The following is a 55,149-nucleotide window of genomic DNA, read 5'->3' as shown; positions in this document are numbered from 1 at the left end:
CGACGCGCAGGTCGGCGTCCGTGAGGATCTCCATCGCCTCCGTCATCCGGGCGCGGAGGGCGTCCACCTGATCCGCATCCACGAGCGCGTACACCGCGATGGAGTCCGGCGCATAGAGTTCCATCAACCGCGAATAGGCGGCGTGGATCTCCTCCATCTGCGCGGTGACAGGGACCTCCAGGAGCTCGTAATAGGTCTGCTGCGCGAAGGGCTTCATGGCGTGGCGGGAATGGGCGTTCCGTCGATTGCGAGCAAGCGCGAGGCGATGCGTTGAATGGCCAGAGCCGCCGGGGAGTCCGGCCGCTCAATCAATACGGGGCGCCGCTTTCGCACCGCGCGCCACGCCTCATCGTCATACCGGATGGCACCCAGGTCATCCATGTCGATCCCAAAGAACTTCTTCCACGCGGAGGCCACGGCTGTTCCCACGTTCAGGTCCGCGTCCGTCCGGGCCTGGTTCACCACCAGCCGGATGCGGAAGGCCGCCAGCTCTCGCTCCAGTCGCTCCGCACCCACGGGGTCCTTGCGCCTCACCTGCTCGAGCACGTCATGCAGCGTGCGCAGCGAGCCCTCCCGGGTCGTCAGGGCGCTGTCCACCAGGTCCCCGATGCCGTACTCGGCCTCCATCTGCTGCAACCGCCGGAAGAAGGCCGCCTTCGCGAAGCGGTATGCGTTCTCCACCGACGTTGGCTCGGGCAACACCACCAGCAGCCCATGGTCCGCCATGATGAAGAAGTCGATGGTGTTGAAGCTCGTGCCCGCGCCCAGGTCCAGGATGAGGTAGTCCGCCTGCGCCCCCAGCAGCGTCTTCAAGAGCTTCTGCTTCTGCGCGTACTTGAGGTTGGCCGCGTCCAGCGCGTCCTGCGCGCCCGCGATGAGCGACAGCCGAGGCACCCCGGTCGGGACGATGACGTCCTCCAGCCGCGCCTTGTTGCGCCGCAAGAAGTCGGACAGCGTCGCCTCCGGCTGCCCCACACCCAGACACGTGTGAAGGTTGGCCCCGCCCAGGTCCGCGTCCACCAGCAACACGTTCAGCCCGGACTGCGCCAGCGCCACGCCCAGGTTGGCGGACACCATCGACTTGCCAATGCCACCCTTGCCGCCGCCTACGGCGATGATGCGACGGGGCCGCGCACGTCGTCCCAATCCCGGCGGCCCCGACTGCACCGGCTCGGAGGTCGGGGTCCCCAGGGCACGGGCATCGGCCAGGGGCGCTCGCGAAGGTTTGGACATGGGCGGTCGCATCAAAGCCCGTCCTACCGCCCGAGTCGACTCCCCGCCAATCCCCGGCCATTTCGTCGATCAATCCCCCCACCACCGAGAGGGATGACACCCAGATTTACAGGGCTCGCATGGCTGACCAGTGAACAGGCGGCCGAGCGCTCCGCCCTACTCGTCCAGCAGCTCCACGTTCCAGTACGACGCGTCCGCGAGGTGCAGGAAAGGCAACCACTCCTGATACGTCACCTTGCGCGAAGCGCCTCGGAACAGCGGAGTCCAGCGCGGGCGCACCGGCTTCTTGAGCAGTCTCATGTCGGCCTGCTCCGGCGTGCGGCCCCCCTTCTTCAGGTTGCACGGCACGCACGAGCACACGACATTCTCCCACGTCGTCTTGCCGCCCTGGGTCCGAGGCATGACGTGGTCCAGGTTCAAATCGCTGCGGGGGAGGTTCTTGCCACAGTACTGACAGGTGTCCGCGTCGCGCGCGTAGATGTTGAGCCGGGAGAAACGCACCCTCCCACGCGGGAGATGGTCATACGCGCTGAGCACCAGCACCCGGGGAACGCGGATGGTCCGGTTGATGGTGGTGATGCAGTCGTTGGTGGCGCTCAGTGCCGCCCAATCGGCGAACTCGTAGAGTCGGTACTGCTGGTCAATCGCCTTGGCGACGCCCTGATACAGCAGCGAGAACGCCCGCTTCACCGACGTGACGTGCACCGGTTGGTAGTACCGGTTGAGTACGAGGACGGCGCTGTTGATCATGGTGGTTTCCCGGGACTTGCGGTCGCCACGCTTTCAGCGACCGACGCGAGTTCCTCCTTCGCGAGACAGCGGACGTCGAGGACCACCTCGCCATCCGCGATCCTGCCAATAACCGGCACTTCGCCGCCGCGCAGGCGTTCGAGGAATGATTCCGGTGCACCTACGGTGAGGCTGCACGCGAAGGAAGGCAACCGGGCCAGCGGCATGGCACCCCCGCCCACCTGTCCCACCACCCCGTCCACCCGGGCACTCACACCCTGTTCGGCCAGCAACGCCTGGAGCCGCAGCGCCCGTGCGCGCAGCTCCTCGGACGACTGGGCAAGCAGTCTGTAGGTGGGCACGGCCTCCGGCCTGCCGTCCCGGTACAGCTCCAACGTGGCCTCCAGCGCGGCCACCGTCAGCTTGTCCACACGCAACGCCCGCGTCAGCGGGTGCGCCTTGATGCGCGACACCAGCGCGGAACGTCCCACCACCACGCCCGCCTGCGGCCCGCCCAGCAGCTTGTCCCCGGAGAACGCCACCACGTCCGCCCCCGCGGCCACGACTCCGGGCACCGTGGGCTCCTGACTCAAGCCCTCTCCCGCCATGGGCACCAGCGCCCCCGAGCCCAGGTCCTGGAACACGGGCACGCCGCGCTGCCGCCCGAGCGCGGACAGCTCCGCCACGCTCGCCTCCTCCGTGAAGCCCACCACCGCGAAGTTGGAGCGGTGCACCTTCAGCAACAGCCCCGTCTCCGCGCCCACCACGCTCGCGTAGTCCGCCACGCGCGTGCGGTTCGTGGTCCCCACCTCCACCAGCTTCGCGCCCGACTGACGCATGACGTCCGGCACGCGGAAGCCACCGCCAATCTCCACCAGCTCCCCGCGCGACACGATGCACTCGCGCCCCCCCGCCAGCGCCGCCAACACCAGCAATACGGCCCCCGCGCAGTTGTTGACGACGAGCGCATCCTCCGCGCCGGTCAACTGACGCAACAGCCCCACCACCGGCGCATACCTGCTGCCGCGCTCGCCTTCGTCCAGGTCGTATTCGAGGTTCGAGTACCCTCGCGCCACCTCCGCCACCCGCGCCACCGCCTCGGGCGCGAGCGGCGCGCGCCCCAGGTTGGTGTGCAGCACCACGCCCGTCGCGTTCAGCACGGGACGCAGGCCCGGCGTGGCCAGCGTGCTCAGCGCCTCGCCCACGTCCGCGTCCTCGAAGGAGCGCGGCTCACCCTGGAGCAGCCGGGCCCGCGCGCGCTCCACGGCCAACCTCAGCGCGGACACGGCCCTGGCCCTGGGGACACCCGCAAGCAGCGGCTCCAGCGAAGGCCGCCGCAGGAGCTGCTCGATGGAGGGGAGGGCGCGCAAGAGCGCGTTCTTCCCACCGTCTACATTGTTCGACGGGGGTCCCACGCCTCCGAGTCTAGGAGACGTGGCACCCAATCTCCAAACGACGGGGAGGTGTCAGGCAGGTGACGGCCCGCTCGCGCCCGGGTGCCGCGCGGTGCTCCGCGCTCGACTCAGGGGGGCGTCAGGTACAGGCTGATTTCCTCGGTCGCCCCAGGCAGCCGGATGTGCTTCTCGAACCGCAGCCCCAGCCGCGACAGCACCTTGATGGAGCTGGCGTTGTCGTTCGAAACGATGGCCGCGATGCGCTTCAAGCCGAAGTCACGCAACCCGTGAGCGAGCGTGGCGGAGACAGCCTCCTGGGCGTAGCCCTGCCCCCAATACGCGGGCAGCAGCGCATAGCCGATGTCCACGTGCTCCAGCGAGTCGCGCTTGAGCAGGCCACACATCCCCAGCGGCGCGCCGTCCGACTTGCGCTCCACCAGGTACAGGCCGAAGCCATGGCGCTCGTAAGACACCTGGGGACCGTTGCGGATGTAGCCCCACGCGTCCTCGAGCGTCTTCACACCCCGGTCGCCAATGAAGCGCAGCCACGCTGGCTCATTCACCAACACCAGGATGAAGGGCGCATCCGCCTGCGTCACCCTGCGCAGGACGAGCCGCTCCGTCTCCAGGACTTTCATGCGAAGATCTCCTCGGAAAGCCCGAGGCAGCCCTGGACGGAAGTGTCCAGACACGTCAGCCTGCGAGCCACCTTGGAGGATGTACCACGGATGTCCACCCCCTCGAGCCCCGACTCCCGGTTCCAGATTGAAGTCCTCAAGCTGCTGCTCCAGGTCGCCAGTGGCGACGAGGGCGTGAGCCGCCAGGAAATCGACCACATCATGGATACCGCGCGAGGCATGAGCGTGCCGTTGCCGGAGCTGGCCGAGTTGGCGAAGTGCCTCCAGAACGGAATCCCACTGCCCGCCCCCAACCTGGGAGTCCTCCGCTCCAACCCCCAGGCGGTCGTCGAGGCGACGCACGCCCTCATCTCCAGCGATGGCCACATCCATCCGAGTGAAATCGAGATGCTGCGGCAGATTCGCGAGATGCTCGGTGTCGCGGGCTGACTGAGCGTGGACGCGGGCCGGGAAGAGCGCTCCCGGCACCGTGTCCGTCCAGCGACTACGCGTCGACTTCGTCGACTTCCAGCTCGCTGCCCGCGCCGCTCAACAGCTCCAGCAGCTCCGCCGCGCCGCCCTCGCTGTCCTTCAGCGAGGTGAGCTTGCCGCCGCCGAGGAACTGCATGATGAACTGCTTGCGCATCTCGCAGCGTCCGCCCTGAATCTCGCCCAGGACGGTCAGCGTGTTCGGCTCGCCCTCGCCGACAATCTGGTCGGCGACGTGGCAGTTGCCCAGCACGAGCACGATGGAGTGCAGCTCCGCCGTGCCGACCTTCAGGTCGCCGAGGACGAGCAGGCCGCCGGGGCCCTTCACCACCAGGGTCTCCACGTCCATGTCACCCGTCACGACGACACAATCGCGTGTCTCCAGCGTGCGCGACTGGGCCGTCAACTCTTCGTGGAGTTCGATGCCGGTTCGCAGCATCGCGGAGATGTCGACGGGGGCCGCGAGCAGCGCGTCCTCGTCCAGCGCGGTCAGTCTCTCGTCCGCGGCTGCAAGTGCATCGGCGTGGTCCTGGAGCTTCTTGGGGAGCTGAGTCATGTCTACCGTCGTGAATACCCCAGATCAGGCCGGGAGGAAGCCACCATCGACGGCGAGTGTGGCCCTCGTCACGAATCCGGCCCCCCGGGCACGCGGTTGGAGCGTCGCGAAGGTGACTTCCTCCTCGGTGGCCATGCGACCCATCGGGTGCTCCGCCACCAGCGAGGGGACCAGCGCCTCGTCCTGACGGGGTCCAGGGGGACAGGCACGACCCACTCCGTCGCGCGGAAGCCCGGGGGCGCCCGGCCCCCGAGCATCGCGGTGGGATTTTCCGCTGGGGCCGCTCAGGGCCGGAGCTTGACGTGCAGCAGGTCCAGCCGGCGCAGGCGGGGCGAGTACCAGGTCCCATCCAACTCGAAGGGCGCGGCCAGGGTTCCCGTCGCGATGACCCCATCACCCACGGGCGCCAGCTGGAGGCCCGACTGGAGAGGATCCAACACGCGCACCCAGCGCGTCGCCAGACTGGGAGCGAAGCCCGCCAGCGCGGGGCGGTCGGGTGCCACGTCCTCGGGGAGCCCCACGGAGCCGAGCCCCAACAGGCGACCCCACCCGGACTGAGCCGTCGTGATGTTGCCCGACGCGTCCACGACGAGCGAGCCGAAGCTCAGGCTGCGCCCCCTGTCGTCCTGGAACTGCCTTAGCGCCACCTCCGCGCCCGTCGCGCTCAGCCGCCCCAACAGGGCATCACGCTGCCCGTCGTAGAAGTCGTCCGGATCCAGGCTCGCGTAGGACGTGCCCGCGAAGGTGAAGCGACCGTCGAAGTTCCCCGTGAAGGCCACGCTCCCGTCCGGAAGGACGCCCACCGCGAGCACGTCCGCGTAGTGGCCGTAGGTCGTGGGCAGCAGCCAGACCCACAGCGGCGCACCACTCACGCTCCACCGCGCCACGAACGGGCCCTGGCCGGTGATGGCGCCCGCTCCGAAGTCGGTGCCCTGGGCCGCCCAGCCACCCACGGTGACATTCTCCTGCGCGTCCACGGCCACGCTCACCGCCTGGGTGCCACGCAGCGACTGCCCGGCCAGCACCCGCGCCCACTGGTAGGCACCGTCCCACTGGACCTTCAGGACGAAGGAGTTGGGACCCTCGTCGTCATAGGGGCGCGGCTTGCCTGAGTAGACAGGCCCGGCCCCGAAGTCGGCATGCCCCCAGAAGCCGCCCGTCACCACGGCGCTGCCGTGCGCGTCCGTCGCCAGGTCGTACACGGGGATGATGTTGTCCTCGGGGCCGTCCTCTCCCTGGCTCCAGGACCGGTAGCCCCGCGTCCAGTCCACCGCGCCCGTGGGCGTGAGCTTCATCAGGAACATGCCCTGCCCCTGTGGCAGCGGGCCCTTGCCCAGGTCAGGTGCGCCGGAGTACTCGCCCGTGGCGAGCACGTTGCCCAGGGTGGTCACCGCCACCTTCCTGAAGGTGACCCCCGGGTGCGCGAACTCGCGCGTCCACGCAACGCCGCCGTCCGCGCGGTGGAGCGTGACGACGTCCGTCTCCGCTCCCGAATACGGCCCATCCTGCGTCTGCTCCACCGCGCTGAGCACGGCGAAGCCACCATCCGGCGCGGGGGCTGTGTGAATCGCGCGCTCCGCCTCGGGACGGTTCGACTGCTTCACCCACGTGGTGGTCCCCGCTGGCTGCGTGCCCCGGTACGAGCAGAACGGCGCGCTCTCCGTGACGACGACCAGGCGGGGCGCGGCGTCCAGAATCTGCTCCCGCGCCGCATCCACCGACGCGAAGCTCAGACCGTCGTTCGAGGAGGGATAGAGCTGGAAGGCATGACGGCCCGAGGTGGTGACGGTGGCCGTCACGTCGTACTCCACCCACTCGTCCTTCTTCACCGCCCACGCGTCGGCGAGGACTTCATTGACGAAGGGCGGAGGGTGAGACCAGGTGGTCTCCTTGGGGTCGAACGGAACGGACTTGAGGAGCCGGGGCGCGCGGTCCGAGGCCTCCAGCGCATACAACTGGAGCAACACGCGGCGCACCTGTCCCGGCGGCAACTGCACGTCGAAGTCGAGGTAGCTGTAGAACCCCGGCTGCGTGTCCACCTTCAGCGACGCCTCGCGGTGGAACGTCGTGTCCGGACGGTACTGGTCGATATAGGTGTCGTGCAGCGGGTAGAGGGTCGTCGAGACAATCTCCCGACGCGTCAGGCACGCATCCCCCGGCGCCGTGCGGGACGCACCCGTCCAGACGAGGAGCTGAGGCCCGGGCACGGAGGAGGACTCCCGGGAGACGAACGTCACCGGGGTGGTCGAGTTCCCATACAACCCGAACGCGACGGCGCCATTGCCTCGCACCAGGTCCGTCACGTCGTATTCCACGGTGCCGAGGGGCGAGAGGAACGGAACATAGGACAGCACGCCGCCCACCCGCTGCGGGCGCGTGTTCCAGGTGACGCTCGACTCATTCCAGCCCCCCTGAATCGCATACACGGAGGGACCTCCCACCGTGCCCTCGTCGGAGACGTTCAAACGCAGAATCGCGCGTTGGACGGTCTCCGTCAGGCCTTGCACCGAGAAGCGCAGATACGCCTCGCGCTTCTGGCCATTGTCCACCCACAGCTTCCGCGACGTGCCTCCGGCCGAGGAGCCCGGCGCGGCCTCGGAGACATACGTGTCGGCGCTCGCGTTGAAGAGCGTGGGCGGACCCGACACCGGGAGCGGCGTGGGACGGTGCGGAGGATGGTCCTCCGCCGACTCGACGGTGAGGACGAGCTGGGGACGCAGCGCGGCGTTTGGATGTTCGCTCGACGCAATCGTCACTCCATCGGTGCTGTCGGGCCGCAGGTGGACGTCGGTATAGGCGTTCTGGGAGATGTGCAGGTCGGAGATATCCAGCTCAATCCAGGTGCCGCTCGTCACTGCGCCCGCGCTGGCGAGGATGTTGTTGGCCGGGGGTGGACGTGTGTTCCACGTCGTCAGCTCGTTCCAGTTGCGTCCATCCAACCGGGGGTCATGCGCGGTGGGTCCATCCGACGAGCCATCCAACGCGTAGACCCGCAGCCGCGCCGTCGTCAGCGTCCCCTCGAACGGGGTGATGAGGAAGCGAAGGTACGCCTCCGACTCTGGAGACCGGTCCACCTCCATGGTCGGTGACGACCCGAAGCTCGTCGTCGGTGACGTCGACACCACGTGCGTGTCCGCCGCCGCGATGAAGGTCACCGTCTGTGTATTGAGTTCGTCACGCCGCTGGCCGTCCGGGGCCGCATCCAGCGTGGAAGCAGACACTTCACCCTGGGAACTCCCACACCCACCCAGGAGTGCGAGCGCCATTCCCAGACTCCAACCCACCACTCCGCCTGTCACGTATCTCACGTCATCTCTCCTTCGGGTCCAGCCAGGACGATGCGTGAGCAACAGGTGCGCCAATCCAGCTGTCCGTTGGAAGTCTCGCGGCGTGCCCGCACCGCTCAAGGTCGGAGCTTGAAGTGCAGCAGGTCCGAGCGACGCTCGCGGGGCGCGTACCAGGTGCCCTCCAGTTCGAAGGGCGTCTTGAGGTCCGCGGTCACCACGAGGCCATCACTCACCGGAGACAGGAGAAGCTGCGACTGGAGCGGATCGAACACCCGAACCCAGCGCGTCCGCAGGTCGACGCCGAAGCCCGCCACCGTCGGGCGCAACGACGCGCCCTCTTCCGTCGGACCGACGTCCCCGAGCCCCAGCCTGCTTCCACCTCCAAGCTGCGACGTCACGACGTTCCCCGATGCATCCACCACCAGGTCATGGAAGTCGACGTCCTGGAGCTGCCTCAGCGTCACCTCGTCGCCCGTCGCGCTCAGGCGGCCCAGCATCGTGTCGCGCGGCCCGCCATCGTATTCGTCCGGCTCCCGGCTCGCGTACTCCTGCCCGGCGAACGTGAAGCGGCCTCCGAAGTTCCCCGTGAAGACGACGCCGCCGTCGGGCAACAACGCCAGCGTGGACAGCCCACTGAAATAGACCGGGATGACCCGGGACCAGACAGGTGCACCGCTCGCATCCCAGCGCGCCACGAAGGCGCCGTTCTGGGTGATGGCACCCGCTCCGAAGTCCGTGCCCTGCCCCGCCCAGCCCCCGACGGTGACGCTCTCCTCCGCGTCCACTGCCACGCTCGTCGCCTGGGCGCCCCGGAGCGAGTCCGACGTCAGCGTGCGCGCCCACTGATAGGCGCCGTCCCACTGGAGCTTCAGGACGAAGGAGTTCGGATACGTGTCGTCATACGGGAACGGCTTGCCGGAATAGACGGGCCCCGCGCCGAAGTCCGTGTAGCCCCAGAAGGTCCCCACCACGAGCGCGCTGCCATGCGCGTCCGTCGCCAGGTCGAGCACCTGCATCGGGTTGTCGACGGACTCGTCCATCCGCTGGAACCACGCCTTGTAGCCACGCGTCCAGACCACCCCGCCCGTGGGCGAAAGCTTCATCACGAACATGCCCTGCCCTCGCGGCAGCGCGCCCGTGCCCAGGTCCGGTGCACCGAGGTAGCTCCCCGCCACCAGGACGTTGCCCTGCTTCGTCACCACCACGCGCTCGAAGGACACCTGCGACTGGGAGAACGCGCGGCTCCACGCGACGCTCCCATCCGCGCGGTGAAGGGTGACGACATCCGTCCGCTCGGAAGACAGGGGACCAGTCACCGGTTGCTCCACCCTGCTGATGACGACGAAGCCGCCGTCGAGCGCGGGGGCCGAGTGAGTCGAAAGCTCCGCCGAGGGGTCGCTCGACTGAGTCACCCACGCCGTCGAGCCTGATGGAGGCGTGCCCTGGTAGGAACAGAAGGGCTCGCTGTCGGTGATGACCACCAGTCGCGGCGCGACGGAGAGCAGCCCTCGCTCCTCCATCTCGGACGAGGCGAAGCGCATCCCATCCGCGGAACCATCGAGCAACGCGAAGGCGTGACGCCCCGACGTCGTCACCACGTCCGTCACGTCCAGTTCCACCCACTGGTCCTTCTTCAGCGCCCCGAGGTCCCCCACCACGCCCCCCATGATGGCGGGCTTGCGATACCAGTCCGTCGTCGCCTCATCGAACGGCGCGGCCTTGAACAACCGGGGCCCATTCCCGGAGGCATCCAGTGCATAGAGGCGCAGCAACACGCGGCGGACCGGCGCCGCCCCCAGTTGTACGTCGAACTCCAGGTAGCTCTCCGCGCGCGGTGACGCATCCACACGCAACGAGGCCTCGCGGTAATGCTGCGTGGTGGGGCTGTCCGGCGTGACGAAGGTGTCCTGCGACGCGAGGATGGAGGTCGCGAGAACCTCCTGGCGTGTCAGGCAGTCATCCGTCGGAGCAGTCCGAGGCGCCCCCGTCCAGACGAGCAATTGGGGCTCGAGCGCGAGGACCTCTCGCGAGTGGAACGACACCTCGTCGCCGGAGTTCGCATACAGGCCGAAGGTGACGTCGCCATCGCCTCGCACCTGTTCCGTCACGTCGTAGTCCGCGAAGCCGAACGGCGTGAGGAACGGTGCGCGGTCCAGCGAGCCGCCCACCTTCGTCGGGCGCGTGTTCCAGGTGACAGCCTCGCTCCAGGCCCCCTGCGTGGCGAAGACCGAGGGCCCTCCCTCCGTGCCATCCTCGCGAACGCGCAGGCGCAACACCGCGCGCTGCACTGTCTCGGTCAGCCCCTGCACGGAGAAGCGAAGATGCGCCTCTCGCTCCGGTGTGCTCCCGACGCGAAGCGCCTCCGACACACCACCAGCCGAGGAGTCCGGCACATCCGCGGAGACAAACGTGTCAGCGCGCGGAGCGAACGAAACGGGCGTCCCCGACACAGGGAGCGGCTCGGGGCGCGGAGGCGGATGGTCCTTCGCGGACTCGATGGTGAGGACGAGCTGAGGGCGCAGCGCGGGGTCCGGATGTTCGCTCGACGCGAGCGTCACGCCATCCGGGCTGTCACCCCCCATGAAGATGTCGAGATAGCTGCTCTGGGAAACGTGCAGGTCGCTGACATCCAGCTCCATCCATGTCCCGCTGGCGACGGGGCCCGCGCTGACGAGCGCCCAATAGCCGCCCCACTGCGGACGCGTGTCCCACGTCGTCAGCTCGCTCCATGTCCGGACTCCTGGCGGGTCGTAGACGGTGGGCCCATCCTCCGTGCCCTCCAGCACGTACAGGCGCAGGCGCGCGGTCGTCATCGTCCCCTCGAAGGGCTGGATGAGGAACCGGAGGTAGGCCTCGGCATCGGGCGAGCGACCGAGCACCAGCGTCTCAGCGGAGCCGAAGCTCGTCGTCGGAGACGTCGCCACGACGTGCGTGTCCGCCGCCGCGACGAACGTCAACGTCCGGGTGACGAGTTCCTCACGCCGGCCATCCGGAGGAGCGACCACCTCCGTGGAACTCGGCGCCACACCTTGGGAAGCCCCGCACCCACTCAGGAGCGCGAACGCCACTCCCCAGCCCCACCAACCCGCCCCGACCGTCATCCGCCTCACGTCACCGCTCCCTTGAGACCAGAGGAGACGATGGGTGAGCAACAGTCACGCCAGACAGGGCCGGTGCGCTCCCTCTACCTGGTGGGCGAGGGAGCGAGCACCGTGTCCCGCGGCGTCAGTACACGTTGTACTTGCGGCGCAGCGCCTCGTGCTCTTCCGCGTTGCGCGAGGGGCGCAGCGTCTTCTGCGCGTCGTGCAGGTAGTACCAGAACTCGCTCGGCGTGGGCGCCATGGCGGCCTGGAGCGACGCCACCGTGGGCGCGCCGATGGGACCCGGGGGCAGGCCCTTGCGATGACGCGTGTTGTACGGGTCCTCGGGATCTCTCAGTCGCTGGAGGAACGCCTTGCGGTCATTCCACTGCGCCAGCACGTACCGCGACGTCGCGTCCACGCCGAGCGGATAGCCCTTGTCCACGCGCTTCCAGAGGATGCCCGCGACCAGCGGACGCTGGTCCGGCACGGGCTCCTCGCGCTCCAGCATGGATGCCATCACCACCACCTCGTGCAGCGTCCTCCCGCTCTTGGAGATGGCGTCCCGGTTGGGCGTGTAGAAGCGTGCCCCGAAGGCATTCAACTGGCGCTGGATGAGGTCCTCGACGTCGAACTTCCCCGGAATCACGCCGTAGGACTCCGGGTACAGGTAGCCCTCCAGCGTGGTGGTGGGCAGGGGGAACGGCGCGGTGAAGCGACTGGGATTGCTGGCCGCGGTGATGTACGCGCCCGCGGTGATGAAGCCCGCCGCCGTGAGGGCCGCGTCGGTGTCCCGCAGGCGCCAGCCCTCCACCACCAGGAACGGGATATCGTCGGGGAGCGGGTTGCCCTCCAGCACCGTGGCCAGCTCCGCCACCGTCATGGACGGACTCACCGGGTGTCGTCCCGCCTTGGGCGAGAACGAGCCACGACGGAAGAGATGCCAGCGCCACACCCGCGCATCACGGATGAGGCCCTGGTTGGCGAGCAGCACGCCCAGACCTCTCCCGGAGGTGCCCTTGGGGACGGTGAACTCCACGGGGGTCGCGCCGGGGGCCGCGACGGCTTGATGCGCCGCCTGCTCCACCCACCAGAACGCACCCACACCCGCAGCCGCCAACAGCACGAAGACCACTGCCAGACTCACGAGGACTTTCTTCATCGCGGCGCAGGGTAGCACCGTCGTCCCGCCGTGCATCCATTCGAGTCACCGGATGTCCGCTCCCGGGCGCTGGCCCGGCCACCAACCAGGCGGCACGGGCCACGGCCCCTCCTCGTCCCCCTGCCTTGGGTCATCCGTTCCGACTGGCCTCCAGGTGCGAACTCCCTCGCGAACGTGCGCGTGACGATGGCGACAAGACGCGGCGCCGTCCTTTGTACAGAGGGTCAGGCACCCCAGTTCTTCCGGAGAGGGGCCAGAGAGCCAGGGGCCGATGGCGGGTCATGAACACGGGGCACATCTTCGCAACCGTTGCATCTACCCATGACCCGAGGACCCTCGTATGGCCACTCAAGCCGGCAAGCTCCAGGGCAGCTATCTTTCGACTCGCGACGGAACCCAGATCTACTTCAAGGACTGGGGTCCCAAGGACGGACAACCCATCGTCTTCTCCCATGGCTGGCCGCTCACGGCCGATGCCTGGGAAGACCAGATGATGTACCTGTCCGAACGAGGCTTCCGCACCATCGCGCATGATCGTCGTGGCAACGGGCGTTCGTCACAGCCCTGGGAAGGCCACGACATGGACCACTTCGCGGATGACCTCGCGGAGCTGACCGCCGCGCTCGACTTGCGCAAGGCCGTGCATGTCGGCCACTCGACGGGCGGCGGCGAGGTGACGCGGTACATCGGCCGCCATGGAACTTCTCGCGTCGCCAAGGCCGTGCTCATTGGCGCCGTGCCTCCCATCATGCTCAAGACGGACTGGCACCCGAATGGCCTGCCCATGAAGGTCTTCGACGACATCCGCTCGGGCGTGCGTGGCGACCGCTCCTCCTTCTTCAAAGAACTGAGCATGGCGTTCTACGGCTTCAACCGGCCGGGAGCGAAGGTCTCCGAGGGCCTGAGGGAGAGCTTCCGCCTCCAGGGTCTGCAGGGCTCGCTGAAGTCCGAGTACGACACCATCAAGGCCTTCTCGGAGTCGGACTTCCGCGCGGACCTGGCGAAGTTCGACGTGCCCACGTTGGTGATGCACGGCGACGACGACCAGATTGTCCCCTTCGAGGGCGCGGGGAAGATCACCGCCACGCTCGTAAAGGGCGCGCAGTTGAAGGCCTACAAGGGCTTCCCCCACGGCATGTGCTCGACCCACAAGGACGTCATCAACGAGGACCTGCTGCTCTTCATCAAGGGCTAACGCGACGAACAGGCCGCGCGGGCCAGCTCAACCACCCGCGCGGGCCGTTCAGCCTCCCACCATCTTCAGGAAGCGCCGCTGCATCTCCTCCGGAGACACCTCTTCGATGCGCATGGAGAGCGACCAGCGGTGGCCGAACGGATCCTGGATGTGGGCCACGCGGTCGCCGTAGAACTCGTCCTTGATGGGACGCTCCAGCACGGCTCCGGCGGCGATGGCCCGTTGGGCCATGGCGTCCACGTCGTCGACCGAGAGGTTGAGCAGGCTCGTCGCCCCTCCTCGACTCTGCGGCCCGACGATTCCGTACTCCGGATACTCATCCGCGATGGACAGCACCACTCCGCCCAGGAGCATCTCCGCATGGCCCAGGCGACCGGAGGGCTCCACCAGCCGCATCCGCTCCTCGGCGCCGAAGACCTGGGAATAGAACGTGAGCGCGGCGGTCGCGTTCTTCATCACGAGCTGGATGCCCAACCGAGGCTGCGGGGACACGTCCTTCTTCATGGCAACCGTGGTGTCTGGCTTCATCACGAACCTCCTGGTTCAAGGGTGGATATCGACAGTCTGCCCATCTGGCACGCTGGGGGATTGGAAGAAATGCACCACGTGTGAGGAACCCATGATGGTTCCGTGATGAGGGAATCACGCCTCAGGGAGTCTGCTGTCCCTGTCCGCCGCCGATCCACTGGCGGCTCGCCGGTCCCGACTCCGCGCTCCCCGAGGTCCACATGTCGTCTCTTCGAATGAGCCCGCGAGGCTTCGCCTGCCTCGCCGTGTTTCTCTGCATCGCGGCCGTGACGCCCGCGTGGGCGGACTCCCGCCCGGCATTCCTCGCACCAGGGCTCTCCTTCGAAACCCTGGTCGGCGCCGTGACGATGGGCCCCGCGAGCGACCACCAGTTCGACGGAGCCGTGGCCTGGAATGGAACGCACCACCTGGTGGTGTGGACCGACTACCGGCACGGCGGCTCAAGCGGGCGCATCTACGCGGCCCGCGTGAGTCCGACGGGAGAGGTGCTGGACCCGGCGGGAGTCCTCATCAGCCCCATCGCGGACAAGAGCACCACCCCTCATGTGCTCTTCGATGGGACGAACTTCTTCGTCGTCTGGCATGCGACGCGGCCGGGTGAAGCAGGTGACCTCATCCTGGGCGCACATGTCACGCCGGAGGGCCAACTGGTGGAGCCCACACCCAGACGACTCGCCAGTGCAGCCCCGGGAAGCGTGTATGGGAAGCCCACCGTGGCGTTCTCGGGCAGCCAGTACCTGGTCACCTGGAGCGAATACGCCCCCGACCTGGGCCCCACGCTCCGAGGGACACGGCTCTCGTCCTCGGGCGACGTGCTCGACATCATGGGCCTGGAGCTGGGTGAAGGCAGGGAGCCGACGGTCTCCTGGGGTGGCACCGACTTCCTCGTCGTCTCCACGCGCGGCAATCTCGTTCAGGGGACGCGTGTCTCGGTGGAGGGCACGAGCCTGGGGTCGTTCGTCATCAGTCCTCCCAATGCCATCTTCCCCGTCCTCCCGGTCGTCGCTTTCGACGGACAGAATCACCTCGTCGTCTGGGAGGACCAGCTCACCCCGCTCGACTTCAATCGGGACATTCTTGGGGCGCGGGTGAGCCCCGAGGGCATCGTCCTGGGGACCTTCATCATCCACACGAACTTCGCGCATCAATCCATGGCCAGCGTGGCCTTCAATGGCACGCACTTCCTGGTCGCATGGCATGACATGCGATACGTCGACGGCGTGCGCTACGGCGGCATCCATGGCGCGCGCATCACGACCTCCGGGGGTGTGCTGGATCCCAACGGACGGGTGCTCGTAGCGAACCGCAGGAACTTCACTGCGTCTCCCTGTGGGATGGCGTCAACGGGAACTGAGTTCTTCGTCACCTGGTATGGGGGGAAGGACGAAGACAAGGAGGACATCCGTGCGACGCGGGTGAGCAACACGGGCACGGTGCTCGCCGAGAGCCTGTTGGTCAGCACGTCCGCCAACCGCCAGGAGGAGCCCGCGGTGGCCTCGGATGGCAATCGCACCCTGCTGGTCTGGATGGAGCAGCGCCCGTTTCCCCAGGGGACGGACCTCTACGGCACCCTGCTGAGCGTGGAGGGCGTGGAGCTGACGCCGGGAGGTTTTGTCATCTCCCAGACGGCCGGCGATCAGGGTGACCCCGCCGTCGCCTTTGATGGGACGAACTACCTGGTCGTGTGGCGCGACACCCGAACGGGCATCGAGACACCCAGACTCCATGGCCGCCGCATCTCCGCGAGCGGAGTCCCCGTGCGACGCGAGTTCCCCATCCACGCCCATCGGTCCTTCCTCGACGCACCCCGACTCGCCTGTGGTGGGGGTGATTGCTTCGCGGTCTGGGATGAGCCGCCGGTGTCGTCTGGCTTCGGAGATATCGCCCGGGGAGCGCGCGTGAGCCCCACGGATGTCGTGCTCGATCCACTGGGCATCGACCTGGGCGGTGGGGCCCCGGAGTCCTACCCGGCGGTCTCGTTCGACGGAACGAACTTCCTCGCCGTCTGGGAGGTCCATCCCTCCGGCAGCGGCGTGCTCCGACGACTGGAGGCGGTCCGCGTGAGCAGGGCCGGCACCGTCCTCGCGCCGGGCCGCATCCTGGTTCGGCAGAGCGAGCTGACGCCCGAAAAGCCGTCCATTGCCTTCGACGGGACGAACCACGTCATCGCGTGGACGGAGGGAGGAACCGTCCGCGCGCTCCGCGTGGACACGGAGGGAATGGTGGTGGACCCGGAGCCCTGGCTGCTCTCGTCACCGGGGCAGGAGCCGCCATTCTGGGGGCAGGCCCAGGTGGCGGCGACCGGCACCTCCACACTCGTGTACTGGCTCTCGTCCGCGCCGGGTGACAGTACGGCGAACCTGTTGCTCGGCGCGAGGATCGACTCAGCGAGCGGGACGGTCGATACCCCCGTCGAGTTAGGTACGCTGGCGCTCGAGTATCAACTCCCGAGCGCGACGTCCGTCGGGGCCAACCGCTTCCTGCTCGCCTACCAGCGCTTCGTCGGACCGCCCTACGCCGCGCTCCGCGTCCACGCGCGCATGGTGGACTACGACGCCGCGCCCCTCGCCGTGGCTCCGGCACGAGGGCCGTCCGGAGGCTCCAACGCCAAGATGTGCATCCCGCACCCGTCAGCTCCCGAGGTCGCCATCGAACATCCGGCACAGGACGTGGCCGACGACGACCTCGTGAACATCGTCACCGATACGCCCCCTGCGGACATCCAGGGAGAGGAAGGCTATGTCTATGTGACGAGCGGCCTCGAGGATGAGCATGGGCAGCCGGGGATGTGGTTCCCGCAATCCGAGCAGATCGACCCCATGGCGTTTGATCGCTCGGAAGTGCTCACGGAGGACACCTCCGTCGAGCTCATTCTGGAGAGCCTGGCTGCTGACAACGACACGCTGAAGTACTCGCTGGTGGAGCTGCCCCGCCACGGCCGGCTCTCGGGCACGACCCCCAACCTCGTCTATACGCCCCACCCCGACTTCCACGGCGAGGACTACCTCACGTTTCGCGTGAGTGATGGGGTGACCGAGTCGACCTCCGCCCAGGTGCTCCTCTCCGTCAAACCCGTCAACGACGCCCCCGTGGCCATGTCCCGCGAGGTCACCGTGTCCGCGGAGGGACCGGTTGAATTGGAGCTGGAAGGCCGCGACGTGGACGGAGACATCATCACCTTCGAGTTGAGCGAAGGCCCGTCGCAGGGAGAACTCACGGGCACGTTGCCCCATGTCGTGTACCGGCCCAGGGCGGGCGCATCGCGCGAGGACTCCTTCACGTTCGCGGTCAGCGATGGGGAGTACACCACCTTCGCGACGGTGACGCTGCACATCACGCCCGTGAATCATGCCCCCATCGCGAGCAACGCGCGGCTCACGATGAAGGCTGGCGAGCGACGCGCGGTGGTACTCGATGCCCGGGATGCGGACCAGGACGCACTGACCTACTCGGTGAGCGCGCGCCCCGCTTCAGGCGAGCTGTCCGGCAAGGCGCCCTCGATGACGTACGAGGCGGCGCCTGACTTCGAGGGAGAGGTGTCACTCGTCTTCACCGTCACCGACGGCGCGGGACTGGCTTCGACAGGGACGGTGCGCATCCAGGTGGAGAAGTCCGCGACTTATTCCATCGACTCAGAGCCCCGGCTGGGGGCTCTCGGCTGCGGCGCCGCTCCAGGCTCCGTGACGCCGTTGCTGCTCGCGCTCGTCGCCCTGTGCCTGCTTGCACGGCGGCAACCGCGCGTCCGCTGCTCGAAGTTCATCGTGAACCGTCCCCAGCAGAGCATGCGAGCCTGAGCACGCCCTGCTCCAGGGCTGGGGCAATCCTTCCCGCCCATCCCTATTTCATTACCAATCACCTGGACATCCCCAGGCGTGGCACACGAGGACGGCAGTATGAAGACGGGAATCGTGAAGTGGTTCAACGATGCCAAGGGTTTTGGCTTCATCACCCCGGATGACGGAGGCGAGGACGTGTTCGCACATCACTCCGCCATCAACGCGGACGGCTTCAGGTCTCTCCAGGAGAACCAGCGGGTCGAATTCGAGGTGACGAAGGGGCCCAAGGGGCTGAACGCGCAGAACATCCGGCCGATTTAGGGAGGACGTGCCTCAACGGAGGAAGCCGATCCATGGCCGGGGGAACAGTCCTGCCCTCGGCTGCTCGCAGGCCGTCCTCCCGCGCTCGAAGGTGGCTTCCCGGCCACCGCTCAGCGCGCGGCGCTCTTGATGACAGGCAGCTTGGGCGCCCGGCCGTAGAGGAGCTGGTAGGTGTTGTACGAGCGCAGCACGCGCTTGATGTAGCCGCGCGTCTCGGAGATGGGGATCTCCTCCACCCACGCATCCAGCGGCAGGTCCGGCTTGTCCGAACGCCAGCGGTTCACCGCGCCCGGGCCGGCGTTGTAGCTGCCCACCGCGTACGGCGTGTGTCCGCCGAACTTCTTGAGCAGTCCGCCCAGGTAGTGCGCCCCCATGCGGATGTTGAGGTCCGGCTGGAGTAGCTGCTCCACCGTGAATCGCTTGAGCTTCAGCTCCCTCGCCACGCCCTTCGCGGTGGACGGCATGAGCTGGGTGAGGCCCAGCGCTCCGGCCCAGGACAGCGCCTTCGGATCCAACGCGCTCTCCTCGCGCATCAGCGCCTGGAGCAGATCCGCCTCCACGCCCGACACGGCCGTGTGCTTCTCGATGAGCTCGCGGAACGCGTTGGGATACGCGACTTCCCACACCACGCGCGTCTCGCGGGTGATGCGGCCGCTCAAGTCCTTGCGCAGCGCCAGCCGGGCCACCGCGTGCGCGGCGCGCTCGTCACCGGCCTCGTGCAGCACCAGCACCAGCAGGCGGATGGCCTCCGCGGGCTGGTTCGTCCGGCTCACCGCGAGCAGCTCCGATGACACGGCCTCCGGGAACCCGAGCCGCAGCAACTCGATGCCCGCGCGGAAGTGCGGGTCCTCGCCCACCGGCCCCGCGAACAACGGCCACGGACTGGCCGCGTCGGGCACCGCGAAGATGTCCGGGGAGATGCGCTCCAGCCGCGCCGGGTCCACCGTGGACAACTGCGAGCGCGCCATCAGCCCGTAGTAGGTCGCGGGGTGCTCCACCGCGATCTTCTCGAACAGCTCCGCCGCGCCCTGGATGTTGCCCTGGTCCTGGAACGTGCGCGCCCGCCAGTACCGCGCGCGCTCCACGTCGTAGCTCTCGTCCGCCTGCGCGAAGCGCTGCTCGATGCGGTCCAGGAAGGACAGGCCCGCGTCCTCCACCTTGCTGGTGCGTGCGATCCAATACGCCTTGAACAGCGCCTCGCCCAGGAAGTCCCCCTGCGGATACAGCCGCGCCAGCTCGTCCAGCCGAGCCATCGCCTCCTTGGGGCGGTCCGTCTTCACGTACAGGTCCGCCGCGTAGAACAACGCGTCGTCCGCGAAGCTGTGGTCCGGGAACTCGCGCGCCAGTCGCTCGTACGTGTCCGTCCCGCGCGCCGAGTCGACAATCGAGCGCGACGAGCCCAGCACATACAGCGCCCGCGCCAGCAGGTCCCGGTCCTCACACTTCTCCACGACCTGCGACAGAATCTGGATGGCGCGCGTGTGCTGGCGCTCCTTGCGCATGCCCTTGCCGTAGGCGAAGTGCGCGCGACACGCGAGCGGCTCCGGCAGCTTCAACTGCGCCAGCATGGGCTCCAGTTGCGTCAGGCCCTGCTTGTTGCGGTGCAGCTCCACCAGCGCTTCACCGCGAGCGACCTTGGCCTCCAGCGGGGCCGCCTGTCCCTTGAGGCGCTTCTCCGCCTGCATCGCCAGCGCGGACAGCGGATGCGCGCCCCACAGGCGCCACAGCGCGGCGCGCTCGGCGGCGCGGTCCTTCTTCTCCGCGGCGATGTCGGCGATGGCCATCAGCGCCTCGGCGCCCACGTTGCGCCCCCAACTGGGCGCGGCACGCGACGTGAGCGGCTCCAGCGCGGCCATGGCCCCCGCCGCGTCCTTCTTCTTGCGCAGCACCCGCGACAGCGCCAGCCGGGCGTCCACGTACAGCCGGGACTCTGGTGACACCTGGGCCAGCAGCACGGCGGCCTCGTCGAAGCGACGCAGTCCCTCCAGCGCCACGCCCGCGTGCGTGAGGCACCGGTCTTGAAGCGCGGGGTAGTCCGACGCCAGCGCGGCCAGCTCCTTCGCGGCGGTCTCCTCGTCTCCAGAGCGCAGCGCGGCCAGCGCGCGCAGGTAGCGCACCGGAGGCGTGGTGCCCTCGTCCTTCAGCAGCTCGCGGGCTCGGCTGTACTGGCCCTTGTCGAAGGCCGCCCGGGCCTCCTGCTTCTTGCCCTCGCCGAAGTACGGCGCCAGGTCCTCCAGGGCATAGCGGCGGCCCCGGTGGACGACGGGCGCGGGGGGCGCGGCGTTGGGGAAGGCCGGGTTGAGGACCTCCACGAAGCCCTCGGGCAGCTGCGTCTTCTCCGCGTCCGGACGCGGCGAGAGCTGGGCCTCGGAAGGGGCGTTCTCCGTATGGGACGAGGGGGCCTCCGTCACGATGGGGCTCGACGCCTGGGGGGCGGGAGCCGGCGCGGCCTCCGTCTCGGCGGGGGTGGAGACCTGGGGTGCGGGAGCCTGCGCGGACAAGAGGAGCGCGGAGGCGACGACGGCGAGCTTGGGCAGGAAGGGCTTCATACGCGGGGCTGGGGACCCTGGGAGGTGGGCGCGGGCTCGCCCCATGACAACCGGGAGTGCATGGAAAATTTCCGGAGGTGGACACAGGTTAGACTGTCCGCACGCCCATGGACATCCGGACTCAGAGCGCTCTGCTGGCATCCATCATCGGCCTGGCCCTGGGCGTGTCCATGTTGTTGCGCCCGGCCCGGCCGAAGGTCCTCACCCTGTACTCCGTCTTCGCCCTGACGGTGGCCGGGTACTACCTCTCGTTCTTCTTCCACAGCCTCTTTCCCGCGGCGACATACCCCTGGGCGGCACGCATCACCCTGGGCATCACCGTGCTCGTCGCCTCGCTCGTCCCAGGCGCGGCCGTGGGCTTCTTCCTCGAGTTCTTGGATGTCAGCAAGGGAACACACCAGGTCGGCCGCCGGCTCGCCCTCCTGTCGGTCTTCCTGGGCCTGGCCGTGGCCGTCACCCCCCTGGCCGACAAGGTGTGGGCTCGCGTGGCCATGGGTGTCTGGGTGCTCGGCTCCCTGCTCGCTTCGGTGTCGTTGCTGCTCCACCGGGTCCGGACCAACGAGTCGCGCATCGAGCAACTGAGGCTGATGTACCTCGCCATCGGCGCGGCGGCGGGCATCCTGTTCTCGGCGCTCGACTTCCTGGGCACCGTCATTCCGCTGCCGACGCTCGGGCCCGTCTTCACCACGCTGTACCTGTTCTTCCTCGCGCAGACGCTGTTGCGGCTGCGGCTGATGGACCTGCATGAGCTGTTGGGGAAGATCGCCTCGCAGACGGTGCTGGCGGTCATCCTCGCGGCCGTCTTCACCGTGCTGACGGCGTGGGTGGACGAGGACACGGGGCTGTTCGTCTTCAACACGGTGGTGGCGGCGTTCGTCATCCTCATCCTGTTGGACCCGCTGCGCACGAAGGTGGAGGAGATGGTGGTGCGCATCTTCTTCCGCGAGCGCTTCGCGTTGCTGGACGCGCTGGGGATGTTGCGAGCGCGGATGGCGAACGTCATCGACATCTCCGAGCTGGCGCGACTGGTGCTCGACACGCTCCACGAGACGGGCCGCGTGACGCACGCGTCGGTGTATCTGCTCGCGGAGGACCGGCCGGGGTATCGGCTGCTGGATTCGCGGGGGCCGTTGCCGGTGTCGTTCCTGGACACGGCGGCGGCGCGAGGCCTGTTGTTCGCGGTGGCCAGCGGGCAGAAGGCGGTGCTGCTGGAGAACGTGGAGCGGCGTGGCGCGACGATGCGACTCCAGTCGGTGGAGGGACGGCGCTACCGCGACGAGCTCAAGCGGCTGAACGACACGCGCGCGGCGCTGGTGCAGATGAAGGCTGGCATCAGCGTGCCGATGGTGGGCAATGACCGGGTCATCGGCTTCCTGAATCTCTGGGACGAGCGGGTGCCGGAGGCGTACGCGTCCGATGAGATTGCCCTCATCCTGGAGGTCGCGGAGAAGCTGGCGACGGTGCTGGAGAACTCGAAGCTGTACGAGAAGATTCGAGAGAGAGATCGACTGGCGGCGCTGGGAGAGATGGCGGCCGGCCTCGCGCACGAGATTCGCAATCCGCTGGGGGCCATCAAGGGCGCGGCGCAGTGTCTGGACCCCATGCGGCTGCCGGGTGAAGACGGCGAGTTCCTGGAGGTCATCGTCGAGGAGGTCAACCGGCTCAACGGCGTGGTGACGGCGTTCCTCGACTACGCGCGGCCGATGAAGCAGAGCTTCGGGCCCACCGACTTGAACGAAGTCGTGACGCGGACGATGCGGCTCATCCAGAACGACGTGCCGGCGAACGTCCAGCTCGCGGTGGAGTTGGACCTGCTCCTGCCCCGAGCGGATGGAGACGCCGAGCAGCTCAAGCAGGTGCTCATCAACCTGGTGCAGAACGCGGTGCAGGCGCTGGACACGCGCGAGGGTCGAATCACCGTGCGCACGGAGAAGCCGGAGCGCTTCGGCGAGTTCCGCAACGCGGGGGGCGAGGTGCTGGAGGTGCGCGTGTCCGACAACGGCCCGGGCATTCCATCGGACCAGCAGCCGCACATCTTCGTGCCCTTCTTCACGACGAAGCAGAAGGGCACGGGGCTGGGGCTCGCCATCTGCCAGCGCATCGTGAAGAACCACGGCGGCAGCATTTCGGTGCAGAGCAAGGCGAGCGAGGGCACCACGTTCATCATCCGTCTGCCCGCGCTGCCTGCGGAGAAGCCCGCGGAGGGGCTCGTCGCGGAGGGCACGGGCACCCCGCCGCCCGCGACGCGCATCTCCCAGTCGTTCCCCATGCCGGAGGAGCTGCGAGAGCCCCCTGCCCCGTCGACCCCGGAGCCCCGGCCCAAGCGCGAGCGGCGGCGCCGAGCAAGCTGAGTGGGATTGGCGCTAGGCTGTCTGGCCATGAGCGCCTGCCCCTTCTGCCACGAGACGATGCGGCCCACCTTCCTGGGAGGCTTGCCCCGCGAGGAGTGTGGCCACTGCGGCTCCGTCTGGTTCGAGGGTGAGGCGCTGACGAAGGTGATGGGAGGCTCGGTGTCGGACGCGCTGGTGCGGCGCGCGAAGGGACACCCGGGCGTGTGCAAAGGCTGTCAGGCGAAGGTCCAGTACGTCCCCGAATGTCCCAGCTGTGGAACACCCGCGCCCAGCTGTCCCCGGTGCGGGCATGCGCCGCTGCCCGTCGTGCAGGTGCTGGGCGTCACGGTGGAGGTGTGCTCGGACTGCGCGGGCGTGGCGTTGGACCCCGGCGAGCTGCAACAGCTCCAGCAAGCGGCGGCGCAGTATCGCGACTCGCCGCTGGACATGCGGCCCACGCTCAAGCTGGGGCGAGCGACTGCGTGCGCGGAGTGCAAGCGCGAGGTGAAGCCACGCTACGGCTTCGTCTGGGAAGAAGCCCTGTACTGCGGAAGCTGCGCGCCCGAGGGCTCCGCGCCCTTCACGGAGGAGCTGACGAAGGCGGAGCCCTCCTCCGAGATGAGCACCCCGCTTTTGTCCGGCTACACCGGGAACATGGCCGCGGGTTACACGGGGGACACCACCGGCCCCGCGCTGCTGTGGCTGTTCAGGCGCGTCTTCGGGTAGTGAGCCGAGACGAGCCGGAGGCCCGCGCTCACAGGAGAGCGGCACCCTGCGCGCCTGGCGGAGGACCGCGCCTCAGTTCAAGGTCGCGGTCGCCTGCGCCAGCTTCTCCTGCGTGGCTTCCCACCGCGCATAGAGGTCTTCCAGCGTGTCCTTGCCCTCGCGGTGCGCGTCCATGAGCGGCTTGGCGCGAGCGAAGTCGTTGTAGAGGACGGGGTCGGCGAGCTGCGCCTCGCGCTCCTTCTGCGCGGCCTCCACCTTGGCGATCTGCTCCTCCAACTTGGAGATCTCCTTTTTGAGCGGCCCCTCCACCACGCTGCGCCGCTGACGCGCCTCGGCCTCCTGCCGCTTGCGCTCCTTCTCCGTCATCGCCACGGAGGACGCGGTGTCCCCCCGGGCCGCGCTCGCGCCACCCGCCGCGGCCTCCGCCTTCAGCCGCTGCTGCTCCTGGTGGTACAGGTAGTCGTCCAGGTTGCCCGGGTGAGGCGTCAACTTCCCGTCCGCCACCTCCCAGACCTGGGTGCACAGCCCGTTGATGAAGCTGCGGCTGTGGCTGACGAACAGCAACGTGCCGCCGTACAGCTTCAGCGCCTCGATCAGCATCTCCGCCGAGTCCAGGTCCAGGTGGTTGGTGGGCTCGTCCATCAGCAGGAAGTTGGACGGCACCAGCAGCAGCTTGGCCAGCGCCACGCGAGCGCGCTCACCACCGCTGAGCACGCCAATGGGCTTCTCCACGTCATCGCCGCTGAAGAGGAAGGCGCCGAGCACGCCGCGCACGTAGCTCTCCGGCTTGTCCGCCGCGAGCGGGCGCACTTCCTCGATGATGGTGTTCTGTCGATCCAGCTTGTCCGCGTGGTGCTGCGCGTAATAGCCCACCACCACGTTGTGCCCGATGGTCACCGTGCCCGAGTCCGGCACCAGCTCCCCCGCCACCATCCGCAGAAGAGTCGTCTTGCCCGCGCCGTTGGCACCCACCACGGCGATGCGCTGGCCGCGCTCCACCCGGCCCGAAAGGCCGTCGTACACGGTCTGCGCGCCATAGCGCTTGGTGATGCCTTCCAGCGTCACCACGTCGCGTCCGCTCCGGTCCACTTCCGGGAAGCGGAACTTCATCGTCGAGCGCTCCTCCAGGACCTGGACCTTCTCCAGCTTCTCCAACATCTTCGCGCGGCTCTGCGCCTGCTTGGCCTTGGTGGCCTTCGCGCCGAAGCGGTCGATGAAGCCCTGCAGCTCCGCGCGCCGGTTCTCCACCTTCTCCGCCCGGGCCTGGAGCAGCACCTTCTCCTCGGCGCGCAGGCGCTTGTAGTCGTCGTAGTTGCCGGCGTACTCGCGCACGCCTTCGAGCTCCAGCGACACCACGCGGTTGATCTGCCGGTTGAGGAAGTCCCGGTCGTGGGAGATGAGCACCAGCGCCTTGCTGGAGCGGCGCAGGAAGCCGTCGAACCACGCGAGCGTGGGGACATCCAGGTGGTTGGTCGGCTCGTCGAGGAGCAACAGGTCAGGGTCCTGGAGCAGCAGTCCCGCCAGCGCCGCGCGCATCCGCCAGCCACCCGACAGGGCCGAGGTGGGCTTGGCCAGGTCGTTGTCCTTGAAGCCCAGGCCCTTGAGGATGCGCTCGGCGTGGTGCCGGCCGAAGCGGTTCTCGAAGTCGTCCAGCTCCGCGTGCAGGTCCGCCAGGGACTGGGCCAGCTCCAACTGGTCCTCCTCGTCCGTGGCCGCCGAGAGCGACTCCTCGGTCTCCTTGAGGCGGGTCTCCAGGGTGTCGCGCCCCGGGACGGTGCTCATCACCGCCTCCACCACAGTGCCCTCCGGCAGCCCGGCGATTTCCTGGGGCAGATACCCCCAGCGGGCCCGGCGACGGTAGGTCAGGGACCCTGAATCCGGCTGGGCGACCCCCGCCAGGATTTTCATCAGGGTGCTCTTCCCCGTCCCGTTGGCCCCGACGAGGCCTACACGGTCCTTGGGGCCGAGGGTGAAGCTGTCGCTGTCGAAGAGGACCTTCTTTCCATAGGAGAGGCTGAGGTCCTGGGCGATGACGAGGCTCATGGCGGCCGGGGATGTAACAGCCCTGGGCTCCTCGGGAAATGGCTCAGATGCCTGTCTGGAGACCGTGGGGGCCAACGTCCCCTTTCCGGACCTGCCCGGGGCCTGCCTATACTCCGGCCCCACATGGCTGCCCCCTGTCCCCATTGCGGAAGCACCGACGGCGTCGACCACCTCTGCTCAGGCCAGAGCCTCCAGCTCATCGGCCAGGTGCTCGATGGCCGCTACAAGATTGAGAGCGTGCTCGGCCAGGGCGGCATGGGCATGGTGTTCCGCGCCACGCAGACCTCGGTGCAGCGCCCCGTCGCGGTGAAGACGCTCAACCCGTCGCTCGCCGCCGCGCCCCAGTTCTTCGAGCGCTTCCGACGAGAGGCGGAGATCGCCAGCCGCCTGCGCCACCCGAACGTCATCACCATCTTCGACTTCGGCCGCGCCCCCGACGGCACCTGCTACTACGTGATGGAGCTGCTCCAGGGCGAAAGCCTCAAGGAAGTGGTGAAGCGCGAGGGGCCCATGTCCCTGCGCCGCGCCACCAGCCTCATCGAGCAGGCCACCCAGGGCCTCGCCCACGCGCACCAGGAAGGTTGCGTCCACCGCGACCTGAAGCCGCACAACATCATGGTGCAGGACCTGGGCGGGCGGGACTTCGTCAAGGTGCTGGACTTCGGTCTGGTCAAGGCGCTCGAGGCCGAGGAGGAGGAGCAGCTCACCTCCACTGGTCAGGTGCTGGGCACGCCGCAGTACATGCCTCCGGAGCAGGCCGGTGGCGAGGCCGTGGACCAGCGCTCCGACCTGTACTCCATGGCGGGCGTGCTCTACTTCTGCCTCACGGGCAGCTCGCCGTTCGGCGCGAACACCGTGCGCAAGGCGCTCACCGCGTCGCTCACGCAGCAGGTGCCCGCGGTCAACTCCAAGCGCCAGGGCGCCCCGGTCCCCGCCGCGCTGGACGCCTTCTTCCGCAAGGCTCTGTCCCCCGAGAAGGAGGACCGCTACCAGAGCGCGCAGGAGCTCATCGACGCGATGATGGAGTCGGTGGAGGACGTCAGCGCCGAGCAGTTCGACGCGATGCCCAGCGGCGGCTCCAGCTCCGGCGTCAACGAGCGCGGCAGCGGCAGCCGGGCCAGCGGCAGTCGCGCGGGACGTCCGGGTGCCGGCAGCGGCAGTGGCGTGCGCTCCTCTCGCGTCGGCGCGTCACCGGGTCGTGGTTCCACGCCTTCCAACGTCGTCATCGCGCGCAGCCAGGCGGGAGCGCCGGGCGGAAGTGGCTCGTCACCCAGCCGCGTCCGTCCGCCCCCGGGCCGGGCCGCGGCCACCCCGCCGCCTCCCCCACCCGAGCCGGAGGGCATGTCCACGGGCAAGAAGGTCGCGTTCGTCGCGGTGCCGTTGGTGCTGCTCGGCATCGGCGCGGCGGTGGTGCTGGGAGGAGGCCAGGGTGGCTCCAAGCAGCCGGCGACCCAGGTCGTCGAAGTCCCCCGGGACAGGCCGACGAGTCCCTCGGGGGCCACGACTCAGGTCGACGCCGCACCGCAGGCGCTTCGGGTGAAGTTCAACTCGACGCCGTCCGGGGCCGCCATCTACGAGGGCGAGGAGCAGATCGGCACCACACCCATCGAGCTCATGCTGCCGCGAGAAAAGTCCCACCAACTGAGCTTCCGCCTCGCGAACCACAAGTCCGAGGAGCGCTCGCTCAACTTCAGCCGCGTCGCCGGAGACAGCCAGACGGTGGACGTGACGCTGGAGCCCATCCGCGCCGCGACGCCGCCCAAGCCGAAGCCGCCTCGGCCCGCCAACTCCGGGCAGGATATCAACGTCTTCGAGTAGCACCCGCCGGCTCCCGTGCGCACCGGGAGCCGTCATGCTGCGGGGCTCGCGTCCCAGGCACGGGCTTGCTGCCCGGGAGCGCGGTGCCCGCCATTCGGCGGACTCAGACGAGTCGGCCCAGCTTCGGGAGCACCTCCCCGCTCTTGCCCTGGACGGAGTGCTCGAAGCGACGGGAGTTCTCCGCGGGGTCCAGGTTGACGAGCCACGTCTCCCCGCCCGCACCGCGCACCTGATCGACCATGCCCGCAGCCGGGTAGACGGCGCCGGAGGTGCCCGCGGCCAGGAAGACGAAGCGCCCGCCGGAGCTGGCGGCACGCAGCGAGAAGTCCTGGATGCGCTCCAGGTCCGCGGGGTCCAGGTACTCGCCGAACCAGACGATGTGGGGCCGCAGCAGGCTGCCGCAGTCCTTGCACCCGGGCACCGTGCCCGCTGCGTACACGGTGGTGTCCTCGAAGGGTGCGCGCTTGCACTCGTCGTTGCTACAGCGCGTCTTGAAGAGGTTGCCGTGCATCTCCACCACGCGCTGGCTGCCCGCACGTGAGTGCAGCCCATCCACGTTCTGCGTGGCCAGGAGGAAGCGGTCGCCCAGGTGACGCTCCCAGGAAACCAGCGCGTCATGGCCGGGGTTGGGCGAGACGCCCGCGGCCCCTGCTCGCCGCTGGGAGTAGAAGCGCCACACCCGCAGCGGATCCTTCGCGAAGCCCTCGGGCGAGGCCACCTGCTCCACGGGCTGGTCCTCCCAGAGCCCGTTCATTCCTCGGAAGGTCGGGACTCCGCTCTCGGCGGAGACGCCCGCGCCGGTGAGGACGAGCAGCCAGGTATTCGAATCGAGAAGGAGCGTTTCCACGGTGCCTCCTGTGCGGCGTGGGATTCAGGATATGAAGCGTGGGACGACGATGACCGCGCCGGGCCCTGACGGGCGGGTGCGGAGACCTGGCTCGAGGACCCCATCATGGCGGAAATCACCCTGGACCTGCGCGCGGCTCCCAAGGCGCAGGCCTACGAGGAACTGCAGCAGCACGTTCAGGCGGCGCTCGCCGGCATCGACGACCCCATCGCGGGCATGGCGACGATGAGCTGCCTGATTCACCACGCCTTCGGCCATCTGTGGACGGGCTTCTACCGGGTGGTGACTCCAGGGAAGTTGCTCCGGGTGGGCCCCTACCAGGGCACGCTGGGCTGCCTGGAAATCAAGTTCGGCCAGGGCGTCTGCGGCGCCGCCGCGGCGAAGGGCGAGACTCAGGTGGTGGCGGACGTGCACGCCTTCCCGGGGCACATCGCCTGCGACGCGCGCTCCGCGTCGGAAATCGTGGTGCCGGTGTACGGGAAGAATCGCGAGCTGCTCGCGGTGCTGGACATCGACTCCGCGAGCAAGTCCACCTTCGACGAGGTGGACCGCCAGCAGCTCGAGACGATGATGCGCTGGTTCCAGCAGTAGCCGCGCCGCGCATCCATCCGAAGGCCACCGAGGGCGCGGCGGGAAGACAGCGCCCGCGCCCCAGGGAGCAGGTTCAGTCGCCGCGTGCGTAGGCCACGGCGAGCTGACCGGCGAAGCGGGCGTTGTTCACGAGGAGCGCGAGGTTGGCCTTGAGCGTCTTGCCGCCCGTGCGCTGGCCCAGCTCGCGCAGCAGGAAGGGCGTCACGTCCTTGCCCCGGATGCCCTGGCGCTCGGCTTCGGCGAGCGCGGAGGCGATCTGCAGCTCGACCTCATGGCGAGGCAGCGCGGTCTCCTCCGGCGGCGGCACGGTGTAGAGAACCCCACCCTGCCCCAGCGTCTCGAAGCGGGCGCGAGCGATGCGTGCGGCGGTGGCCACGTCATTCACGCTGTGCTCCAGCGTGATACCGGAGTCACGGCTGTGGAAGGACGGCAGCTCGCGGGTGCCCACGCCGATGACGGGCACGCCTGCGGTCTCCAGGAGCTCCATCGTCTTGGGAAGGTCGAGCACGGACTTCGCGCCCGCGCACACCACTGCCACGGGGAAGCGAGCCAGCGCGGCGATGTCCTGGGAGATGTCCCAGTGCTCCGAGGCGCCCCGGTGGACGCCGCCGATGCCCCCCGTGGAGAAGACACGGATGCCGGCCGCGGCGGCCAGCTCACACGTGGCGCTGACGGTGGTGCCACCGGAGGCGCGGGTGGCCACGGCGATGGCCAGGTCGCGCGAGCCGAGCTTCAGCAGGGGCTCCTTGCCCTCCGCGAGTCGGCGCAGGGCCGCGTCCTCCAGGCCGATGCACACCACGCCGTCCACCACGGCGGTGGCGGCGGGCACGGCACCGGCGCGACGAATGGCTTCCTCGCAGGCTCGGGCGGCGGCGAGGTTGTCCGGATAGGGAAGTCCCTGGGCCACCACACTCGTCTCCAGGGCGACGACGGGCTGCCGCGAGTCGAGGGCGCGACGCACCTCGTCCGAAAAGCGTAGGTCCATGGCGCGCGTTTAAGCCACGGCGCGGCATGGGGACAAGCCGAGTGGCGGGGAAACGTCGGCTTGCACGAAAGGACGCTGGGTCTTATTTCCTCGCGCGACGTGTCCACATCCGCCGCCAGTGTCCCTGCTGCGCCGCCCCGCGCCTTCTCGGCCTCCGACCTGGCCATCCTTGGTGTCGTCGTTGTCTGGGGCACCAACTACACGGTGGTGAAGGAGGCCCTGGGGGTGATTCCTCCCCTGGCCTTCATGTCGGTGCGTTTCGCGGTGGCCTCGGTGGCCATGGCGGGGTTGCTGCTCGCGGTGGAGGGTTGGAAGCCGCTGCCGTGGCGGGTGCTCTTCAAGCTCGGGATGCTCGGACTGGTGGGCAACACGGCGTACCAGCTGAGCTTCATCCTGGGGCTGGCGAACACGACGGCGGCCAACAGCGGGATGCTGGTGGCGGTGACGCCCGTGCTGGTGGCGGCCCTCGGCGCGGCGCTGGGAGTCGAGCGGCTCAACCGTCCACTGGTGATGGGCATGTCGCTGGCGGTGATGGGGATGCTGCTGGTGGTGGCGGCACGAGGAACATCGCTGGGCACGGACACCCGGTTGGGAGACGGGCTCATCCTGGTGGCCTGCGTCTGCTGGGCCATCTACACCGTGGGCATCCGCTCGCTGGGCAACGAGGTGTCGGCGCTGCGCATCACCGCCATCACCATGCTGGCGGGAGCTCCGGGAGTGGTGCTGGCGGGAGCGCCGGCGGTGCTCGCCCTGGACGTGGGGAGCATCGGCTTCAGTGCTTGGGCGGGCGTGGTGTATTCGGCGCTGATTCCGCTGGTGCTCAGCTACTTCATCTGGGGGCGCACGGTGCAGCAGGTGGGCAGCGCACGCGCGTCGCTCTACAACACGGGAGTGCCCATCGTGGCCGCGCTCACCGCGTGGGGCGTTCGTGGAGAGAGGCCCACGCTGCTCCAGGGATTGGGCGCGGCGCTCATCATCGGCGGCGTGGTGCTCAGTCGCGGGAAGTGACACGGGTGAGCGGCTAGCGCCCGTCCTCCCCCCGTCGTCCCCGCTCCACCGCGAGGCCGTACTCCTCGATCTTCTTGTCCAGCGTGGGGCGGCTGATGCCCAGCAACGCAGCGGCCCGGACCTTCTTGCCGCCGGCTTCTCGCAGAGCCTCGGCGATGGCGTCGCGCTCCAGCCGTCCCACGCGAGACTGGAGCGTCTGGGAGTCACTGGCGGGGCCGCCCTGCTGGACCTCTGGAGGAAGCTGCAGCGCCCCCACCCTTCCCCCGGCGTAGAGCAACCCCAACCGCTCCCCCACCAGCTCCAGCTCCCGCACGTTGTGGGGCCACGGGTAGTCCGCCAGCAGGCGCCGGGCATCCGCGCCCAGCACCGGAGGCTCCCGCCGCACCCGGCGCGCGGCACGCGCGAGGAAGCCCTCGAACAACACCAGCACATCCGCCCGGCGCTCGCGCAAGGGAGGCACCTCCAGCTCGAAGCCCATCAAACTCCGAGCGAGCGACGCGTCCACCTCCCCGTGGGTCCCCAGCAGTGTCACGGGAACCGACGCGGTGACGAGCAACCGCACGTCCACGGGCTCCTCGCCGCCCTGCCGCGCTGGCGCCACCCTTCGAGCCAGCAGTCGAGCCAGCCGCTCAGCGGCGCTCCGAGGCAGCGCCTCGACGTGCTGGAGCAGCAGCGAGCCCCGGTCCGCGCGAAGCAACGCGGACGCCACGGGAGGCTGTCCAGGCGCGCTGGCGCGGCCGAAGAGGGCCTCCTCGACGACTTCCGTGGGCTGACGGCAGTCCACCACCACCAGCGGCTCCAACGCCCGGGGCGAGCGAGCGTGGACGACCCGTCCCAACATCGTCTTGCCCGTCCCGGACTCGCCATGGAGCACCACGGGCGCGGCGCTGTTCGCCGCCCGCCGAGCACCGTCCATCAGCGCGCGCAGCGGCCTGGACGTCCCGATGAGCACGGGCGCGGGCGACTCCGCCTCCATCCGGGAGCGCACCGCCGTATAGGCCTCGCCCCCCAGCCGCCCGAGCGCCGCGAGCAGCTGCCCCTCGCCACCGGTGAACGAGGAGTCCGAGCGCGTCGCATAGAGCACGCCGAAGGGCATCCCTCCGGAGGCCACGAGCGGCGCGCACATCTCCGTCTCCGACTGGACCAGCTCCTTGCGCTCCAGCGCCACCTGCGCCAGCGAGCGAGGCACGGACATGGACTCCGCGCCCGACACCGCCGCGGTGAGCAGCCCCGTGTTGCTTCCCAGCAGCGCCGCGGCCCGGTCGGCGCTGAGGGCTCGAGCGACTTCATCCGCCAGCCGCCGTAACACCATGGCCTCGCTGGTGGCCCCCAGCAGCGCCGTGCCCGCCGAGTACAGCGCCGCGGCGGCGCCCACGTGAGGCAGCACCTCTTCAATCGGGACGTGGCCAGGTGACGTCGGCCCGCCTTCCACGAGCGTCACTGGGGGCGGCTCGAAGACAGCCACCGTCAAACCCACCCGGACGCGGTCGCCGGGATGCAGCACCACCTCGCCGCTGATGCGCGCGCCGTTCAGCAGCGTCCCGTTGCGAGAGCCCAGGTCCGTCAGTCGGACCTCTCCCTCGTGGACGGTCAGCTGGGCGTGCTTGCGGGAGACCTGGTCATCGCGCAGGGGGATTTCGCAGGACGGGCTGCGGCCAATGGCCATGTCCGAGAGCACCTCGAAGCGGCGCCCCGCGGACGGGCCAGTGAGCAGCAGGAGTGCGGGCATGGGGCGCGGAGCCTAGCGTCCCCGAGGACGCGGGCAAGCGCCGCCGTGTCGCCCTACATCGGCCTTTCGGCGTTCAACAGGGTCCGGATCTCCCCTTCATCCAGGGCCCGGCCCTCGCGGCTGAGCGCCAGGGCGTTGACCTGGGTCTCTTCGACCTCGACGTGAGCGCCCTTGCGCCACTCGGTGGTGTGCACCGCGCCATCCACGAGCTTGCCGACAAGGGTGCCGTCGTCCCGGGCCATGAGCTCCAGCCAGAGGTTCTCCACCACCGTGTTTCCATCCGGGTGGGTGTCGAAGGGGGCCCGGACGAGGAAGGTGAGCGGCTCCATCAGCCCCCTGCGCTGGAAGCGCGCGAGGAAGGAGGGCAAGAGCGCCTGGGCCTCACGGCGCATGGATTCCGTCTGCTCCTCGGGCTCCTGGGTGAAGCGCTCCCGGTACGGAGCCAGGAGCTGGGACGTGTTGTGGCGCCCCAGGGGGGACACCACCGTGAGGAAGAGGCCCTCATGACCCTCGAAGGTCTCCAGCGGCACGCCCAGCAGGTTGGCGCGCGCCTCCTCGGAGGGTACCACCATGAACGCCTGCCCCTCGCTGGTGCCCACCTGGGAGCGCAGCGCGGGCCCCTGACCGAAGGCCAGGTCCGTGCACAGCTCGTGCAGGAAGCTCTCCGCGGGCAACAGGTCCTGCTCCGCGAGGTGGAAGATCTCCAAATCCCGGGCGCCGAACTTCTCCATGCCGTGCGAGTGCACCCACAGCGGCGTGTCACCCTCCGTCACCTCCACCGCGTGCAGGTGGACGTGGTCCCGGATGTCGAAGTCCAGCTCGGTGATCTCCACCACGTCCTCGGGCTCGTGCAGCTTGAAGGCCGCCAGGTCCACGAGCACCCCGGGCACATGCTCCAGCAGGGTGCGCACGGCCCACAGCGCCTCGAACACGGGTAGCGTGGGCTGCGCCCCACCCGGCTCCAACGACAGGTGGTAGTAGGCCTTCGCCTTGCTCAGGCGCGTGAAGGCCTCTGGACTGCCGCTGTAAGCGGCCTTGTTGAACTTGGGCAGGCCCTCGGGGCCCACCGTCAGCCGGACATGCACCTCCGAGCTGTCCGCCCGGAGCACGAAGCCCTGGCCGTCCTCGTCTGGCGTGAACTCCACCTCGTCCGTCGCGAACGAGGCTCGCAGGGCATCCAGCGGTGCGGGCCCTTCTTGCTCGGTCGCCAGGAGGTAGACCTCCATCACAGGTGCTTCTCGATTTGCTGAAAGAGGTCCACGCGGTCCACCAGGTCGGTCAGGTAGTCGAGCTTGTCGGTGGCCAGCACCAGGACTGGAGACAACCGGTAGGCACCGAACCATTCCTCATACAGGGCATTGAGGCGCTGGAGGTAGCGGGTGGGGATGTCCTTCTCCATGGAGCGGCCGCGCAGGCGGATTCGCTCCTTCAGCGTCTGCACGGGGCAGCGCAGGTAGATCATCAGGTCGGGCGGACGCAGCGACTCGGAGATGGTCTCGTAGAGCTCGCAGTACGTCTTCCAGTCCCGCTTGTCGATGAGCCGCTGGCGGTGGAGGTTCTTGGCGAAGATCTCCGCGTCCTCGTAGAGGGTGCGGTCCTGCAGCACGGTACCGGGCGTGCGCTCCAACTCCCGGTGGAGGCGGAACTTATGCGTCAGGAAGAAGAGCTGTGAGCGGAAGGCCCACGTCTTCATGTCCTTGTAGAAGTCCGCGAGGTAGGGGTTTTGGTCATTGGGCTCGAAGGACGGGGTCAACCCGTACTTCCGGCAGAGGAACGACGTGAGCTCCGTCTTCCCGGCGCCGATGTTGCCCGCGATGGCGATAAACTTTTTCCTGGCCACGCCACCCCTGCTTGTAACCCCGCCAAGCTGCGCGCACCAGCAACAAGGTAAGGAAGGCTCGTGGTAGAAGAAGTGCATGCCCCCGAGCCGTCCCTCTCGCCGCGCCCCTGGGCGCCGCCACCTCCCGGGGTGCGGCCGCCTGTCCGGCCGTCCGGGACAGGACATCTGGCCGCGGGGCTGCCCTCGGGCCGCGACTTCCGTCGGCCCGACGAACCGGCCCCGAGGAGGGGGCTGAGGGATGCGTAAGCTCTTCTGTGTCGTGACGGCGGGCGTGTGGACCCCCATCAGCTTCGTCCTGGCCATCCTGGCGATGGTGTTGACGCTGAGGCCGGCCAACTCCGTCTGGGTGGCTCGCAGGATCTGGTCCCCGGTGTTGCTCTGGGCCGGTGGGGCGAAGCTGGAGGTCCTGGGCCAGGAGAACGTGGACCCGCAGCGGGCCACCATCTACGTGGCCAACCACCAGTCCACCATCGACATCCCGGCGCACTTCATGGCCGTGCCCGTGCCGTTCCGTTACGTGGCGAAGGACCAGCTCAAGTGGGTGCCGTTCATCGGCTGGTATCTCGCGCTCGCCGGTCACGTCTTCGTCAACCGGAGCAACCGCTCCAAGGCCATCGCCTCGCTGGACGCGGCGGCGGCCAAGATTCGCGGCGGGACGAGCATCTTCCTGTACCCCGAGGGCACTCGCTCCCCGGACGGCCACATCCTGCCCTTCAAGAAGGGCCCCTTCGCGCTCGCGCTCAAGGCCCGCGTCCCCATCTGCCCCGTCACCATCGAGGGCTCCGGCAGCCTGATGCCCAAGGACAGCTGGAACATCACTCCCGGCCCCATCCGCGTGAAGATTGGCAAGCCCATCGACACCACGGGCTTCGCGGAGAATGACCGGGAGGGCCTCGCCCGCGCCGTGCGAGAGGTCATCATCGCCGACAGCCTCGCGCTGGGCGGCAAGGGTGGCGACCCCGAGGACTCCGTCGCCGCCGCGGGCCTCGAAGGCATCAGCGCCGCCCGCGCCACCTCCACTCCCTGAGACGTTCTCCCGTGACGACGACTCCCGCCTTCCGCTTTCGCCCCTGGGCCCGCGCCGCCGTACTGGGCCTGGGTCTGCTCGCCGCCGGCTGCGGCCACACCACCTCGGCCACGACGGGCGCCCCCCTGCCCACCGACGAGCGCTCCCGGGCGCGGGCGTACCTGGAGGAGAACCAGCCGCAGAAGGCGCTCGGGCTCCTGAAGGACCTGCACGCGAAGGCCCCCGAGGACCTGGACGTGGCCCGCACCCTCACGGAGGCCCAGGTGAAGGCGGGCCGCACCGACGCGTGGATCGAGGAGCTCCAGGCGCGCATCGCCGCGAGCGAGCGGGCGGTGGACCAGTACATGCTCGGGCTGGCCCTGTTCTCCCGGGCGAAGGACGCCGGCGCGCCGGCCGTCACCGCCTTCGAGCGAGCCATCACCCTCTCTCCGGACACCGCCGAGTACCACCACCGCCTGGGTGTCGCCCGCCTGGAGTCCGAACAGTACGCCGCCGCCGTGGAGCCCCTGCGTCGCGCGGCGGCGTTGGCCCCCGAGCGCACCGCCTGGCGCCTGCCCCTGGCCAAGGCGCTGCACCGCACGGGAGACCCGGCGGGTGCGGTGGAGGCCCTGGGCGTGGTGGTCCGAGGCCGGCCCGCCCCGTCCGACGTGGCCACGGCGCGCGCGCTGATGGAGCAGATCAGCGACCCCTTCGGTGGCATCCCCAAGGCAGCCGAGGCCAAGCTCGAAGAGGGCCTGCGCTACCTGAACGACCTGGATGCCCCCCAGCACGCCATCCTCGCCTTCGAGGAGGTGCTGCACGACTACCCGGACCTGGCGGTGCTGCACTCGCTGCTGGGCCTCGCCTATCAGCGCCTGGACGACGCGGGCCGCGCGGTGGACGAGTTCAAGCAGGCCATCGAAAGCGCTCCTCGCGACGGGAAGAACCACCTCTACCTGGGGGAGCTTTACGCCTCCCGTCAGCGTCCGGACGCGGCCCGTGCGTCGTTCGAGAAGGCTGTCGCGCTGCATCCGCTGCTGGACGCGGCCTGGTTCCGGTTGGGTGACCTGCATCTCGATCGCAGGGACCTGGCGGCGGCCCGCGAGGCCTTCATCGTGGCGGTGTCCCTGTCGCCCGACTCCATCCCCGCACGGGGAAAGCTCGCGCTCGTGTACCAGCTCGACGGCGACTACCCCGCCGCGGAACGTGAGCTGCGCTACGTGGTCGAAAAGGACCCGGAGAATGTGGAGTTCTCGCTGCGGCTGGGGCTGCTCTTCACCGAACAGTCGATGAAGTCCACGCGTCCGCAGGTGAGGAAGACGGCGGCCGAGGAGGCCGAGCGCTGGCTCTCCAAGGTGCTGGAGGCGCAGCCGGAGAACGCCATCGCCTCGCGTGCGCTGCAATCCCTCAAGGGCCAGTAGCCACCAACGGGTCGTGCCCTCTACACTTCGCGCTTGATGAGTGATGGCCGCAAGTCTCCGCGCACGGCAACCAATCCCGGCACGCAGCCCCGGACGCCGAGCAGTCCAGGCATGCCTCGCACGCCGACGGATCCGGGCACCCTGCGGGTGATGTCCGCCGCGCGCACCGCGCCGCTCCAGAAGGGCAAGCAGGACGGCGCCCTCGGACAGCGGCTCGCGGGCGAGGCGTCCAATCAGGCCCTCAATGCGCTCTCCATCCTGAAGGAGTTCGCGGGCGACTTCCGTCAGCGGGATCGCTTCTTCAAGTACAAGGCGTCCATCGTCGCCGGGTGGCTGGCGTTGACTGTGGCGAGCTTCGCCATCGCCTGCCCCGGCAGCTCCGTTCAGACAGGGGACATGGACGCGCGGCTGGTGCTCAGCGACAAACTGGACCGGCCCTCCATCACCATCTGGAACGAGAGCAAGGAGGCGTGGAAGGACGTCACCCTCATCGTCAACGGCCAGTACCGCGCGGCCGTGCCTTCGGTGGGCGCTGGTGAGTTCATCACCATCACCCCCAAGCAGCTCATGGGCACCAGCGGCGCCGCCCCCGCGGACCTGCGCTTCAACACGCTGGAGATGCGCAGCAGCGACGACAGCGCGAACCTCACCGAGGACCTGCTCAACGAGTGGAAGCGCCTGCTCGGGCCGAAGTAGCTTCCAGGAGCCCCGCAAACACGAAGGGCGCCCTTCCCCACGGGAAGAGCGCCCTCTGCGTTTCCACCAGCCCCTCCTCACGAAGGGGCATGGAGACGGGCCTTACTCGGCCTTGGTCTCTTCGGCGGGAGCGTCGGCGGCGGGCGCGGCCTTCTTCTCGGGCCGGTCCACCAGCTCCAGCAGCGCCATCTCCGCGGCATCACCCCGGCGGAAGCCGAGGCGGATGATGCGGGTGTAGCCGCCGGGACGCGTGGCGTAGCGGTCCTTGTACTCGCTGAAGACCTTCTGCAGCACGTCGCGGTCCTTCACCGTCCGAGCCGCCAGACGCACGTTGGAGAGCCCACCGCGCTTACCCAGCGTGATGATGCGCTCCGCCAGCTTCCGGGCCTCCTTGGCCTTGGGAACCGTGGTGCGGATGGCCTGGTGCTCGAGCAGCGAGGTGACCATGTTGTTGAGCATCGCGAGCCGGTGGCTCGTGGTGCGGTGCAGCTTTCGTTGTCCGACCTTGTGACGCATCGTCGTGCTCCGGGTCCCCGCGTGGGGGCCACCACTCCGGCCGTATCAGGTACCGGGTGGGAAGGGCGACCCCGACACGAGGCTCGCCACTGCTGGTTGAGCCTGGTCAACCGCACCAGACCCCTTCCCTCCGCGCCGCGTGCTGCCGTGTCGCGGGCACGGAGGAAAGTACCACGAAGACTCTACGCCTTCGGCGCCGCCGGGGCCGGAGCCTGCTTCGGGGGCCAGTTCTCGAGCTTCATGCCGAGCGACAGGCCCATCTCCGCGAGGATCTCCTTGATCTCCTTCAGCGACTTGCGGCCGAAGTTCTTCGTCTTGAGCATCTCGGCCTCGGTGCGCTGCACCAGGTCGCCGATGGTCTTGATGTTCGCCTGCTGCAGGCAGTTGGCGGAACGCACCGACAGCTCCAGCTCATCCACCGAGCGGAACAGGTTCTCGTTCAGCTTCGCCTCTTCCTTCGGCGCCTCGGCGATGACCGGCTCCTCCGTCTCGTCGAAGTTCACGAAGACGGTGAGCTGCTCCTTGATGATCTTCGCCGCGTACGCCACCGCGTCCTGAGGGGACACCGAGCCGTCCGTCCAGACCTCGAGCGACAGCTTGTCGAAGTCGGTGACCTGACCGACGCGCGCGTTGGTGACCTGGTAGTTCACCTTGCGAGTGGGCGAAAACAGCGAGTCGATGGGGATGGTGCCGATGGGCGCGCCGATCACCTTGTTCGAGTTGGCCGGCACGTAGCCACGGCCGCGGCGGCACGTCAGCTCCATGCGGAGCTTGCCACCCTCGGAGATGGTGCAGATGTGGTGACCCGGGTTGAGGATCTCCACGTCGGCGTCGGTGATGAGGTCACCCGCCTTCACTTCCTTGGGCCCTTCCGCCTCGATGCGCAGCGTCTTCGGCTCGTTCGTGTGCATCCGAAGGAGGACTTCCTTCAGGTTCAGCACGACGTCCGTGACGTCCTCGGACACCTCGGGGATGGTGGTGAACTCGTGGTCCACGCCCTCGATCTTCACCGAGGTGATGGCCGCGCCCTGCAGCGACGACAGGAGCACCCGGCGCAGCGAGTTGCCCAGGGTGGTGCCGAAGCCACGCTCCAGCGGCTCCGCGATGAACTTCCCGTAGGTGGGCGTCAGGCTGTCCTGGTCCACCTCCATGCGGCGCGGCTTGATGAGGTCACGCCAGTTCTTCGCAATGTACGTATCAGCCATGGTGTACGACTCCTCGAGACGTGCGCCACCACCGACTTACCCACCGGAAGGGCGGGAGGATGGCCACGTAGGGGACTGCGATAAAGCACGACGCCCCGGCCTCGTCGGCCAGGGCGTTGAGTACGTCGTCCAGGCCCGAAACGGCCTGGCGCGGCGATTACTTGGAGTAGAGCTCCACGATGAGCTGCTCCTGGATGGGCATGGTCAGGTCCTCGCGGTTGGGGACCGTGCGAACCGTGCCCTTGAACGACTTCTTGTCCAGGTCGATCCACTGCGGAACGCCACGGCGGTCCACCGTCTCCAGCGCCTCGGAGATGCGGAGCACCTTGCGGCTCTTCTCCACGACCTCGACGGACGTGCCGGGCTTGATGGAGAACGAGGGGATGTTGACCTTGCGGCCGTTCACCTGGAAGTGGCCGTGGCGGACCAGCTGGCGCGCCTCGTTGCGGGTATCCGCGAAGCCCATGCGGAACACCACGTTGTCCAGGCGGAGCTCCAGCTGCTGCAGGAGGTTCTCACCCGTCTTGCCCTTGGCGGCGGACGCGCGGTGGTAGTAGCCGCGGAACTGGTTCTCCAGCAGGCCGTACATGCGCTTGACCTTCTGCTTCTCGCGCAGCTGCACGCCGTAACCAGAGAACTTCACGCGGCCCTGGCCGTGCTGGCCGGGGGGATACGGGCGGCGCTCGATGGCACACTTGTCCGTGTAGCAGCGGTCGCCCTTCAGGTACATCTTGAGGTTTTCGCGCCGGCAGATACGGCAAGCGCTCGCGGTGTAACGGGCCACAGACTTCTCCTTAAAGGTGATCTGGAGCCGCCCCCACGCCGGTGGCGCGAAGGGCGGCCCGGACGAAGGGGTTAGACGCGGCGGCGCTTGGCCTGACGGCACCCGTTGTGCGGGATGGGCGTCACGTCGCGGATGAGGTTGATCTTCAGACCGGCGGCGGCCAGCGCGCGCAGCGCCGACTCACGGCCCGCGCCCGGACCCTTCACGAACACGGACACGTTCTTCAGCCCGTGCTCCATCGCCTTCGCCGCGGCATCACCGGCGGCCACCTGAGCGGCGAACGGGGTGGACTTGCGGCTTCCCTTGAAGCCACGCGCCCCGGCCGAGGACCAGGAGATCACGTTCCCGGACACGTCCGTGATCGTGATGATGGTGTTGTTGAACGTGGACTGGATGTGGACCACGCCATTGAGAATGCTCTTCTTGCCCTTGCGCTTGGCCTTCTTCGCGGCAGGGGCCTCGCCCTCGGTGCCCGTGGGCGCCGCAGCCGAAGTATTGGTCTCGTCAGCCATGTGAGTTGCTGCTCCTGAGAGGAGGTGATCGACGCCGGCACCTCACGGGCCGGCGCTGCGGTTTACCGAGCCGGAGCGGCCGGCTTCGCCCGAACGATGCCGCGCTTGGGACCCTTGCGGGTACGCGCGTTGGTGTGGGTGCGCTGGCCACGGACAGGCAGGCCCTTGCGGTGACGGAGACCCCGGTAGCAGCCCAAATCCATCAGGCGCTTGATGTTCATCGTCACTTCACGCCGGAGGTCACCCTCGACCTTGTAGCTGGCCTCGATGATCTCACGGATCTTGCGAGCCTGGTCCTCGGTGAGGTCCTTGGTCCGGGTGGTGGGATCGATGCCCGCCGCCTCGATGATGTCTTGCGCGGACTTGTTGCCGATCCCGTAGATGTACTGAAGCGAGATCACGGCGCGCTTGTTGGGCGGCAGGTCGATGCCGGCGATACGAGCCATCTTCGGTCTTCCTTCTGGAGTGGAGTTGGTCTGGAGCCAACAGCCTGTCGGCGGTTAGCCCTGGCGCTGCTTGTGCCGGGGGTTGGAAGCGCAAATCACGCGCACGATGCCCTTGCGGCGAACAACCTTGCACTTGTCGCAGATCTTCTTGACGGACGCCCGAACCTTCATGGAGCGAACTTCCTTCCTTCGAACAGATGAAAAGCCATGAGGGTCGCCACCCTAGTCCCAGAGCGGCGCCCTTTTCTACTTCGCCCGGTACGTGATCCGTCCGCGCGTCAGGTCGTACGGAGACAGTTCGACCTTCACCTTGTCTCCCGGGAGGATGCGGATGAAGTGCATCCTCATCTTGCCCGAGATGTGCGCGAGCACCTTGTGGCCATTATCCAGCACCACGCGGAACATCGCGTTGGGGAGGGGCTCCATCACCGTCCCCTCAACTTCGATGGAATCATCCTTCGGCAAGCGTCAAACCCTCTTCCCGGACCACGAACCTTCTGGAAGCGCGGCGGATTATCACTTTGGTCCGCAAGTGGCAAGCGTCCCGCGCGGGAAAACTCGGATTCCTACCAACCCACCATAACACCCTCATATTTCACCCGCAGTCCCGGCCCCTTCACGCCCCTCGGGTGAGCACCTCGGCTCCGCCATCCGTGATGAGGATGGTGTGCTCGAAGTGGGCGGACAACTTCCGGTCCGCCGTCACCGCCGTCCAGTCATCGTCCAGGAGTTCCACCTCGTGGGTTCCCTGGTTCACCATCGGCTCCACCGCGAGGACCATCCCCGACCGGAGCTTCATCCCCGCCCCCGCCTGCCCATGGTTGGGCACGTGGGGGAACTCATGGAGCTTCCGGCCAATCCCATGGCCGGTAAAATCCCGGACGACAGAGTACCCCCGAGCCTCCACGTGCCGCTGGACGGCGTGCCCGATATCCCCCAACCGGTTGCCCGGCTTCATGGCCTGGATGGCCTTGTGGAGGGACTCACGCGTCGTGTCCAACAGGGACCTCGCCTCGGCCGACACCTTTCCCACCGCCACCGTCCTGGCCGCATCCCCGAACCACCCCCGGTACGACACCCCGAAGTCGAGCTTCATCAGGTCGCCCTCGGCCAGCTTCCGCCGCTTGCTGGGGATGCCGTGGACCACCTCATCGTTGACGGAGGCACATAGCACACACGGAAAGCCGAGGTAGCCCTTGAACGCCGGCCTGGCGCCCCGCTCCGCCGTCAGCCTCTCCGCCAGGGCATCCAAGTCCCAGGTGGTGATTCCCGGAGCGACCGCCTTCTCCAGCGCATCCAGGACGTCGGAGACAATCCGACCCGCCTGGCGCATGAGGGCTATCTCGTCCCGGGATTTGATCGCCACCTGGCTCATCAGCGCTCCGTGCGCGCCATCCGCGCACGGAGAACGGGTGGCAAGCGGCAATGGGCGCCGCAAGCGCCCAACGTCCGCTCGCCGGCCCGTCCGGGCATCAGACCTTGCCCCGACCCGCGGCGCTCTTGATCTCCTCGTAGATGCCGTCTGGCGAGCCCACACCGTCCACGCTCTTGAGCACGCCCTTCTTCGCGTAGAAGGCCTTCAGCGGGGCCGTCTCCGCGTCGTACTTCTGGAGGCGCTTCTCGATGACGTCTGGCATGTCATCCGGACGCTGCACCAGCCCCGTGCCGCACTTGTCACAGTACCCCGCGCGCTTCGGCGGGCTCTGATCCACGTGGTAGACGCTTCCGTCCACGGGGCAGACGCGCCGGCCGGAGCCACGCTCCACCAGCGTCTTGTGCGGCACCTCGAGCGAGACGACCGCGTCGAGCTGCTTGCCCAGCCGCCCCAGCATCCTTTCCAGCGCGTCAGCCTGGCCCGGCGTGCGCGGGAAGCCATCCAGCACGAAGCCCTGGGCCACGTCTGACTGCTTCAAACGCTCCTCGACGATACCGATGACGACTTCGTCCGGCACGTACTGGCCCGCCGCCATCAACGGACCCGCGACCTTCCCCAGCTCCGTCCCCTCCGCCACTGCCTTGCGGAGAATGTCACCGGTGGAGATCTGCGGGATGTGGAAGTCGGCGAAGAGCTTCTTCGCCTGGGTACCCTTCCCCGCGTTCGGCGGTCCCAACAGGATCAGGTTCATGTGCTCCTCTCAGCTCCCAAGGAAGGCACGGAAGTCGTCGGCCACGAAGCTTCCAAGCGCCCCCCATGTGCACCACCGAATACCTTGAACGACTCCATCCCGGAACGACGAGGCGCCCCTCCCCACGACGGGGAGAGGCGCCCGGGACGTGGAACGTCGTGACTCAGGCCGCCACGCGCACCCGGCCGCGGATGCGGGGGCCACGCGGCCCGGCGAAGCCTTCGTAGTTGCGGCTGATGAGGTGACCCTCGATCTGCTGCACCGTGTCCAGCGCCACGCCCACCACGATCAGCAGCGCGGTGCCGCCAAAGGTGAAGCGAACGTTGAGCATGCCGCTGATGACGGATGGAATCACACAGATGACCGCCAGGTACAGCGCACCACCGAACGTGAGCCGGTTCAGCACTCGCTCGATGAACTCCGCCGTCTGACGACCCGGACGAATGCCCGGGATGTAGCCGCCCTGCTTCTTGATGTTGTCCGCCACGTCATCCGGCCGGAAGGTCAGCGCCGTGTAGAAGTAGGCGAAGAAGATGACCATCAGCACGAAGAGGCCGTTGTAGATCCACAGGTTGCCTTCGATGGCGCGCTGCAGGTCCTGCAGGAACGGGAACCACGTGCCCAGCGTGGCCGGGAACGACAGCACCGCGCCCGCGAAGATGGGAGGGATGACGCCAGCGGTGTTGACCTTCATCGGGAAGTACGTGGCCTGGCCCGCGAACATCCGGCGCCCCGCCATGCGCTTGGCGTACTGGATGGGGATGCGGCGCATGCCGCGCTCCACATAGACCACCACCGCGATGATGAGGAGCATGAAGACCAGCAGCGCCAGGACCTCGGCCACCGCGATGACTTCCTGCCGCGTCAGGTCCAGCAGCGACTTGGCGCCCGGGAGCACGCCAGCGACGATGCCCGCGAAGATGATGAGCGAGATGCCGTTGCCGATGCCACGCTCGGTGATGCGCTCACCCAGCCACATGATGAACGCCGTACCGGCCGTCAGGCTGATGACCGTCATGAAGGTGAACCAGACGCTGTCGTCCGGAACCACCACCTGGTTGAAACCACTCTGGCCCCCGTCGGAGCGCCCGAGGGACGCCAGCCACCGGGAGATTCCGATACCCTGGATGACAGAGAGGACGATGGTGCCGTAGCGGGTGTACTGATTGATCTTCTGCCGCCCCGCGGCGCCCTCCTTCTGCAGCCGCTCCAGGCTGGGGATGACCACCGCCAGCAGCTGCATGATGATGGAGGCGCTGACGTAAGGCATGATGCCCAATCCGAAGATGGACATCTGCTCCAGCGCGCCGCCGGAGAAGAGGTTGAACAGCGACACCAGTCCGCCCGACTGCTTCTGGGCGTCCATGAAGGCGTTCATCGCCGCCCGATCCACGCCGGGCGTATTGATGAAGATGCCGATGCGGTAGACGGCCAGCAGGGCTAGCGTATACGCAAGCCGGCTGCGCAGCTCCGCGATGCGGAAGACGTTGGCGAAGGCATTGAGAGCCACGGGGTAGCCATCCTCTTCGTGAGGGTTCTGCCAGGACGACAAAACGCCCCTGTTCCACGGACGGGAAAGGGGCGCAGAAGCCTACACAAGCGAAATGGCGCGCACCACCGTCAAGTGATGCGCGCCGAACATGCTCAAGCCTTGGGCTGCCGAGGGGCCTTGACGCCCTTGCCAGCATGGGCCTTCGCGGCCGCTTCGGGCTTGTGGGCCATCAGCGGAAGGACATCCACCGCGCCGCCCGCCTTCTCGACCGCGGACTTCGCGGCCTCGGAGGCCTTGTGGACACGGATGGTGACCTTCTTGGTCAGCGCGCCGTGTCCCAGCAGCTTCACGCCGTGGTAACGACCCTTGACCAGACCGACCTTCTTCAGAGAGGCCTCATCCACCGTGGAGCCCGCGTCGAAGTGGGTGTCCACATCCGACAGGTTCACCACCGCGTACACCGTGCGGTTGGGGGAGTTGAAACCAAACTTCGGAAGGCGGCGCTGCAGAGGGCTCTGACCGCCCTCGAAGCCCTCGAACCGCATGTTGCCGGAACGGGCCTTCTGACCCTTGCCACCGCGGCCGGCCGTCTTGCCCAGGCCAGAACCCTGGCCGCGACCCACCCGCTTCTTGCGGTGCCACGAGCGCGAGGGACGCTTCAAATCGTGCAGAGTGCTCATTGTCTCAGTCCTCTCGTGCTCAGGCCTTGGTCTGCTTGGCCTGGTAGGCGCGCGCGCGATCCCGCAGGGCGATCTTGCGCGGCTTGCGGCGCTTCGGCGCCGGCGCCTCAGTGCTCACCGTCTCCAGGGAGACCAGGTGCTTCACCTTGAACGCCATCCCACGGATGGCAGGGGTGTCCTTGAGCAGGCGCTCTTGACCAAACTTCTTCAGACCCAGGCCACGGATGGTGGCCAGCATGTCCTCGGAAGCGCCCGCGTAGCTCTTCGTCAGCTTCACCTTGAGCGCCATGACTAGCCCCTCTGCTCCCCGGCGAGCTTCGCCGACTCGACGTCCTTGCCACGCAGCCGCGACACCTGCGCCGCGCTCCGCAGCAGCTTCAGGCCAGCAACCGTGGCCTTCAGCACGTTGTGCGGATTCCGCGAACCCTGGCTCTTCGTCAGGATGTTGCGGATGCCCGCCGCCTCAAGAACCGCGCGCACCGCGCCACCGGCGATGACGCCCGTACCTTCGCTGGCCGGCTTCAACAGCACCCAGCCGGCGCCGAAGTGCCCAAGCACCTCGTGCGGAATCGTGTGACCCATGAGCGGGACGCGGAAGAGATTCTTCTTCGCGTTCTCGCCACCCTTGCGGATGGCCTCGGGGACCTCGTTGGCCTTGCCCAGGCCGACGCCCACGTGTCCAGCGCCGTCGCCCACCACCACCAGGGCGGCGAACGAGAACCGGCGGCCGCCCTTCACGACCTTGGCCACGCGGTTGATGTTCACCACGCGGTCGGTGAGGTCCAGATCGTTCGGATTGATCGGAGTTGCCACTTGGAAATCCTTTCGAAAGCTAGAACTTCAGCCCGGCCTCGCGCGCGGCGTCAGCCACGGCGGCGATGCGCCCGTGATAGGGGAAGCCGTTGCGGTCGAACACCACCGCCTCGACGTTGGCAGCCTTGCACTTCTGCGCGATCAGGGCACCCACCCGCTTCGCGTCCGCCTTCTTGTCGCCTTCGTCCTGGCCCTTCAGGTCCTTGGACAGCGACGAGGCAAACGCGAGGGTCTTGCCAGTGGTGTCGTCCACCACCTGCGCGTAGATGTGCTTGAGGCTCTTGTAAACGGAAAGCCGCGGCCGCTCGGTGGTGCCCGAGAGCTTCTTGCGGATGCGGTTCTTCCTCTTGAGACGCGAATCGATCTTCGTCGGCATGGCTGCTTCCTTGTCCTTCCGGCGGCGATGCGGACTTCCGCCGCCGGATGATGCCGTCGGACCCCACGGGCCCGACGGGATTGGGAACCCTCAGGACAGACGAAACGACTAGGTCGTTCCGGTCTTGCCCTCCTTACGACGGATGCGCTCCTCGGAATACTTGATGCCCTTGCCCTTGTAAGGCTCGGGCGGACGCAACGAGCGGATGTTCACCGCCGTTGCGCCAAGCGCTTCCTTGTCCGCCGAGCGGAGCGTCAGCCCCACGGTGGGGAGGCTGTCCTCGGTGCGGGCCGCCTTGTCGACTTCAGCCGTCACACCCTCCGGCAGGTTGAACACCACCGGGTGCGAGTAGCCTAGCGCGAAGTGGATGGCCTTGCCCTTCACCTCGGCGCGGAAACCAACGCCGCGGATGTCCAGCTTCCGCTCGAAGCCGGTGGACACTCCCTTCGCCGCGTTCGCGAGGATGGTGCGGGTCAGGCCGTGCAGGCTGCGCGCCTCGCGAGAATCATCCTCGCGCAGCACGCTGACCTGGCCGTCCTTGATCTCCACCTTGACCCGGGCGGGCAGCTTCACGGACAGCTTGCCCTTGGGGCCCTCGAAATTCACCTGCTGGCCGGCGACGATGGCCTTCGTCTTGTCGCCGAGCTTGATCGCCAGTTTTCCAATCCGACTCATGGTTGCCTCGGTCCTGTATGCCCGGGGCGCGCACTCTCGCGAGGCGCGGCCGCCAGGCAGCTGGCTAGTAGACGGTGCAGAGCAGCTCGCCGCCCGCCTTCTGCTTGCGGGCCTCGGAGTCCACCAGGATGCCGCGGGACGTGGACAGGATGGAGATACCCATTCCACCCAGCACCTGCGGGATGTCGCTCACGCCGCAGTAGCGGCGCAGGCCCGGCTTGGACACGCGGCGGATGCCGGTGATGGCGGGGCTGCGGTCCGGACCGTACTTGAGCTGCACGGTGATCTCGCTCTGCGGCGAGCCCTCGGGGGTGGCGACGGCGAACTCCCCGATGTAGCCCTCATCCTTGAGGACCTTGATGATCTCGAGCTTGAGCTTCGAGTGGGGAATGACGACCTTGTCGTGACGCGCGCGCGAAGCATTGCGCAGGCGGGTCAGCATGTCGCCAACAGGATCATTGACCGGCATGAGCTACCTTCCAAGCAAGAGCCCTCATCGAGCATCTCGCGTTCGCGGCCGCCGCGCCTGCCGGGCCCATCCCGGGGGTTCGCGCCGACCGCCACTGCTGAGGTTGAAACTTCGATTGAGCGAGCTCCTCCCGGAGCGCGCCCAGGGTGCCGATGAGCCCTTCCGAGCCCCTCAGCACCCTGCCCTTCCGGCTACCAGGACGACTTGGTGACGCCGGTGATCTCGCCGCGCAGCGCACGGTTGCGCAGGCAGATACGGCACATCTTGAACTTGCGAAGGAAGGCGCGCGGCCGACCGCACAGCGGGCAGCGGTTGTACTGGCGCACGGCGAACTTCGGCTTGCGCTTCGCCTGGGCGATCTTGGAGAGCTTGGCCATTGTCTTGAGGTCCTTGGCTCGAGGGCTTACTGACGGAACGGCAGGCCGAAGTGACGCATCAGCGCCAACCCCTGCTCGTCGTTCGCGGCGGTGGTGACGAAGCTGATGTTGAGCCCCTTCACCTTCTCGATCTGGTCGTAGTTGATCTCAGGGAAGATGATCTGCTCGCGCACGCCGAGCGTGTAATTGCCCTTCCCGTCGAAAGCCTTCGGGGACACGCCCTTGAAGTCACGCACGCGCGGCAGCGCCACGGTGATGAGGCGGTCCATGAACTCGTACATGCGAGTACCACGCAGCGTCACGGCGGCACCGATGGCCTGGCCCTGACGCAGCTTGAAGTTCGCGATGGACTTGCGAGCGCGCGTGACGATGGGCTTCTGACCCGTGATCGCCGCGAGCTGGTCCACCGCCGACTCCAGGATCTTGTTGTTGGCGAGCGCCTCGCCGAGACCCATGTTGACGACGATCTTCTGGAGACGCGGAACCTCCATCGGGTTCTTGAGGCCCAGCTCCTTCATCAGGGCGGGCACCCCTTCCTTGCGGAAGCGCTCCTTCATGCGGGCCGGCTTGCTCTCGAGGCCTTCCTCGATGTTCGCCGCGAAGCCAACCTTCTTGGCCTCTTCCTTCTTGCCCCGCTTCGCCTTCTTTTCCTTCTGGTCCGGCTTCTTCTCGTCAGCCATCGTCGTATCCTCTGCTTCGGGGCGCCGTTGTGGACCCAGCGCGTCCGATCAGTCCTTCATCTGGAAACTGAAAACACCGCGAGGGCCCCGGAACCACCCAGGCCCTCGTTGCCTGCACGCCCCCCTACCCGCCCACCAGGGCGGGCAGAAGGGCGCGCATACATGCCCCAACAGGGACTCCTAGTCAATCAGCGCGTCGCAGTTCTTGCAGAACCGCTGGAGCTTCTCGCCCTCGGTCTTGACCCCCACGCGGGTCGGCTTGTCGCACTTGGCGCACACGACCTGGACATTCGCCAGGGCGATGGTGCCGGGCTTCTCGACAATGCCACCCTCGGGATTCTGGGGCGTCTTCTTCTGGTGACGCTTGACCAGGCGCAGACCCTCAACGGTCACGCGACCCGCCTCGCGGTCGATCTTCAGCACCTTGCCGCGCTTCGTCGCGGGACTCTTCTCGGAGGCTTCGGCCCCGGCCATGACCTGGACCGTGTCTCCCACTTTCATCTTCTGCATGGCTTCCTCGTCTCTCTGGCTGCTCGCCGTCCGGCCTGCGGTCCTCTCAGAGGACTTCGGGCGCCAGCGAGATGATCTTCATGAACTTGCGGGCGCGGAGCTCACGGGCCACCGGCCCGAAGATGCGCGTACCAATGGGCTCCATGTCCTTGTTGATGAGGACCGCGGAGTTGCCATCGAACTTGATGAAGCTGCCGTCGGGACGACCCACCTCGCGCTTGGTGCGGACGATGACGGCCTTGGCCACGTCACCCTTCTTCACCTTCGAGTTGGGCAGCGCCTCGCGGATCGACACGACGATGACGTCGCCGATGGACGCGTACTTGCGCTTCGAACCGCCGAGCACCTTGATGCAGAACACCTTCTTCGCGCCCGAGTTGTCCGCCACGTCGAGCACGCTCGTCATCTGAATCATCTGAGAATCTCCTATCGCCGGTGACTCCACCACACCGCCTCACGGCCGCGCAGGTGGAGGTGCGTGCTAGACGTTCTTGCTCTTCTCCAGCACCTCGACCACACGCCACCGCTTGTCCTTCGAGGCAGGCTTGGTCTCGGCGATCCGGACCCGATCACCCTCGTTGATGGTGATCTTCTTCGGATAGTCGTGGTCCTCCACGTGCGCCTTGTACTTCTCGCGCAGGCTCATGATCTTCCCGTACTTCGGGTGGGGAGCCCGGCGCTGGACGGTGACCACGACCGTCTTCTGCATCTTGTTGGAGGTGACGATTCCCACGCGCGTCTTCGGACGGCCGCGGGAGGAGGTCTCTGCCTTGGGCGCTTCAGTCGTTTCAGCCATCTTTGTTCTCACTGTCTCTCATGCACCCGGGCGCTCTCGCGTCCCGGATGGCCGCACGCACCCGCTTCCGGGCGAGCGCGCTTGGAGGAATCGCGACGTCGGCCTTAGGCCTTCGCCGCCTTCTTCTTCTCGCCGAGAACCGCCAGCACCCGGGCCAGGTCACGCCGGTGCAGGGTTCGCTCCGCCGGGCTGTCCAGCGAGCCGGTCCGCCGCTTGAGCTGGTCCTGGAACAGCGTCTCACGCAGTTCCGTCGCCCGCCGCTGCAGGTCGTCCGCCGACAGCTCCCTCAGTTCCTTCGCAGTCGCCATTGCTATCTCCACATGCGTGCGGGAGCCCACCCGAAGGCGGCTCCCGCCGCGGTGCCTAGAGGCTCAGGTCCGTGCGCGTCACGATACGCGTGAGCACCGGCAGCTTCGCCTGCGCCAGCTTCAGCGCCCCCGTGGCCACCTCGGTCGTCATCCCCTCCATCTCGTAGAGGATGCGGCCGGGCTTCACCACCGCGACGTAGTACTCCACGCCACCCTTACCGGTACCCATTCGGGTCTCGGCGGGCTTCTTGGTGATGGGCTTGTCCGGGAAGATTCGGATCCAGATCTTGCCGCCGCGCTTCACGTGGCGGGTCATCGCGATACGAGCCGCCTCGATCTGCCGGGACGTAATCCACCCCGGCTGCAGGCTCATCAGGCCGAACTCACCGTAGGTCAAGTCGCTGCCACGGTGCGCGGCGCCGGGCGTGCGGCCCTTGTGCATCTTGCGGTACTTCGTACGTGCAGGCTGAAGCATCGTCGCTGTCCTTCACTGCCCTGCCCCGGGCGCCCTCTCTCGAGAGCGCCCAAAGCGGGAGGGCTCTTAGCGGTTGGAGGGCATGGGGGCCTGGCCGCCCTTGCCCGGGAGAACCTCGCCCTTGCAGACCCAGACCTTGCAGCCGATCTTGCCGTAGGTCGTCTTGGCCTCGGCGAAGCCATAGTCGATGTCCGCGCGGAGAGTGTGCAGGGGCACGCGGCCCTCGCGGTACCACTCGTAGCGGGCCATCTCGGCGCCACCCAGGCGGCCCGAGCAGGCCACGCGGATGCCCTTGGCTCCGAACTTCATCGCAGTCTGAAGCGCCTTCTTCATGGCGCGACGGAACGCGATGCGACGCTCAAGCTGCGTGGCGATGTTCTCCGCCACCAGCTGCGCGTCGGTCTCCGCCTTGCGGACCTCGACGATGTTGAGGAAGACCTCGTTCTTCGTGAACTGCTGGAGGTCCTTCTTCACCGTCTCGATGCCCGCGCCGCGCTTGCCGATGACGATACCCGGACGCGCGGTGTGGACGTTGACCTTCACCTTGTTGGCTGCGCGCTCGATCTCCACCTTGGACACGCCCGCGTGGTTCAGCGACTTCTTCACGAACTCGCGGATGCGGATGTCTTCATGGAGCCACTGCGCGTAGTTCTTGTGCTCGAACCACTTGGAGTCCCAGGTCTTGATGACGCCAAGCCGGAACCCGATCGGATGAACTTTCTGTCCCAACGTGAATCTCCTTGAACGTCCGGGCTGGGCCCGACGGGTCCTACTTCTTGGCCTCGGCCAGCACCACATGGACGTGGGCGGTCTTCTTCTTGATCGGGGTGGCCCGACCCATGGCGCGCGGCATGAACCGGCGCTGGGTAGGACCCTGGTCCACCGAGATGGTCTTGACGTAGAGCGTGTCCACGTCGACCTGACCCTTGGACAGGTCCGTCGCGTTGGCCACGGCGCTCTTGATGAGCTTCTCCACCGGCAGGGCCGCGGCGCGCTTGGTGAACTTCAGGATGTTGAGGGCAGCCTCGACGGGCTTGCCCCGGATGAGCGCCGCAACGACGGACAGCTTGCGGGGGCTCATGCGCAGGAAACGCAGATGTGCAGTCGACTCCATGGTCATCTCCTCAGGCTCTCAGGCAATGCGCCAGGCTACTTGCCCGGGGCCTTGGCGACCTTCTTCTCCGCCGAGTGTCCACCGAACGTACGCGTCGGGGCGAACTCGCCGAGCTTGTGGCCCACCATGTTCTCCGTGACGAACACCGGGATGAACTTCTTCCCGTTGTGCACCGCGAAGGTGTGACCCACGAACTCCGGAAGGATGGTGGAGCGGCGGGACCACGTCTTCACGACAGTCTTCTTGTTCGTCTTGATCATGTCCTCGATCTTCTTGACGAGGAAGTCGTCGACGAACGGACCCTTCTTGATCGAACGAGCCATGGCTTGCGAATCCTCTTACTGGCTGCGCGCGCCCTGGCGGCGGCCGCTCACGATGAACTTGTCAGTACGCTTGTTGGTGCGCGTGGTCAGACCCTTGGTCTTCTTGCCCCACGGCGACACCGGGTGCGGGTTGCCCTGACCGGACTTACCCTCACCACCACCGTGCGGGTGGTCCACGGGGTTCATCGCGAGACCACGAACCGTCGGGCGGATGCCCAGCCAGCGGCTCTTACCCGCCTTACCGATGCGGATGATCTCGTGCTCGATGTTACCCACCTGGCCCACGGTGGCGCGGCACTCGATGAGGACCATGCGAACGGTTCCAGAAGGCATACGCACCTGCGCGTAGCGGCCCTCCTTCGCCATCAGCTGTCCGGAGGTTCCCGCGGAGCGGATGACCTGGGCGCCACGGCCCGGCTTCAGCTCCACGTTGTGGATGATGGTACCCACCGGGATGTTCTGCAGCGGTAGGGAGTTGCCCGGACGGATGTCGGCGGTCTCGCCGGCGAACACCGTGTCGCCCACATTCAGGCCCACCGGGGCCAGGATGTAGCGCTTCTCACCGTCCGCGTACGTCAGCAGGGCGATGTTGGCGGTGCGGTTCGGGTCGTACTCCACCGCGGTGACCTTGGCCGGCACGCCGTCCTTGTCACGACGCTTGAAGTCGATGACGCGGTAGCGGCGCTTGTGACCACCACCCTGGTGACGCCGGGTGATGTGTCCGTGCACGTTGCGGCCACCCGAGCGCTTCAGCGGCTCGGTCAGCTTCTTCTCGGGCGCGTCCTTGGTGATGTCCGCGAAATCGGACACCGTCATGTGACGGCGGGCGGCGCTTGTCGGCTTGTACTTCTTGATGCCCATGGTGTGTTCCTCAGGCTGACCTCAACGCCGTAGCGTCAGGCCGCCCCTCCCTCGAAGAGTTCGATCGAGTCGCCTTCCTTGAGGGTGACGACCGCCTTCTTGAAGTTGGGCCGCTTGCCGATGCTCCGACCCACGCGCTTGATCTTGCCGCGAACGACGTTCGTGTTGACGCCCTCGACGGTGACCTTGAACAGCGTCTCCACCGCGCGAGCCACGTCGTGCTTGGTGGCCTTGCGGTCCACGATGAACGAGTACTGGCGGAACTTCTCGCGGGCCTTGTCCAGCTTCTCGGTGATGAGCGGGCCCTTGATGACGTCGCTGAGATTCATGAGAGCGCCCCCTCGAGGGTCTTCGCGGCCGCGGAGGTGAGCACGAGGTGCGAGTGCTTCAGAACGGCCTCGAGGTTGAGACCCTCGGGAGGAAGCACGTCGAACTTCGCCAGGTTCCGCACGCTGCGGTGCAGGTTGGTGTTGCTCTTCTCGTCCACCACGAGAGCGTTCTGCAGCTTCAGGCGCTTGGTGAGCGCCTCGAAGGCCTGCTTGCTCTTGGGGGCATCCAGGGAGAACCCGCTCAGGATGATGAGCGTCTTCTCCTTGGCGCGCAGGGACAGCGCCGACTTCAGCGCGCCGCGACGCACCTTGCGGGGCGGGCGGTAGAAGTAGTCGCGAGCCTTGGGAGCCATCGCCTTGCCGCCGCCCACCCAGTGGGAAGCGCGGATGGAACCCTGGCGGGCGCGGCCGGTGCCCTTCTGCTTCCAGGGCTTCTTGCCGCCGCCGCTGACCAGCGAGGTGTTCTTCACACCCACCGTGCCGCGACGCCGGTTGATCTGCTGCATCTTCGCGACCTCGTAAAAGAGGTGCGCGTTCGGCTCAGCGCCGAAGATGTCGTCGGAGAGCTCAATCTCCGACACCTTCTTCAAATCGAGGTCGACAACGTCAAACTTCGCCATGGCACTTTCCTCGCGGGGGTCGGAGTGAAACCACTCGGACGCCCACCCGCTTCCTAGGACTTGATCTCGACGTCAACGCCGGCCGACAGATCCAGCTTCATGAGCGCATCCAGCGTCTGCTGCGTGGGCTCGAGAATATCGAGCAGGCGCTTGTGCGTGCGGATCTCGAACTGCTCGCGGCTCTTCTTGTCCACGTGCGGCGAACGCAGCACCGTGAACTTGTTGATGCGCGTAGGAAGGGGGATCGGACCGGCCACCTTCGCGCCCGTGCGCTTGGCCGTCTCGACGATCTCACCCGCGCTCTGGTCCAGGAGCTTCGAGTCGTATGCCTTCAGCCGGATGCGGATCTTCTGTGTCGCCATTCGCAAGAACCTCTTAGAACGAACTTTGTGCCAACGCCCCGGGAGGCGCTACGACCGACGTCCCCTGGTTGTCACAGAGCCGTTTCTTCAGAACGAAGGGGCGCGGTGATTACCATCCCGCCCCGGTGTATGCAACTGGATTTCCTCCGGCTCCCTGGAAATTCCCCGAGGGGATGTCCATGGGAGCCGGGAGGAGGCCTGCTACTCGATCACTTCCGCCACGACGCCGGCGCCCACCGTGCGGCCACCCTCGCGAACAGCGAAGCGCAGCTCCTTGTCCATCGCCACCGGGGTGATGAGCTCCACCTCGATTGCGATGTTGTCGCCCGGCATCACCATTTCCA

Annotated in this window: 59 protein-coding genes and 1 pseudogene (1 of these 60 only partly in view); 12 read left to right on the top strand and 48 right to left on the bottom strand. The window is 67.7% G+C overall.

Going from position 1 to position 55,149, the window contains the following annotated elements; translation table 11 throughout:
* From HUA78_RS30850 to HUA78_RS30830, 5 genes are all read right to left on the bottom strand, one after another.
* A protein-coding gene (locus tag HUA78_RS30850) for a helix-turn-helix domain-containing protein (protein WP_174477775.1) crosses the window boundary here: on the bottom strand, positions 1–217 show its 5' portion. It extends 1,493 nt beyond the left edge of the window; the window shows 217 of its 1,710 coding nt (coding positions 1–217); it begins with the start codon at positions 215–217; its stop codon lies off the left edge, out of view.
* Positions 214–1,167, bottom strand: a complete 954-nt coding sequence (locus tag HUA78_RS30845) for a P-loop NTPase (protein WP_141647234.1) — start codon at positions 1,165–1,167, stop codon at positions 214–216. Before HUA78_RS30845 ends, HUA78_RS30850 begins: the two co-directional genes overlap by 4 nt.
* Before the next feature lie 222 nt (positions 1,168–1,389).
* Positions 1,390–1,983 carry an HNH endonuclease gene (locus HUA78_RS30840; RefSeq protein WP_141647233.1) on the bottom strand — a complete coding sequence of 198 codons (594 nt, stop codon included), beginning with the start codon at positions 1,981–1,983 and terminating at the stop codon, positions 1,390–1,392.
* Positions 1,980–3,377, bottom strand: a complete 1,398-nt coding sequence (gene selA / locus HUA78_RS30835) for an L-seryl-tRNA(Sec) selenium transferase (protein ID WP_174477774.1) — start codon at positions 3,375–3,377, stop codon at positions 1,980–1,982. The genes HUA78_RS30840 and selA overlap by 4 nt, the downstream gene beginning before the upstream one ends.
* 107 nt (positions 3,378–3,484) lie before the next feature.
* Positions 3,485–3,994, bottom strand: coding sequence for a GNAT family N-acetyltransferase (locus HUA78_RS30830; protein WP_141649184.1), 510 nt, complete (start codon positions 3,992–3,994; stop codon positions 3,485–3,487).
* 90 nt (positions 3,995–4,084) lie between these two features.
* Here HUA78_RS30830 and HUA78_RS30825 point away from each other — a divergent pair, with 90 nt between their 5' ends.
* Positions 4,085–4,423 (top strand): TerB family tellurite resistance protein, encoded by a 339-nt coding sequence (locus HUA78_RS30825; protein ID WP_141649183.1) that lies wholly within the window; start codon positions 4,085–4,087, stop codon positions 4,421–4,423.
* 55 nt (positions 4,424–4,478) lie between these two features.
* Here HUA78_RS30825 and HUA78_RS30820 read toward each other — a convergent pair whose 3' ends face one another.
* From HUA78_RS30820 to mltG, 4 genes are all read right to left on the bottom strand, one after another.
* A complete protein-coding gene (locus HUA78_RS30820) occupies positions 4,479–5,018 on the bottom strand; it encodes a hypothetical protein (protein ID WP_141649182.1) in 540 nt (179 codons plus the stop codon).
* A gap of 284 nt (positions 5,019–5,302) precedes the next feature.
* A complete protein-coding gene (locus HUA78_RS30815; RefSeq protein WP_371745696.1) occupies positions 5,303–8,326 on the bottom strand; it encodes a DNRLRE domain-containing protein in 3,024 nt (1,007 codons plus the stop codon).
* A gap of 95 nt (positions 8,327–8,421) precedes the next feature.
* Positions 8,422–11,331: a DNRLRE domain-containing protein gene (locus tag HUA78_RS30810; RefSeq protein ID WP_371745695.1), complete on the bottom strand. Its 2,910-nt coding sequence runs from the start codon at positions 11,329–11,331 to the stop codon at positions 8,422–8,424.
* A 199-nt stretch (positions 11,332–11,530) separates the two neighbouring features.
* Positions 11,531–12,547 carry an endolytic transglycosylase MltG gene (gene mltG / locus HUA78_RS30805; RefSeq protein WP_174459200.1) on the bottom strand — a complete coding sequence of 339 codons (1,017 nt, stop codon included), beginning with the start codon at positions 12,545–12,547 and terminating at the stop codon, positions 11,531–11,533.
* A 340-nt stretch (positions 12,548–12,887) separates the two neighbouring features.
* On the opposite strand from mltG, the gene HUA78_RS30800 reads away from it, so the two are divergent.
* Complete coding sequence (locus tag HUA78_RS30800) at positions 12,888–13,742, top strand: alpha/beta fold hydrolase (protein ID WP_174462023.1); 855 nt, start codon at positions 12,888–12,890, stop codon at positions 13,740–13,742.
* A 48-nt stretch (positions 13,743–13,790) separates the two neighbouring features.
* On the opposite strand, the gene HUA78_RS30795 is transcribed toward HUA78_RS30800, so the two are convergent.
* The gene (locus HUA78_RS30795; protein WP_141648574.1) at positions 13,791–14,270 is read right to left on the bottom strand and encodes a VOC family protein; all 480 of its coding nucleotides are present in this window, start codon (positions 14,268–14,270) and stop codon (positions 13,791–13,793) included.
* A gap of 200 nt (positions 14,271–14,470) precedes the next feature.
* Between HUA78_RS30795 and HUA78_RS30790 the strand changes: the two genes are divergently transcribed.
* Positions 14,471–18,064, top strand: a complete 3,594-nt coding sequence (locus HUA78_RS30790) for a tandem-95 repeat protein (protein ID WP_174477772.1) — start codon at positions 14,471–14,473, stop codon at positions 18,062–18,064.
* Between the two features lie 99 nt (positions 18,065–18,163).
* Positions 18,164–18,367, top strand: coding sequence for a cold-shock protein (locus HUA78_RS30785; protein WP_174459335.1), 204 nt, complete (start codon positions 18,164–18,166; stop codon positions 18,365–18,367).
* Between the two features lie 110 nt (positions 18,368–18,477).
* Here HUA78_RS30785 and HUA78_RS30780 read toward each other — a convergent pair whose 3' ends face one another.
* Positions 18,478–20,916 carry a transglycosylase SLT domain-containing protein gene (locus HUA78_RS30780; protein ID WP_174462021.1) on the bottom strand — a complete coding sequence of 813 codons (2,439 nt, stop codon included), beginning with the start codon at positions 20,914–20,916 and terminating at the stop codon, positions 18,478–18,480.
* Positions 20,917–21,023: 107 nt separating this feature from the next.
* Here HUA78_RS30780 and HUA78_RS30775 point away from each other — a divergent pair, with 107 nt between their 5' ends.
* On the top strand, positions 21,024–23,267 hold the full coding sequence (locus HUA78_RS30775) for an ATP-binding protein (RefSeq protein WP_174462020.1): 2,244 nt from the start codon (positions 21,024–21,026) through the stop codon (positions 23,265–23,267).
* Between the two features lie 27 nt (positions 23,268–23,294).
* The gene (locus HUA78_RS30770; protein WP_174459332.1) at positions 23,295–23,972 is read left to right on the top strand and encodes a zf-TFIIB domain-containing protein; all 678 of its coding nucleotides are present in this window, start codon (positions 23,295–23,297) and stop codon (positions 23,970–23,972) included.
* 72 nt (positions 23,973–24,044) lie between these two features.
* Here HUA78_RS30770 and abc-f read toward each other — a convergent pair whose 3' ends face one another.
* The gene (gene abc-f / locus HUA78_RS30765) at positions 24,045–26,015 is read right to left on the bottom strand and encodes a ribosomal protection-like ABC-F family protein (RefSeq protein ID WP_141649203.1); all 1,971 of its coding nucleotides are present in this window, start codon (positions 26,013–26,015) and stop codon (positions 24,045–24,047) included.
* A gap of 255 nt (positions 26,016–26,270) precedes the next feature.
* On the opposite strand from abc-f, the gene HUA78_RS30760 reads away from it, so the two are divergent.
* On the top strand, positions 26,271–27,833 hold the full coding sequence (locus tag HUA78_RS30760) for a protein kinase (protein ID WP_254623989.1): 1,563 nt from the start codon (positions 26,271–26,273) through the stop codon (positions 27,831–27,833).
* A gap of 103 nt (positions 27,834–27,936) precedes the next feature.
* Here the strand turns inward: HUA78_RS30760 and HUA78_RS30755 are convergent, their stop codons facing one another.
* On the bottom strand, positions 27,937–28,680 hold the full coding sequence (locus HUA78_RS30755; RefSeq protein WP_174459329.1) for an NAD-dependent deacylase: 744 nt from the start codon (positions 28,678–28,680) through the stop codon (positions 27,937–27,939).
* A 105-nt stretch (positions 28,681–28,785) separates the two neighbouring features.
* Between HUA78_RS30755 and HUA78_RS30750 the strand changes: the two genes are divergently transcribed.
* Positions 28,786–29,271: a GAF domain-containing protein gene (locus tag HUA78_RS30750; protein ID WP_141649361.1), complete on the top strand. Its 486-nt coding sequence runs from the start codon at positions 28,786–28,788 to the stop codon at positions 29,269–29,271.
* A 73-nt stretch (positions 29,272–29,344) separates the two neighbouring features.
* Here the strand turns inward: HUA78_RS30750 and HUA78_RS30745 are convergent, their stop codons facing one another.
* Positions 29,345–30,256 carry a pseudouridine-5'-phosphate glycosidase gene (locus HUA78_RS30745; protein ID WP_141649362.1) on the bottom strand — a complete coding sequence of 304 codons (912 nt, stop codon included), beginning with the start codon at positions 30,254–30,256 and terminating at the stop codon, positions 29,345–29,347.
* Positions 30,257–30,355: 99 nt separating this feature from the next.
* Here HUA78_RS30745 and HUA78_RS30740 point away from each other — a divergent pair, with 99 nt between their 5' ends.
* Entirely contained in the window at positions 30,356–31,264 is a 909-nt protein-coding gene (locus HUA78_RS30740) for a DMT family transporter (RefSeq protein WP_174477770.1), read from the top strand.
* A 13-nt stretch (positions 31,265–31,277) separates the two neighbouring features.
* On the opposite strand, the gene HUA78_RS30735 is transcribed toward HUA78_RS30740, so the two are convergent.
* From HUA78_RS30735 to HUA78_RS30725, 3 genes are read right to left on the bottom strand one after another with little or no spacing between them, the layout of a single operon-like run.
* Complete coding sequence (locus tag HUA78_RS30735) at positions 31,278–32,993, bottom strand: FHA domain-containing protein (RefSeq protein ID WP_174462017.1); 1,716 nt, start codon at positions 32,991–32,993, stop codon at positions 31,278–31,280.
* A 53-nt stretch (positions 32,994–33,046) separates the two neighbouring features.
* Positions 33,047–34,219: a DUF2314 domain-containing protein gene (locus HUA78_RS30730; protein ID WP_141644017.1), complete on the bottom strand. Its 1,173-nt coding sequence runs from the start codon at positions 34,217–34,219 to the stop codon at positions 33,047–33,049.
* Positions 34,219–34,833 carry a deoxynucleoside kinase gene (locus HUA78_RS30725; protein ID WP_141644016.1) on the bottom strand — a complete coding sequence of 205 codons (615 nt, stop codon included), beginning with the start codon at positions 34,831–34,833 and terminating at the stop codon, positions 34,219–34,221. Before HUA78_RS30725 ends, HUA78_RS30730 begins: the two co-directional genes overlap by 1 nt.
* A 238-nt stretch (positions 34,834–35,071) precedes the next feature.
* On the opposite strand from HUA78_RS30725, the gene HUA78_RS30720 reads away from it, so the two are divergent.
* From HUA78_RS30720 to HUA78_RS30710, 3 genes are read left to right on the top strand one after another with little or no spacing between them, the layout of a single operon-like run.
* Positions 35,072–35,860 (top strand): 1-acyl-sn-glycerol-3-phosphate acyltransferase, encoded by a 789-nt coding sequence (locus HUA78_RS30720; protein ID WP_174477769.1) that lies wholly within the window; start codon positions 35,072–35,074, stop codon positions 35,858–35,860.
* A gap of 11 nt (positions 35,861–35,871) precedes the next feature.
* Positions 35,872–37,260: a tetratricopeptide repeat protein gene (locus tag HUA78_RS30715; RefSeq protein WP_174459326.1), complete on the top strand. Its 1,389-nt coding sequence runs from the start codon at positions 35,872–35,874 to the stop codon at positions 37,258–37,260.
* Positions 37,261–37,296: 36 nt separating this feature from the next.
* A complete protein-coding gene (locus HUA78_RS30710) occupies positions 37,297–37,956 on the top strand; it encodes a hypothetical protein (protein ID WP_141644013.1) in 660 nt (219 codons plus the stop codon).
* Positions 37,957–38,058: 102 nt separating this feature from the next.
* On the opposite strand, the gene rplQ is transcribed toward HUA78_RS30710, so the two are convergent.
* The 31 genes and pseudogenes from rplQ to tuf all read right to left on the bottom strand — a co-directional run.
* Positions 38,059–38,472 carry a 50S ribosomal protein L17 gene (gene rplQ / locus HUA78_RS30705; protein ID WP_174465493.1) on the bottom strand — a complete coding sequence of 138 codons (414 nt, stop codon included), beginning with the start codon at positions 38,470–38,472 and terminating at the stop codon, positions 38,059–38,061.
* Positions 38,473–38,654: 182 nt separating this feature from the next.
* Positions 38,655–39,677: a DNA-directed RNA polymerase subunit alpha gene (locus HUA78_RS30700; protein ID WP_141644011.1), complete on the bottom strand. Its 1,023-nt coding sequence runs from the start codon at positions 39,675–39,677 to the stop codon at positions 38,655–38,657.
* A 157-nt stretch (positions 39,678–39,834) separates the two neighbouring features.
* Positions 39,835–40,461, bottom strand: a complete 627-nt coding sequence (gene rpsD / locus HUA78_RS30695; RefSeq protein WP_141644010.1) for a 30S ribosomal protein S4 — start codon at positions 40,459–40,461, stop codon at positions 39,835–39,837.
* Between the two features lie 71 nt (positions 40,462–40,532).
* Positions 40,533–40,973, bottom strand: a complete 441-nt coding sequence (gene rpsK, locus HUA78_RS30690; protein ID WP_141644009.1) for a 30S ribosomal protein S11 — start codon at positions 40,971–40,973, stop codon at positions 40,533–40,535.
* Positions 40,974–41,035: 62 nt separating this feature from the next.
* Positions 41,036–41,419 (bottom strand): 30S ribosomal protein S13, encoded by a 384-nt coding sequence (gene rpsM, locus HUA78_RS30685; protein WP_141644008.1) that lies wholly within the window; start codon positions 41,417–41,419, stop codon positions 41,036–41,038.
* Between the two features lie 54 nt (positions 41,420–41,473).
* On the bottom strand, positions 41,474–41,590 hold the full coding sequence (rpmJ, locus tag HUA78_RS30680) for a 50S ribosomal protein L36 (protein WP_002633586.1): 117 nt from the start codon (positions 41,588–41,590) through the stop codon (positions 41,474–41,476).
* Between the two features lie 75 nt (positions 41,591–41,665).
* On the bottom strand, positions 41,666–41,884 hold the full coding sequence (gene infA / locus HUA78_RS30675; RefSeq protein WP_002614803.1) for a translation initiation factor IF-1: 219 nt from the start codon (positions 41,882–41,884) through the stop codon (positions 41,666–41,668).
* 151 nt (positions 41,885–42,035) lie between these two features.
* Entirely contained in the window at positions 42,036–42,794 is a 759-nt protein-coding gene (gene map, locus HUA78_RS30670) for a type I methionyl aminopeptidase (RefSeq protein ID WP_174462688.1), read from the bottom strand.
* 97 nt (positions 42,795–42,891) lie between these two features.
* Positions 42,892–43,545, bottom strand: a complete 654-nt coding sequence (locus tag HUA78_RS30665; protein ID WP_174459324.1) for an adenylate kinase — start codon at positions 43,543–43,545, stop codon at positions 42,892–42,894.
* Positions 43,546–43,708: 163 nt separating this feature from the next.
* Positions 43,709–45,055, bottom strand: coding sequence for a preprotein translocase subunit SecY (gene secY / locus HUA78_RS30660; protein WP_141644005.1), 1,347 nt, complete (start codon positions 45,053–45,055; stop codon positions 43,709–43,711).
* 134 nt (positions 45,056–45,189) lie between these two features.
* Positions 45,190–45,717, bottom strand: coding sequence for a 50S ribosomal protein L15 (gene rplO, locus HUA78_RS30655; protein ID WP_141644004.1), 528 nt, complete (start codon positions 45,715–45,717; stop codon positions 45,190–45,192).
* Positions 45,718–45,736: 19 nt separating this feature from the next.
* Complete coding sequence (rpmD, locus tag HUA78_RS30650; RefSeq protein WP_141644003.1) at positions 45,737–46,006, bottom strand: 50S ribosomal protein L30; 270 nt, start codon at positions 46,004–46,006, stop codon at positions 45,737–45,739.
* Positions 46,007–46,008: 2 nt separating this feature from the next.
* Positions 46,009–46,530 carry a 30S ribosomal protein S5 gene (rpsE, locus tag HUA78_RS30645; protein ID WP_046714290.1) on the bottom strand — a complete coding sequence of 174 codons (522 nt, stop codon included), beginning with the start codon at positions 46,528–46,530 and terminating at the stop codon, positions 46,009–46,011.
* Between the two features lie 19 nt (positions 46,531–46,549).
* Entirely contained in the window at positions 46,550–46,906 is a 357-nt protein-coding gene (gene rplR, locus HUA78_RS30640; RefSeq protein ID WP_141644002.1) for a 50S ribosomal protein L18, read from the bottom strand.
* Positions 46,907–47,014: 108 nt separating this feature from the next.
* On the bottom strand, positions 47,015–47,581 hold the full coding sequence (rplF, locus tag HUA78_RS30635; RefSeq protein WP_174459323.1) for a 50S ribosomal protein L6: 567 nt from the start codon (positions 47,579–47,581) through the stop codon (positions 47,015–47,017).
* Positions 47,582–47,645: 64 nt separating this feature from the next.
* A complete protein-coding gene (gene rpsH, locus HUA78_RS30630; protein WP_141644000.1) occupies positions 47,646–48,050 on the bottom strand; it encodes a 30S ribosomal protein S8 in 405 nt (134 codons plus the stop codon).
* A gap of 191 nt (positions 48,051–48,241) precedes the next feature.
* Entirely contained in the window at positions 48,242–48,427 is a 186-nt protein-coding gene (locus HUA78_RS30625) for a type Z 30S ribosomal protein S14 (protein WP_015350175.1), read from the bottom strand.
* Between the two features lie 26 nt (positions 48,428–48,453).
* Positions 48,454–48,984: a 50S ribosomal protein L5 gene (gene rplE / locus HUA78_RS30620; protein WP_174459338.1), complete on the bottom strand. Its 531-nt coding sequence runs from the start codon at positions 48,982–48,984 to the stop codon at positions 48,454–48,456.
* 303 nt (positions 48,985–49,287) lie between these two features.
* A complete protein-coding gene (gene rplX / locus HUA78_RS30615; protein ID WP_141643998.1) occupies positions 49,288–49,617 on the bottom strand; it encodes a 50S ribosomal protein L24 in 330 nt (109 codons plus the stop codon).
* 46 nt (positions 49,618–49,663) lie between these two features.
* Positions 49,664–50,032 carry a 50S ribosomal protein L14 gene (gene rplN, locus HUA78_RS30610; protein WP_046714296.1) on the bottom strand — a complete coding sequence of 123 codons (369 nt, stop codon included), beginning with the start codon at positions 50,030–50,032 and terminating at the stop codon, positions 49,664–49,666.
* A 66-nt stretch (positions 50,033–50,098) separates the two neighbouring features.
* Positions 50,099–50,425 (bottom strand): 30S ribosomal protein S17, encoded by a 327-nt coding sequence (rpsQ, locus tag HUA78_RS30605; protein WP_174459322.1) that lies wholly within the window; start codon positions 50,423–50,425, stop codon positions 50,099–50,101.
* 92 nt (positions 50,426–50,517) lie between these two features.
* Entirely contained in the window at positions 50,518–50,733 is a 216-nt protein-coding gene (rpmC, locus tag HUA78_RS30600; protein WP_174459337.1) for a 50S ribosomal protein L29, read from the bottom strand.
* Between the two features lie 43 nt (positions 50,734–50,776).
* Positions 50,777–51,196, bottom strand: a complete 420-nt coding sequence (gene rplP, locus HUA78_RS30595) for a 50S ribosomal protein L16 (protein WP_141643995.1) — start codon at positions 51,194–51,196, stop codon at positions 50,777–50,779.
* Positions 51,197–51,262: 66 nt separating this feature from the next.
* Positions 51,263–51,925, bottom strand: a complete 663-nt coding sequence (gene rpsC, locus HUA78_RS30590; protein ID WP_002633602.1) for a 30S ribosomal protein S3 — start codon at positions 51,923–51,925, stop codon at positions 51,263–51,265.
* A gap of 40 nt (positions 51,926–51,965) precedes the next feature.
* Positions 51,966–52,310 (bottom strand): 50S ribosomal protein L22, encoded by a 345-nt coding sequence (rplV, locus tag HUA78_RS30585; RefSeq protein ID WP_141643994.1) that lies wholly within the window; start codon positions 52,308–52,310, stop codon positions 51,966–51,968.
* Positions 52,311–52,345: 35 nt separating this feature from the next.
* The gene (gene rpsS / locus HUA78_RS30580) at positions 52,346–52,633 is read right to left on the bottom strand and encodes a 30S ribosomal protein S19 (RefSeq protein WP_046714300.1); all 288 of its coding nucleotides are present in this window, start codon (positions 52,631–52,633) and stop codon (positions 52,346–52,348) included.
* 15 nt (positions 52,634–52,648) lie between these two features.
* A complete protein-coding gene (rplB, locus tag HUA78_RS30575; RefSeq protein ID WP_141643993.1) occupies positions 52,649–53,494 on the bottom strand; it encodes a 50S ribosomal protein L2 in 846 nt (281 codons plus the stop codon).
* Between the two features lie 35 nt (positions 53,495–53,529).
* Complete coding sequence (locus HUA78_RS30570; RefSeq protein ID WP_141643992.1) at positions 53,530–53,823, bottom strand: 50S ribosomal protein L23; 294 nt, start codon at positions 53,821–53,823, stop codon at positions 53,530–53,532.
* The gene (gene rplD, locus HUA78_RS30565) at positions 53,820–54,443 is read right to left on the bottom strand and encodes a 50S ribosomal protein L4 (RefSeq protein ID WP_141643991.1); all 624 of its coding nucleotides are present in this window, start codon (positions 54,441–54,443) and stop codon (positions 53,820–53,822) included. The genes HUA78_RS30570 and rplD overlap by 4 nt, the downstream gene beginning before the upstream one ends.
* A gap of 53 nt (positions 54,444–54,496) precedes the next feature.
* On the bottom strand, positions 54,497–54,805 hold the full coding sequence (gene rpsJ, locus HUA78_RS30560; RefSeq protein WP_002633608.1) for a 30S ribosomal protein S10: 309 nt from the start codon (positions 54,803–54,805) through the stop codon (positions 54,497–54,499).
* 201 nt (positions 54,806–55,006) lie between these two features.
* Positions 55,007–55,149, bottom strand: a pseudogene (tuf, locus tag HUA78_RS30555) (elongation factor Tu); the annotation flags it as partial.

The sequence above is a fragment of the Myxococcus sp. CA033 genome, assembly GCF_013336625.1.
GTDB lineage: Bacteria > Myxococcota > Myxococcia > Myxococcales > Myxococcaceae > Myxococcus > Myxococcus llanfairpwllgwyngyllgogerychwyrndrobwllllantysiliogogogochensis.
The sequence above is the reverse complement of the archived record's forward strand: the minus strand, read 5'-3'. Positions and strand labels throughout refer to the sequence as shown.

What these genes read in the sequence shown, in the direction of transcription:
- HUA78_RS30750 (WP_141649361.1), top strand. Translation starts at nt 28,786, where the DNA reads ATGGCGGAAATCACCCTGGACCTGCGCGCGGCTCCCAAGGCGCAGGCC.
- HUA78_RS30825 (WP_141649183.1), top strand. Translation starts at nt 4,085, where the DNA reads ATGTCCACCCCCTCGAGCCCCGACTCCCGGTTCCAGATTGAAGTCCTC.
- rpsK (WP_141644009.1), bottom strand. Translation starts at nt 40,973, where the DNA reads ATGGCTGACGAGACCAATACTTCGGCTGCGGCGCCCACGGGCACCGAG.
- map (WP_174462688.1), bottom strand. Translation starts at nt 42,794, where the DNA reads ATGAGCCAGGTGGCGATCAAATCCCGGGACGAGATAGCCCTCATGCGC.
- rpsH (WP_141644000.1), bottom strand. Translation starts at nt 48,050, where the DNA reads ATGCCGGTCAATGATCCTGTTGGCGACATGCTGACCCGCCTGCGCAAT.
- rplV (WP_141643994.1), bottom strand. Translation starts at nt 52,310, where the DNA reads ATGGAGTCGACTGCACATCTGCGTTTCCTGCGCATGAGCCCCCGCAAG.
- HUA78_RS30730 (WP_141644017.1), bottom strand. Translation starts at nt 34,219, where the DNA reads ATGGAGGTCTACCTCCTGGCGACCGAGCAAGAAGGGCCCGCACCGCTG.
- HUA78_RS30795 (WP_141648574.1), bottom strand. Translation starts at nt 14,270, where the DNA reads ATGAAGCCAGACACCACGGTTGCCATGAAGAAGGACGTGTCCCCGCAG.
- HUA78_RS30625 (WP_015350175.1), bottom strand. Translation starts at nt 48,427, where the DNA reads ATGGCCAAGCTCTCCAAGATCGCCCAGGCGAAGCGCAAGCCGAAGTTC.
- HUA78_RS30800 (WP_174462023.1), top strand. Translation starts at nt 12,888, where the DNA reads ATGGCCACTCAAGCCGGCAAGCTCCAGGGCAGCTATCTTTCGACTCGC.
- rpsS (WP_046714300.1), bottom strand. Translation starts at nt 52,633, where the DNA reads ATGGCTCGTTCGATCAAGAAGGGTCCGTTCGTCGACGACTTCCTCGTC.
- rplO (WP_141644004.1), bottom strand. Translation starts at nt 45,717, where the DNA reads ATGAGCACTCTGCACGATTTGAAGCGTCCCTCGCGCTCGTGGCACCGC.
- HUA78_RS30570 (WP_141643992.1), bottom strand. Translation starts at nt 53,823, where the DNA reads ATGAATCTCAGCGACGTCATCAAGGGCCCGCTCATCACCGAGAAGCTG.
- HUA78_RS30700 (WP_141644011.1), bottom strand. Translation starts at nt 39,677, where the DNA reads ATGGCTGATACGTACATTGCGAAGAACTGGCGTGACCTCATCAAGCCG.
- HUA78_RS30790 (WP_174477772.1), top strand. Translation starts at nt 14,471, where the DNA reads ATGTCGTCTCTTCGAATGAGCCCGCGAGGCTTCGCCTGCCTCGCCGTG.
- HUA78_RS30830 (WP_141649184.1), bottom strand. Translation starts at nt 3,994, where the DNA reads ATGAAAGTCCTGGAGACGGAGCGGCTCGTCCTGCGCAGGGTGACGCAG.
- rplF (WP_174459323.1), bottom strand. Translation starts at nt 47,581, where the DNA reads ATGAGTCGGATTGGAAAACTGGCGATCAAGCTCGGCGACAAGACGAAG.
- rplD (WP_141643991.1), bottom strand. Translation starts at nt 54,443, where the DNA reads ATGGCGAAGTTTGACGTTGTCGACCTCGATTTGAAGAAGGTGTCGGAG.
- mltG (WP_174459200.1), bottom strand. Translation starts at nt 12,547, where the DNA reads ATGAAGAAAGTCCTCGTGAGTCTGGCAGTGGTCTTCGTGCTGTTGGCG.
- rplR (WP_141644002.1), bottom strand. Translation starts at nt 46,906, where the DNA reads ATGCCGACGAAGATCGATTCGCGTCTCAAGAGGAAGAACCGCATCCGC.
- HUA78_RS30785 (WP_174459335.1), top strand. Translation starts at nt 18,164, where the DNA reads ATGAAGACGGGAATCGTGAAGTGGTTCAACGATGCCAAGGGTTTTGGC.
- HUA78_RS30665 (WP_174459324.1), bottom strand. Translation starts at nt 43,545, where the DNA reads ATGAACCTGATCCTGTTGGGACCGCCGAACGCGGGGAAGGGTACCCAG.
- HUA78_RS30710 (WP_141644013.1), top strand. Translation starts at nt 37,297, where the DNA reads ATGAGTGATGGCCGCAAGTCTCCGCGCACGGCAACCAATCCCGGCACG.
- HUA78_RS30720 (WP_174477769.1), top strand. Translation starts at nt 35,072, where the DNA reads ATGCGTAAGCTCTTCTGTGTCGTGACGGCGGGCGTGTGGACCCCCATC.
- rplB (WP_141643993.1), bottom strand. Translation starts at nt 53,494, where the DNA reads ATGGGCATCAAGAAGTACAAGCCGACAAGCGCCGCCCGCCGTCACATG.
- abc-f (WP_141649203.1), bottom strand. Translation starts at nt 26,015, where the DNA reads ATGAGCCTCGTCATCGCCCAGGACCTCAGCCTCTCCTATGGAAAGAAG.
- rplX (WP_141643998.1), bottom strand. Translation starts at nt 49,617, where the DNA reads ATGCAGAAGATGAAAGTGGGAGACACGGTCCAGGTCATGGCCGGGGCC.
- HUA78_RS30820 (WP_141649182.1), bottom strand. Translation starts at nt 5,018, where the DNA reads ATGACTCAGCTCCCCAAGAAGCTCCAGGACCACGCCGATGCACTTGCA.
- HUA78_RS30745 (WP_141649362.1), bottom strand. Translation starts at nt 30,256, where the DNA reads ATGGACCTACGCTTTTCGGACGAGGTGCGTCGCGCCCTCGACTCGCGG.
- rpsM (WP_141644008.1), bottom strand. Translation starts at nt 41,419, where the DNA reads ATGGCTCGTATCGCCGGCATCGACCTGCCGCCCAACAAGCGCGCCGTG.
- rplE (WP_174459338.1), bottom strand. Translation starts at nt 48,984, where the DNA reads ATGAAGGAGCGCTTCCGCAAGGAAGGGGTGCCCGCCCTGATGAAGGAG.
- rplQ (WP_174465493.1), bottom strand. Translation starts at nt 38,472, where the DNA reads ATGCGTCACAAGGTCGGACAACGAAAGCTGCACCGCACCACGAGCCAC.
- rpmD (WP_141644003.1), bottom strand. Translation starts at nt 46,006, where the DNA reads ATGGCGCTCAAGGTGAAGCTGACGAAGAGCTACGCGGGCGCTTCCGAG.
- HUA78_RS30840 (WP_141647233.1), bottom strand. Translation starts at nt 1,983, where the DNA reads ATGATCAACAGCGCCGTCCTCGTACTCAACCGGTACTACCAACCGGTG.
- HUA78_RS30760 (WP_254623989.1), top strand. Translation starts at nt 26,271, where the DNA reads ATGGGCATGGTGTTCCGCGCCACGCAGACCTCGGTGCAGCGCCCCGTC.
- rplP (WP_141643995.1), bottom strand. Translation starts at nt 51,196, where the DNA reads ATGCTTCAGCCTGCACGTACGAAGTACCGCAAGATGCACAAGGGCCGC.
- HUA78_RS30775 (WP_174462020.1), top strand. Translation starts at nt 21,024, where the DNA reads ATGGACATCCGGACTCAGAGCGCTCTGCTGGCATCCATCATCGGCCTG.
- rpmJ (WP_002633586.1), bottom strand. Translation starts at nt 41,590, where the DNA reads ATGAAGGTTCGGGCGTCCGTCAAGAAGATCTGCGACAAGTGCAAGGTT.
- HUA78_RS30780 (WP_174462021.1), bottom strand. Translation starts at nt 20,916, where the DNA reads ATGAAGCCCTTCCTGCCCAAGCTCGCCGTCGTCGCCTCCGCGCTCCTC.
- rpsJ (WP_002633608.1), bottom strand. Translation starts at nt 54,805, where the DNA reads ATGGCGACACAGAAGATCCGCATCCGGCTGAAGGCATACGACTCGAAG.
- rplN (WP_046714296.1), bottom strand. Translation starts at nt 50,032, where the DNA reads ATGATTCAGATGACGAGCGTGCTCGACGTGGCGGACAACTCGGGCGCG.
- HUA78_RS30735 (WP_174462017.1), bottom strand. Translation starts at nt 32,993, where the DNA reads ATGCCCGCACTCCTGCTGCTCACTGGCCCGTCCGCGGGGCGCCGCTTC.
- HUA78_RS30770 (WP_174459332.1), top strand. Translation starts at nt 23,295, where the DNA reads ATGAGCGCCTGCCCCTTCTGCCACGAGACGATGCGGCCCACCTTCCTG.